Annotated in this window: 47 protein-coding genes (1 of these 47 cut by a window edge); 30 read left to right on the forward strand and 17 right to left on the reverse strand. The window is 61.5% G+C overall.

Going from position 1 to position 57,671, the window contains the following annotated elements; all coding sequences use genetic code 11:
- The first annotated feature begins 131 nt into the window (after nucleotides 1-131).
- The 3 genes from D3Y59_RS18235 to D3Y59_RS07085 all read left to right on the forward strand — a co-directional run bounded on the left by D3Y59_RS18235 (nucleotide 132) and on the right by D3Y59_RS07085 (nucleotide 2,422).
- Complete coding sequence (locus D3Y59_RS18235; protein WP_162910614.1) at nucleotides 132-572, forward strand: hypothetical protein; 441 nt, start codon at nucleotides 132-134, stop codon at nucleotides 570-572.
- 304 nt (nucleotides 573-876) lie between these two features.
- Nucleotides 877-1,200: a hypothetical protein gene (locus D3Y59_RS07080; protein WP_119444417.1), complete on the forward strand. Its 324-nt coding sequence runs from the start codon at nucleotides 877-879 to the stop codon at nucleotides 1,198-1,200.
- 202 nt (nucleotides 1,201-1,402) lie between these two features.
- Nucleotides 1,403-2,422, forward strand: coding sequence for an MBL fold metallo-hydrolase (locus D3Y59_RS07085; RefSeq protein WP_119444418.1), 1,020 nt, complete (start codon nucleotides 1,403-1,405; stop codon nucleotides 2,420-2,422).
- A 166-nt stretch (nucleotides 2,423-2,588) separates the two neighbouring features.
- Here D3Y59_RS07085 and D3Y59_RS07090 read toward each other — a convergent pair whose 3' ends face one another.
- From D3Y59_RS07090 to D3Y59_RS07110, 5 genes are all read right to left on the reverse strand, one after another.
- Complete coding sequence (locus D3Y59_RS07090; protein WP_119444419.1) at nucleotides 2,589-3,422, reverse strand: DUF4097 family beta strand repeat-containing protein; 834 nt, start codon at nucleotides 3,420-3,422, stop codon at nucleotides 2,589-2,591.
- Nucleotides 3,423-3,523: 101 nt separating this feature from the next.
- Nucleotides 3,524-4,291, reverse strand: coding sequence for a LytR/AlgR family response regulator transcription factor (locus D3Y59_RS07095; RefSeq protein WP_119444420.1), 768 nt, complete (start codon nucleotides 4,289-4,291; stop codon nucleotides 3,524-3,526).
- 20 nt (nucleotides 4,292-4,311) lie between these two features.
- Entirely contained in the window at nucleotides 4,312-5,475 is a 1,164-nt protein-coding gene (locus D3Y59_RS07100) for a sensor histidine kinase (RefSeq protein ID WP_119444421.1), read from the reverse strand.
- 32 nt (nucleotides 5,476-5,507) lie between these two features.
- Nucleotides 5,508-6,653, reverse strand: coding sequence for a TlpA disulfide reductase family protein (locus D3Y59_RS07105; protein WP_119444422.1), 1,146 nt, complete (start codon nucleotides 6,651-6,653; stop codon nucleotides 5,508-5,510).
- Nucleotides 6,654-6,794: 141 nt separating this feature from the next.
- Nucleotides 6,795-7,703, reverse strand: coding sequence for an arginase family protein (locus D3Y59_RS07110; RefSeq protein ID WP_119444423.1), 909 nt, complete (start codon nucleotides 7,701-7,703; stop codon nucleotides 6,795-6,797).
- A 159-nt stretch (nucleotides 7,704-7,862) separates the two neighbouring features.
- Between D3Y59_RS07110 and D3Y59_RS07115 the strand changes: the two genes are divergently transcribed.
- From D3Y59_RS07115 to D3Y59_RS07180, 14 genes are all read left to right on the forward strand, one after another.
- Entirely contained in the window at nucleotides 7,863-8,354 is a 492-nt protein-coding gene (locus tag D3Y59_RS07115; protein ID WP_119444424.1) for a hypothetical protein, read from the forward strand.
- A gap of 156 nt (nucleotides 8,355-8,510) precedes the next feature.
- Entirely contained in the window at nucleotides 8,511-9,245 is a 735-nt protein-coding gene (locus D3Y59_RS07120) for a YebC/PmpR family DNA-binding transcriptional regulator (protein WP_119444425.1), read from the forward strand.
- Nucleotides 9,246-9,357: 112 nt separating this feature from the next.
- Nucleotides 9,358-10,422 (forward strand): serine hydrolase domain-containing protein, encoded by a 1,065-nt coding sequence (locus D3Y59_RS07125; protein ID WP_119444426.1) that lies wholly within the window; start codon nucleotides 9,358-9,360, stop codon nucleotides 10,420-10,422.
- A 111-nt stretch (nucleotides 10,423-10,533) separates the two neighbouring features.
- Nucleotides 10,534-11,598: a proline iminopeptidase-family hydrolase gene (locus D3Y59_RS07130; RefSeq protein WP_119444427.1), complete on the forward strand. Its 1,065-nt coding sequence runs from the start codon at nucleotides 10,534-10,536 to the stop codon at nucleotides 11,596-11,598.
- 138 nt (nucleotides 11,599-11,736) lie between these two features.
- A complete protein-coding gene (locus tag D3Y59_RS07135; RefSeq protein WP_119444428.1) occupies nucleotides 11,737-12,054 on the forward strand; it encodes a hypothetical protein in 318 nt (105 codons plus the stop codon).
- 88 nt (nucleotides 12,055-12,142) lie between these two features.
- Nucleotides 12,143-13,147 (forward strand): 23S rRNA pseudouridine(2604) synthase RluF, encoded by a 1,005-nt coding sequence (rluF, locus tag D3Y59_RS07140; RefSeq protein ID WP_119444429.1) that lies wholly within the window; start codon nucleotides 12,143-12,145, stop codon nucleotides 13,145-13,147.
- A 675-nt stretch (nucleotides 13,148-13,822) separates the two neighbouring features.
- Nucleotides 13,823-14,830 carry a biotin synthase BioB gene (gene bioB, locus D3Y59_RS07145; RefSeq protein ID WP_119444430.1) on the forward strand — a complete coding sequence of 336 codons (1,008 nt, stop codon included), beginning with the start codon at nucleotides 13,823-13,825 and terminating at the stop codon, nucleotides 14,828-14,830.
- Nucleotides 14,831-15,132: 302 nt separating this feature from the next.
- Nucleotides 15,133-16,284, forward strand: coding sequence for an aminotransferase class I/II-fold pyridoxal phosphate-dependent enzyme (locus D3Y59_RS07150; RefSeq protein ID WP_119444431.1), 1,152 nt, complete (start codon nucleotides 15,133-15,135; stop codon nucleotides 16,282-16,284).
- A gap of 19 nt (nucleotides 16,285-16,303) precedes the next feature.
- Nucleotides 16,304-16,909: a dethiobiotin synthase gene (bioD, locus tag D3Y59_RS07155; protein WP_240410564.1), complete on the forward strand. Its 606-nt coding sequence runs from the start codon at nucleotides 16,304-16,306 to the stop codon at nucleotides 16,907-16,909.
- A gap of 200 nt (nucleotides 16,910-17,109) precedes the next feature.
- A complete protein-coding gene (gene bioA / locus D3Y59_RS07160) occupies nucleotides 17,110-18,438 on the forward strand; it encodes an adenosylmethionine--8-amino-7-oxononanoate transaminase (protein WP_119444433.1) in 1,329 nt (442 codons plus the stop codon).
- The gene (locus D3Y59_RS07165) at nucleotides 18,431-19,660 is read left to right on the forward strand and encodes a beta-ketoacyl synthase N-terminal-like domain-containing protein (RefSeq protein ID WP_119444434.1); all 1,230 of its coding nucleotides are present in this window, start codon (nucleotides 18,431-18,433) and stop codon (nucleotides 19,658-19,660) included. Before bioA ends, D3Y59_RS07165 begins: the two co-directional genes overlap by 8 nt.
- A 363-nt stretch (nucleotides 19,661-20,023) precedes the next feature.
- Nucleotides 20,024-21,382 (forward strand): M28 family peptidase, encoded by a 1,359-nt coding sequence (locus tag D3Y59_RS07170; protein WP_205590878.1) that lies wholly within the window; start codon nucleotides 20,024-20,026, stop codon nucleotides 21,380-21,382.
- A gap of 430 nt (nucleotides 21,383-21,812) precedes the next feature.
- The gene (locus tag D3Y59_RS07175) at nucleotides 21,813-22,730 is read left to right on the forward strand and encodes an alpha/beta hydrolase (RefSeq protein ID WP_119444435.1); all 918 of its coding nucleotides are present in this window, start codon (nucleotides 21,813-21,815) and stop codon (nucleotides 22,728-22,730) included.
- 126 nt (nucleotides 22,731-22,856) lie between these two features.
- Entirely contained in the window at nucleotides 22,857-24,965 is a 2,109-nt protein-coding gene (locus D3Y59_RS07180; RefSeq protein WP_119444436.1) for a glycoside hydrolase family 97 protein, read from the forward strand.
- 100 nt (nucleotides 24,966-25,065) lie between these two features.
- Here the strand turns inward: D3Y59_RS07180 and D3Y59_RS07185 are convergent, their stop codons facing one another.
- Both D3Y59_RS07185 and D3Y59_RS07190 read right to left on the reverse strand, forming a co-directional pair.
- A complete protein-coding gene (locus D3Y59_RS07185) occupies nucleotides 25,066-25,929 on the reverse strand; it encodes a DUF2911 domain-containing protein (protein WP_119444437.1) in 864 nt (287 codons plus the stop codon).
- Between the two features lie 288 nt (nucleotides 25,930-26,217).
- Nucleotides 26,218-27,942 (reverse strand): hypothetical protein, encoded by a 1,725-nt coding sequence (locus D3Y59_RS07190; RefSeq protein WP_119444438.1) that lies wholly within the window; start codon nucleotides 27,940-27,942, stop codon nucleotides 26,218-26,220.
- Between the two features lie 625 nt (nucleotides 27,943-28,567).
- Between D3Y59_RS07190 and D3Y59_RS07195 the strand changes: the two genes are divergently transcribed.
- Nucleotides 28,568-29,923: an aspartate kinase gene (locus D3Y59_RS07195; RefSeq protein ID WP_119444439.1), complete on the forward strand. Its 1,356-nt coding sequence runs from the start codon at nucleotides 28,568-28,570 to the stop codon at nucleotides 29,921-29,923.
- Nucleotides 29,924-30,052: 129 nt separating this feature from the next.
- The gene (gene lysA / locus D3Y59_RS07200; protein WP_119446369.1) at nucleotides 30,053-31,195 is read left to right on the forward strand and encodes a diaminopimelate decarboxylase; all 1,143 of its coding nucleotides are present in this window, start codon (nucleotides 30,053-30,055) and stop codon (nucleotides 31,193-31,195) included.
- Between the two features lie 60 nt (nucleotides 31,196-31,255).
- Here lysA and D3Y59_RS07205 read toward each other — a convergent pair whose 3' ends face one another.
- The 3 genes from D3Y59_RS07205 to D3Y59_RS07215 all read right to left on the reverse strand — a co-directional run bounded on the left by D3Y59_RS07205 (nucleotide 31,256) and on the right by D3Y59_RS07215 (nucleotide 33,730).
- Entirely contained in the window at nucleotides 31,256-31,783 is a 528-nt protein-coding gene (locus D3Y59_RS07205; RefSeq protein WP_162910615.1) for a GNAT family N-acetyltransferase, read from the reverse strand.
- 13 nt (nucleotides 31,784-31,796) lie between these two features.
- Nucleotides 31,797-33,458: a glycosyltransferase family 39 protein gene (locus D3Y59_RS07210; RefSeq protein ID WP_119444440.1), complete on the reverse strand. Its 1,662-nt coding sequence runs from the start codon at nucleotides 33,456-33,458 to the stop codon at nucleotides 31,797-31,799.
- A gap of 62 nt (nucleotides 33,459-33,520) precedes the next feature.
- Nucleotides 33,521-33,730 (reverse strand): hypothetical protein, encoded by a 210-nt coding sequence (locus D3Y59_RS07215; RefSeq protein WP_119444441.1) that lies wholly within the window; start codon nucleotides 33,728-33,730, stop codon nucleotides 33,521-33,523.
- A gap of 105 nt (nucleotides 33,731-33,835) precedes the next feature.
- Between D3Y59_RS07215 and D3Y59_RS07220 the strand changes: the two genes are divergently transcribed.
- Together D3Y59_RS07220 and D3Y59_RS07225 are read left to right on the forward strand one after the other, a co-directional pair.
- Nucleotides 33,836-35,326, forward strand: a complete 1,491-nt coding sequence (locus D3Y59_RS07220) for an SDR family oxidoreductase (protein ID WP_119446371.1) — start codon at nucleotides 33,836-33,838, stop codon at nucleotides 35,324-35,326.
- Between the two features lie 38 nt (nucleotides 35,327-35,364).
- Nucleotides 35,365-36,105 carry a hypothetical protein gene (locus tag D3Y59_RS07225; protein WP_119444442.1) on the forward strand — a complete coding sequence of 247 codons (741 nt, stop codon included), beginning with the start codon at nucleotides 35,365-35,367 and terminating at the stop codon, nucleotides 36,103-36,105.
- Between the two features lie 8 nt (nucleotides 36,106-36,113).
- Here D3Y59_RS07225 and D3Y59_RS07230 read toward each other — a convergent pair whose 3' ends face one another.
- From D3Y59_RS07230 to D3Y59_RS07260, 7 genes are all read right to left on the reverse strand, one after another.
- Nucleotides 36,114-36,338 carry a DUF2905 domain-containing protein gene (locus tag D3Y59_RS07230; protein WP_119444443.1) on the reverse strand — a complete coding sequence of 75 codons (225 nt, stop codon included), beginning with the start codon at nucleotides 36,336-36,338 and terminating at the stop codon, nucleotides 36,114-36,116.
- Nucleotides 36,339-36,417: 79 nt separating this feature from the next.
- The gene (locus tag D3Y59_RS07235) at nucleotides 36,418-37,527 is read right to left on the reverse strand and encodes a transglutaminase-like domain-containing protein (protein WP_119444444.1); all 1,110 of its coding nucleotides are present in this window, start codon (nucleotides 37,525-37,527) and stop codon (nucleotides 36,418-36,420) included.
- A gap of 233 nt (nucleotides 37,528-37,760) precedes the next feature.
- Nucleotides 37,761-40,307, reverse strand: coding sequence for a type IA DNA topoisomerase (locus tag D3Y59_RS07240; protein ID WP_119444445.1), 2,547 nt, complete (start codon nucleotides 40,305-40,307; stop codon nucleotides 37,761-37,763).
- Between the two features lie 213 nt (nucleotides 40,308-40,520).
- Nucleotides 40,521-41,279, reverse strand: a complete 759-nt coding sequence (locus D3Y59_RS07245) for a carbonic anhydrase (RefSeq protein WP_119444446.1) — start codon at nucleotides 41,277-41,279, stop codon at nucleotides 40,521-40,523.
- Between the two features lie 65 nt (nucleotides 41,280-41,344).
- On the reverse strand, nucleotides 41,345-42,967 hold the full coding sequence (locus D3Y59_RS07250) for a SulP family inorganic anion transporter (protein WP_119444447.1): 1,623 nt from the start codon (nucleotides 42,965-42,967) through the stop codon (nucleotides 41,345-41,347).
- 137 nt (nucleotides 42,968-43,104) lie between these two features.
- Nucleotides 43,105-44,493 (reverse strand): sensor histidine kinase, encoded by a 1,389-nt coding sequence (locus tag D3Y59_RS07255; protein WP_119444448.1) that lies wholly within the window; start codon nucleotides 44,491-44,493, stop codon nucleotides 43,105-43,107.
- 240 nt (nucleotides 44,494-44,733) lie between these two features.
- The gene (locus tag D3Y59_RS07260; protein ID WP_119444449.1) at nucleotides 44,734-45,414 is read right to left on the reverse strand and encodes a response regulator transcription factor; all 681 of its coding nucleotides are present in this window, start codon (nucleotides 45,412-45,414) and stop codon (nucleotides 44,734-44,736) included.
- 299 nt (nucleotides 45,415-45,713) lie between these two features.
- Here D3Y59_RS07260 and D3Y59_RS07265 point away from each other — a divergent pair, with 299 nt between their 5' ends.
- The 9 genes from D3Y59_RS07265 to D3Y59_RS07305 all read left to right on the forward strand — a co-directional run.
- Nucleotides 45,714-46,493 (forward strand): polysaccharide biosynthesis/export family protein, encoded by a 780-nt coding sequence (locus D3Y59_RS07265; protein WP_119444450.1) that lies wholly within the window; start codon nucleotides 45,714-45,716, stop codon nucleotides 46,491-46,493.
- A gap of 66 nt (nucleotides 46,494-46,559) precedes the next feature.
- The gene (locus D3Y59_RS07270; RefSeq protein WP_119444451.1) at nucleotides 46,560-48,941 is read left to right on the forward strand and encodes a GumC family protein; all 2,382 of its coding nucleotides are present in this window, start codon (nucleotides 46,560-46,562) and stop codon (nucleotides 48,939-48,941) included.
- A 61-nt stretch (nucleotides 48,942-49,002) separates the two neighbouring features.
- The gene (locus tag D3Y59_RS07275; protein ID WP_119444452.1) at nucleotides 49,003-50,634 is read left to right on the forward strand and encodes a lipopolysaccharide biosynthesis protein; all 1,632 of its coding nucleotides are present in this window, start codon (nucleotides 49,003-49,005) and stop codon (nucleotides 50,632-50,634) included.
- Nucleotides 50,631-51,755 carry a glycosyltransferase family 4 protein gene (locus D3Y59_RS07280; RefSeq protein ID WP_119444453.1) on the forward strand — a complete coding sequence of 375 codons (1,125 nt, stop codon included), beginning with the start codon at nucleotides 50,631-50,633 and terminating at the stop codon, nucleotides 51,753-51,755. Before D3Y59_RS07275 ends, D3Y59_RS07280 begins: the two co-directional genes overlap by 4 nt.
- Nucleotides 51,756-51,781: 26 nt before the next feature.
- Nucleotides 51,782-53,086, forward strand: coding sequence for an O-antigen ligase family protein (locus D3Y59_RS07285; RefSeq protein ID WP_119444454.1), 1,305 nt, complete (start codon nucleotides 51,782-51,784; stop codon nucleotides 53,084-53,086).
- Complete coding sequence (locus D3Y59_RS07290; RefSeq protein WP_205590879.1) at nucleotides 53,073-54,113, forward strand: nucleotide-diphospho-sugar transferase; 1,041 nt, start codon at nucleotides 53,073-53,075, stop codon at nucleotides 54,111-54,113. Before D3Y59_RS07285 ends, D3Y59_RS07290 begins: the two co-directional genes overlap by 14 nt.
- 4 nt (nucleotides 54,114-54,117) lie before the next feature.
- Nucleotides 54,118-55,449, forward strand: coding sequence for a glycosyltransferase family 4 protein (locus D3Y59_RS07295; RefSeq protein WP_119444455.1), 1,332 nt, complete (start codon nucleotides 54,118-54,120; stop codon nucleotides 55,447-55,449).
- Between the two features lie 62 nt (nucleotides 55,450-55,511).
- Entirely contained in the window at nucleotides 55,512-56,351 is an 840-nt protein-coding gene (locus D3Y59_RS07300; protein WP_119444456.1) for a glycosyltransferase family 2 protein, read from the forward strand.
- A 152-nt stretch (nucleotides 56,352-56,503) separates the two neighbouring features.
- Nucleotides 56,504-57,671: the 5' portion of a hypothetical protein gene (locus D3Y59_RS07305; RefSeq protein ID WP_162910616.1), read on the forward strand. Its footprint extends 35 nt past the window's final position; only the first 1,168 of its 1,203 coding nucleotides appear in the window; its start codon is at nucleotides 56,504-56,506; its stop codon lies beyond the right edge, outside the window.

Raw genomic sequence — 57,671 nt, forward strand, 5'->3', positions numbered from 1 at the left:
ATTGTGCAATGTTGTCAATATTTTCTTATAAAATTTGGGTTACCTGATGCCCAAATCAGTATAAAGCCATTGCAAGCCTCCTGTGGGCGGTTTGCGGCAGTACAGTTCATACCATTACCAACCAATCACCCATGAAAAAGGTACTTTTTGTAGCGTTTGCAGCAGCTTCGTTTTCGCTGGCCTCGTGCGGCGGCAACAACCAGGAAGGCGCAGCCGGCGGCACCGAGTCGTCGACGAGCACTTCGACCACCACCACGGAAGAATCGAGCACGATGAGCACCGATACCAGCATGAGCGGTAGCGGTAGCGGCATGGGCACCGATATGGGCACCGGCACCGACATGGGCACCACCGGCTCGACGGGCGGCGCCTCCACCGCTGGGGGCTCAACCACGGGCGCCGCTACCACAGGTGGCAGCACTGCCGGCGGTACCACCACAGCCAGCACCACTGGCGGCTCTACAATGGGCTCTACCACGGGTACCACCGCGGGCGGCACCACCACCACGGGCACCGGCTCTACGGCTGGTGGCACGGGCTCTACCGGCACCGGCGGCACCACCGGCCGCTAGCAGCGCCTCGGGCCCTGTTGATTTTGCCAAAGCCCCTCGCAGCGCGAGGGGCTTTGTTGTGTAGTACCAACCCCTAGGTGCCGCCCGCATCCGCAAGCCAAGGCAGGCACACCGGAGCCCAGCCACTGTTTTGGTCCGGCCATGCTTGCGCCTGCCGCCCTTCATATAGTAGAAATTGCATCTTTGCGAAGTTCTAGTTTGGAAAATACTGGCTGCGTTTAGTTACTTGCGCCCGGCCTGTGCAAATGCATATGCTACGCCGAAAAACACGCTTATCAATCTTCACCATTCACCTTTCCCTCTCATGAAAAAAGTACTGTTCCTGGCTCTGGCCGCCGCTTCGTTCTCCTTCGCTTCGTGCGGCAACCAGCAGGAATCTGGCGCGGGCGCTGAGGGCGCTGCCACCGAAACCAGCGCTGCCGACTCGACGACCGTAACCGACATGGGCGGCGGCGAAGCCGGCGCCACTGCCGATTCGGCTGGCACCGCTGGTGGCACCACCACCGCTACGGGCACCGCTACCACCGGCACCACCGCTGCCGGCACCACGGCCGCCGGCGCCGTAACCACGGGCGGCGGCACGGGCGCGGCTGGCACCACCACTACCGGCAGCACCACCGGCCAATAAGGCCTGCCTGCTTGGCTCACGCAAAGCCCTCCGCCCCGGCGGAGGGCTTTTTTGTTGCCCTAGGTGCCGGGCGCGGCACCTTGCTTCGGCACCAGGGCCCACTGCTGCTGGCCCTAGGTGCCGCACACTAAAATTCGGGCGGGTTGCTACTAAGCCGGGCGCGTTTGCGTACTGCCATTATCATCAACCAACAGATGCTGCGATGGAAAAGGTAGCCGCTGGCGTACACCAGCTTCAAATTCAACGGTTTGTAAACGTGTATTTTGTCGAAGCTGGCTTGGCTGGCGAGTGGGTGCTGGTTGATACCGGACTGCCCGGCTCGGCCAAGGCCATTATTGCGGCGGCCCATAAGCTGTTTTACCCCGGCACCCACCCGCAGGCCATATTGCTCACCCACGGGCACATGGACCACGCCGGCTCGGCCCGCGAGCTGGCTGAGTACTGGAAAGTGCCGGTGCTGGCGCACCCGCTCGAGCTGCCTTTTTTGCAGGGTAGGGCTGTGTACCCGCCCGCCGACCCCACCGTGGACAAAGGCGGCTCGTTGGCGTTTGTGTCGCGGTTTTTCCCGCCCCAATCGTTTCAGCTGACCGACGTGGTGCAGGCCTTGCCGATGCAGGACAACAGCGTACCGTACCTGAACGAGTGGCGCTGGCTGCACGTGCCGGGCCACGCGCCGGGGCAGGTGGCCTTGTTCCGCGAGTCGGACCGCACGCTGCTAGGTGCCGATGCCTTTGCCACGGCCAACCACGAGTCGGTGCCGGCGCTGCTGATGCAGGTGCCGAAAATCAGCGCAGCCGGCGCTCCTTTCAACTACAACTGGCTGCAAGTGCACCAATCGGTGCAGCTGCTGGCCTCGCTGCAACCCCAGGCCGTGGGCTGCGGACACGGCCCCGTTATCAAAGGCCCCGAGGCCGCCGCGGGTTTGCTGGCGCTGGCCAACAACTTCCCGATGCCCCGGCACGGCCGCTACGTGGCGCAACCCGCCGTGCTCGACGCCGACGGTGTACAGTACCTGCCGCCCGCCCCGGCCGATAACCTTCCGCAGAAAGCCGCTTTGGTGGGCGCGGGTGCCGCTGTGGCCCTGGGTGCGTTGGCCTTGCTCGGCCGGCGGCGCAAAAGCAAGAACCGCAAACGGCGCGGCGGCAAACGCCCCATTGGGCTTACCACCTTGCCGCCCGAACTCGACTCGAGCTCGTACGGCTACAAAGAGTACCGCTTGTAGCTGCCCTAGGTACCAAACAGCACAAGGCCCTGGCTGCCGTAGCAGCCAGGGCCTTGTGCTGTTTATGGGAGCGAAAAAAGAGCCTAAAGCAACAATCGGCGGGCTCCAACGAACGACGGGGCTCCACAACCTGCGCCGCCGATTGTTGCCTGATAAGGAGCCTTGGTTATTTGCCGGCGCGGCTCACCGTTACGCCGCCGTTGGTCGTCACGGCCTTTACGGGTGCGCCGCCTTTGCCTAGGGCCACCGAAACCTCGCGGCCAATGGTGCCCTGCACTTTGGTAGGGAAATCGGTGCTGATGGGGCCGCGCTGGGTGCTGGTAAACAGCTGCGCCGAGTAGTCGGCCGGTACTTTCCAGGTGATGCCGCCGTTAGTGGTGGCCACGTCGAGGCCGGCGCCGTCCCACTTATTGCCCGTCAGGTTGATGCTCAAGCCGCCGTTTTGGGTGCGGCCTTTCAGGTCGCCGCCGCTGCCGGTAATGCTTACGCCGCCGTTGTGGGCCTCAAACGCTACGGGGCCCTGTACGTCTTGCAGGCTGATGCCGCCGTTGTGGGTGGTGAGGGCCAGCGCCTGCTTGCGGGGCACAAAAATTTCGTAGCTCACGGCGTAGCCGCCGTTGCTCATGGCGTACCCCGTGTTGTTGCCGCTGCCATCGGGGCCGGCGCCGCGCAGGGTGTTGTTCTCGGTGCTGATTTTTACCTGCTGCGCGGTGGCTTTGGCGGTGGCTTCGTCGCGGCCCCAGGCTTGCACTTTGGCCCGCACCCGAATTTCGCTGCCGTCGTACCCCTTTACCGAAATGCCGCCGTTGCGCAGGCCATCAACCGTCAGCTTATCGCCTTTGGTGGCAGGCAAGGTAAAATCGCGCGTTTCGCAGTAGCGCTTTTGCTCCGAGTTGCCCCACTTGCCCTCCTCGCAAGTAGAGGTGAAAGCCGGCGCCGTTTGGGCATTGGCAACCAAAGCAGCGGAGCTGAGCAGCAGGGCAGCAAATACATTTTTCATAGCTTCGGAAAGGCAATTTTTTTGGAAGATTTAGCTCACTGACAAAAGCCAAATATCAAAGGCTGCATATACAACGAAATTTTTCGTACTTCTTACACCTCCTACCCTAGCAACGGCCGCAAAGCATCGGCATACGAGCGGCTTACGCGCACTACTTTTCCGCCTTCGAGCGTGGCGTAGTAGCCCCCGCTGCCGTCGCGCTCGAGCTCTAACACGGCGTTGAGCGCCACCAGCACCGAGCGATGAATGCGCAGAAACCGTTGCGGATCGAGGCGGGCTTTCAGGGCCGTGATGCCGAGGTTGCTGAGGTGCTGCCCGGTGGTGGTATGCAGGGTGGCGTAGTCGCCGGCCGCCTCCACCCACCGAATGGTTTCGATGGGCACGGCCACTAGCCGGGCTCCTTGGGGCACAAACAACCTAGGCGGAAAAGCAGCCGGGGCTGCGGGCGTTGGGGGTGTGGTACGGGCATCTTCGAGGCGCTGCAGCAAGCGCTGCAGGTTGGCGTCGGGCGCATCGGCGGTTGTGTGCTGCAGTACGCGCTCCACGGCCCGCCGAAACCGGGCGCGGTCGTAGGGCTTCAGCAGATAATCAATGGCGCCGGCTTCGAAGGCGCTGAGGGCATACTGATCGTAGGCCGTAGAAAAAACCACCCGCGGCACCTGCTCCAGCCGAGCCAACACCTCAAAGCCGTTGAGGCCCGGCATCTGGATGTCCAGAAACACCAGCTCGGGCTGTAGCCGGGCAATGCTTTCGGCGGCGGCAAGCCCATCGGCGCACTCGCCCACAATGCGTACCTGCGGAAAATCGGCCAGGTACTGGCGCACAATGGTGCGGGCGGGAGCTTCGTCGTCGATGATGAGCGCAGTCATGCAGGCAAATAATGGAAGGGCTAGATCGGTAGCACAAACGACACCACCAATCCGTGCGGTTGGTTGGCCTCGATGCGCAGGCCGCTGCTACCTAGGGCGCGCAGGCGCTGGTGGGTGGTGCGTAGCCCTACGCCTTGTGCCGAGCTCAGCAGCGTAGCGGGCGAGCAAGTGGGCGGCAGGCCCACGCCCGTATCGGCTACGGTGATTTGCAGTTGATTGCTGCCTACGCGCCGCGCGCCTAGGTGAATGGTGCCGCCTTGCACGGCCGGGGCCAAGCCGTGGCGCACGGCATTCTCCACCAAAGGCTGCACCAGCATGGGCGGCAAGGGTACTGCCAGCAGGCTGTCATCTGCCGTAAAACTTACCTGGAGCCGACTGCCAAAACGGGCTTGCTCGAGTTCGAGGTAACTCTGCAAAAACAGCAGCTCGTCGCCTAGGGGCAGCTGCTCGTGCCGCGAGGCATCGAGGGCGAAGCGGAAGGTATGCGCTAGCCGCACAATCAGCTCGCGGGTGCTTTCCAGCTCGGGCGGCACCGAGGCGCTGATGGAGTTGAGCGTGTTGAATAAAAAGTGGGGGTTGATTTGCGCCTTAAGGGCGGCCATTTGGCTGGCATGGGCCTGCGCCTGCAATTGCTGATTGAGCTGATTGCGGTGCTGCAGTTGCTGGATGAAGCGGTGCACGTGCAGCACCCCAAACTGCACCCCGTAGAACAGCGCCGGAATGTACACATCCCACACGCGCCCGTTGCCGCTCATGGTGCCTTCGCCAAGCCAATTGAGCAGCCCGTAGTAACTCACAAACCACGCCCCTACCCACAGCGGCCACACGGCCGCGTGCGCCAGCAACTTTAGCGGCCACGAAGCACGCTCGAGCGGTGTGCGGAAGAACAGCCACCATACCGGGAGCGTCCAGAGGGCTTTTAGGGGGTAGTCAAACAACAGCACCCGCCGCAGGTAATCGGCAAAAGCGCCGGGCTGCACCTCCTGCACGGTGTAGGCAATGGTGCCGGCGTAAAACACCGCAAACACCGCGTAAAAGCCCGCCATGGCCAATAAGCCGCGCCACGCAAGGCGGGCGGGCTGCTCGGGAGTTAGCGGCTGCGCCCCTAGGTGCGCGGGCGCGGCAGCGGGCGGCACCCAGGCCGTAGGTGTGGGGGCAGGCGGGTCAATCAGGTCCACTTCCATGAGGGGGCGGCAGTTGGCGGTGCAGGCGTAAGTTACGGAAACAGCTTGGCCAGCTTTTGCTCTAGCTGCTTGCCGCGTAAGTCTTTGGCTACCACGCGCCCTTGCGGGTCGAGCAGCACCGTGAGCGGCACAGCGCGGGCGTCGTACACCTCGGCGCTGGGGCTGCGAAATCCTTGCAGGTCGGATACCTGAATCCAGGGCAGCTGGTCGGCGGCTATGGCCTTCAGCCATCTCTCGCGCGAGTCGTCGAGCGACACGGCGTACACCTCAAACCCTTTGGGCTTGTACTGCTGATACAGCTTCACCATGGCGGGGTTTTCCTGCCGGCAGGGCTTGCACCACGAGGCCCAAAAATCGACGAGCACGTAGCGGCCGCGCAGCGAAGACAAGGCCACGGGTTTGCCATCGGGGCCGGGCAAGCTGAGCTCGGGCGCGGGCTTGCCAACTGCCGTGGTTTGCCGGGCCCGCTGCCTACCCAGGAGCACCAGCGTGTAGCGCGAGTTGGGCAGCGCCGCGGCAAAGTGGTTGGTAAGCGAGTCGAGCAATGCTTCCTCGCGCGTGTACCCGCTCAGGTCGACGGTGGCGTAGGCAGCCACAAAAGAGGTTGGGTGCTGCGTAATAAGCTCCTTGGTGCCTACGATTCGCTCGCTCCAGGCATCGTTCCAGGGGCCGGAGCGCTGCTCTCCCTGCCTAATCAGCTCCTGCGTGCGTTGGCGGTGGCGCAACAAAATATCCTGGAAGCGCTGCAGCACCTGAGCCTCGGGGGTGCCGCTTTGCTGGGCGCTGGCCGCGGGCTGGGTGGCATCGGCGGTAAGTACTATGCGCGCGGTGTTGTCGAGGGCTACGGGTACGGGGTCGGCTTCGGGGCCAACCAGCAGCGTGTACACGGCAGGTTCGGCCAGTTGCCCGCGCAAGGCAAAACGGCCGGCGGCATCGGTGTTGGCCGAGTCGAGGCGCCGCCATGCGGGAGCGTCGCCATCGGCCAGCACAAGGCGCGTGCCGGCAGCGGCGTTGCTTAGCTGGCCTTTTACCTCGAACCCAGTGGGTGCCGAAACGGCGGCACTTGGTGCGGTGACGCGCTGGCAAGCGCCGCCACCCAGGCCTGTTATCAGCAGCGCAACCGGGGCAACAAGCAAGCGCCGAAAGCAGGCGGGAAAGGATACGCGGGCGAAAAGCATAGCCGTGGCGGGTTAGGTTCGGGGCCAACCTACCTAGGGCTTGCGGGCTTGCCCAAAGCTTATCGGTGAGTTGCAGCTACAGCCGGCCAGTGGTGTGCAGCGGCGTTCGGGAGCGTGGGCACCTAGGCACGGGGCAAAGGCTTACGCTTTCGAGGCTACCCCGGTGAGAAAGGCCGTAACCACTGTTGCAGCGAGGCGTGCCGTTTGAAAATCGCGGTCGAAAACAGGGTTGAACTCGACGACTTCGAACAGACGAACCTCGGCGTGGCGACCGGCCTCAAAGGCGGCTTCAACGGCTTGGCGGGGCGTGAGGCCATCGGCACTGGGCGCGCTTACGGCCGGGGCAAACGCCTGCGCTACGGCATCGGTATCGAAGCTCACGAAGGCCGTGCCGGCGGCCGCGGCGCGGCGCACGGCGCGCTCCATGTACAGGGCCATGCCGTCCTTCTGCACGTGCGCCAGGGGCACAATAGTCGCCCGTTGCTGGTGCAGAAAATCGATATCCTCGAAGGTGTTTAGGTTGGAGTGCAGCCCGATTTCGGTAAAGCACTGGCCGGTTACAATGCCTTCGCGCAGCAGCTTGCCGAAGGGGGTGCCGCTGCCTAGGTCGGGGCGGTCTTTCACGTCGGCATGGGCATCTATGTTTACTCCACCCACGGCTTGGCTACCAACCGCATCGTGCAAGCCGCGCACGGTGCTGTAGGTGCCGTCGTGCGAGCCGCCCAGCACTACCACACGCGGGTACTGCCGCAGCAGCGCGGCCACTTGCTCGCGGATGCGCTGGTGGTGCGCGGCGTGGTCGTAGGGATGCGGGCCTGCTACGTCGCCGGCGTCGGCAATGCGCAGGCCATCGAGGCGCACGTTGTGCTCGAGGTTGTAGGTTTTGTGGTAGCGCCGTAGTTCGCGCCGAATAGCCGCCGGGGCGCCTACCGCCCCGGCCCTTCCGCCCTCAAGCACGGTGCCGTGGTCGAGGGGCAAACCCACCAAGCACACATCGGCTTCGGGCATTTCGGCGGCGGGGCGTATCAGCTCGCGCAAAAAGGTGGGCATGGGTTGTTAGCTGTTAGTTGTCAGCCCTCAGCTATTAGCTGTTGGTTGGCAGTTGTCAGGAATCATGACGCGCGGGGCCGACATGTGGCGCGTTGCATCCCGAAAGCTAACAACTGACAACTAACAGCTAACAGCTGACCCAATGCTTACCTTCGTTGCATGGCATTTAATTTCTTCCGAACCGCTGCTGCCCTGCTTTGCTGCCTCGCGGGCACGCCGCTGGTTGCCGCGGCGCAGCAGCCCGGCGCCAAACCCGCCACTCCGCCTACTTCGGTGGGCATGGGGCAGTTGCCCAGCTCGTTTTTTGGCACTTACACCTACCGCTCCTACACGGTGCACTCGGCGGGCGAGGAGCCGGTGCAGGCCAACGGCGTAGGCGGCACCCTCAAGCTTTTCCCCACGGGCTTGTTCGAAAAGCGCCTGCAGCTGACCGGCCCCAACGGCCCGGTTACCTTCAGCCAGCGCGGGCGGTTTACCGTGAGCGGCCCCAACATCAGCTTTGCCTACCTCGACAGCCAGCAAACGCCCAAAGCCGACAACGGCACGTTTCGGTACGACGCCAAAAAGCAAACCCTAGAGCTGACGATCAACGGTTTTCCGGCGGGCAGCAAGGCCGTGTACGTGCTGCAGGCCGCCGGCCCCCTGCGCTAGTTGCGCGCTGCTGCCCGCACCCACGCTGCCAAGCACCTAGGGCTGGTGTTGCCCTGGGCTTGGCTTTCGGCTAACTTGCAGCCCCTTTCGCGCTGGGCACCTAGGCGCCCAGCGCCGAAGCATTAACTCTTAAGCACTTAGCACAACACTCATACTATGGGACGCGCGTTTGAATTCCGCAAAGGCCGCAAAATGAAGCGCTGGGACCGGATGTCGAAAGACTTTACCCGCATCGGGCGCGAAATCGTGATTGCCGTGAAGGAAGGCGGCGCCAACCCCGATACTAACTCCCGCCTGCGCACGGCCATGCAGAACGCCAAAGGCGTGAACATGCCCAAAGACCGCGTGGAAGCCGCCATCAAGCGCGCCAGCTCGAAGGAAGAAGGCAACTACCAGGAAGTGGTGTACGAGGGCTATGCCCCGCACGGCGTGGCCATTGTGGTTGAAACCGCCACCGACAACCCCACCCGCACCGTGGCCAACGTGCGCATGTACTTCAACCGCGGCAACGGCGCCCTGGGCACCGCCGGTTCTTCCGATTTCACCTTCACCCGCAAGGGCGTGTTTAAGCTGGCGGCCGAAGGCCTCGACCGCGACGAACTGGAACTCGAGCTGATCGACTTCGGCGCCGACGACATCTACGAAGACTCGGAGGAAGACGAGCAGGGCAACGTAAAGCACTTCATCGTGGTCGAAACCGCGTTCAGCGACTTCGGCCAGATGCAGAAAGCCCTGGAGCAAAAGGGCCTGAACGTAATCAGCGCCCAGTTGCAGCGCATCCCCAACACCACCGTGCGCCTCGAGGGCGAGCAGCTGGAAGAGGTGATGAACCTGATCGAGAAGTTTGAGGACGACGACGACGTACAGGCTGTGTACCATACGCTGGGCTAAGCCTAGGCGTAGGTTACTAGCTTACAAAGCGGGCTGCCCTAGCGGGGTGGCCCGCTTTGTCTTTACATTGGCCCCGTTGTCCACCGCATATAGGCTTACCTGCTATTCCCTAATGAAAGTATTTCTTACGGCTTTGCTCTGGCTTTGCACACTGGCAGCGGCCGCCCAGCAGGCCGAGCTAACGGCCCTGCTCAAAAAGCACAACGTACCCGGCCTGCAAGTCGTGTTCAGCAGAAAAGGCGAGACTACGCAGTACAGCCTAGGTGTGCGGCAGGCCGGAAAGGCCGAGGCCCTCACGGCCAACACCCTTATGCAGGCTGCTTCGCTGAGCAAAGTGGTACTGGCCTACACCACCCTGCGCCTCCACGACCGCGGCGTAATTAACCTCGATAAGCCTCTGCTCGGCTACTACCGCTACCCACGCCTAAGCACCCAACCTAGGGCGGCCGCCGTTACGGCGCGCATGGTGCTCACGCACACCACCGGTTTGCCCAACTGGGCCGAAAACCCGCTAAGCCCCACGTGGGCTACCTCGCCGCTAAAGCTGAAATACGCCCCCGACAGCTGCTGGAACTACTCCGGCGAGGGCTTCGTGTGGCTGCAAAAAACCCTGGAGCATATCACGGGCAAATCGCTGCAAACCTTGGCGCAGGAGGAGGTGTTTGGCCCGTTGCGCATGAAGAACAGCAGCTTTGTGTGGCGCGAGGCGTTTGCGCGCGATGCCAGCTTTGGCCACGACAAAAGCGGCAAGCCCACGGAGGTTCGCAAGTTTGCGGAACCCAATGCTGGTTTTAGCCTGCTCAGCACCGCCCACGACTACAGCCGGTTTGTGCAAGCCCTGCTGCAGGGCCAAGGCCTGAAGCCCACCACGGCGCAGCTGCTCACCGCCGCGGCTAACCCAGCCAACCGTTGCGGCCTGGGCCCCACCCCTACCGACCCCCACATTGCTTGGGCTTATGGCCTAGGTTTGGCCAACACCAGTGCGGGCCCGGCCCTTTGGCATTGGGGCGACAACGGCGACTTCAAAGCATTCTTTATGGCGTTTCCGGCGCAGAAAACAAGCTTGGTCTTCTTTACCAACAGCGCCAATGGCCTGGTGCTTACCGATGAGCTGTTGCGCTTGTTTGCCGGCCCCGGCGAGTACCGCGCCATGCAGTGGCTGGCTGAGGAAAAGTAGCCGCCGCCACCGGGCAGCGGGTAAGCGTTGGGGCGCTGTTGATTTATCAGTACGTTTAGCTCAACAGTTCTGCCCTACTCCGCCCATACCCGCACCCCCACATTCTATTCTATGAAATCCATTGCTACTGCTTTGGCAGCTGGCTTGCTGCTGACGGCCGCCGCTTGCACTCAACAAAAAACCGTAGAAGCTGGCGCCGACAACAACGCGGTTCCGGCCAGCTACTTTGCCAGCGACACCACCCGCATCAAAGACGGCGGCGTGCAGATGGTGGCCATTAACACCCCCAAGGGCAGGTTCAACGTCTGGACGAAGCGCTTCGGCAACAACCCGCGCATTAAGCTGCTGCTGCTCAACGGCGGCCCCGGCGCCACGCACGAGTACTTCGAGTGCATGGAGAGCTTCTTGCCGCAAGAGGGCATAGAGTTCATTTACTACGACCAGCTCGGCTGCGGCAACTCCGACAACCCCAAGGACACGGCCATGTGGAGCTTGCCGCGCTACGTGGAGGAAGTGGAGCAGGTGCGCCAGGCGCTCAACCTGAACAAGGATAACTTTTACTTGCTGGGCCACTCGTGGGGTGGTATTCTGGCCGCTGAGTACGCCCTCAAGTACCAGCAGCACATGAAAGGCCTCGTCATTTCGAACATGATGATGGACGTGCCCGCTTACGGCCGCTACGCCGACGAAGTGCTGGCCCCGCAACTGAAGCCCGAGGTGCTGAAGGAAATCCGCGCCATCGAAGCCAAAAAGGACTTCCAGAACCCGCGCTACATGGAGCTGCTGCTGCCCAACTTCTACACCGCGCACATCCTGCGCTTGCCGCTCGATAAGTGGCCCGAGCCGGTAAACCGCTCGTTCGCCAAGATGAACCAATCGTTGTACGTAACGATGCAGGGCCCCAGCGAATTTGGCGTGGCGGGCAAACTCGTGAACTGGAACCGCGTGCCCGATTTGCCCAAGCTCGCGGTGCCCGTGCTGAGCATTGGCGGCAAGCACGACACCATGGACCCCGAGCACATGCGCATGATAGCCCAGAAGGTGCAAAACGGCACGGCACTCATTTGCCCCAACGGCTCGCACATGAGCTTCTACGACGACCAGCAGACGTACATGGCAGGGCTGGTCAAGTTCCTGAAGGGTGTAGACCAGGGCCAGAAGAAAGTGCAGCTGTAGCACCCGCAGTAGCGCCAGGGCGTTGCGGCCCTCCGAGATGGTGAGCTGACGCCTTGCGCGCCCTACCTTTCGGTGAACTTCATTCGATACTCCCTGAATTTTATGGCCGCAGTGCGTTCTTTTACCATTTTATGGCTGATGTTGCTGGGACTACTCGGCGGTTGCAAAAAAGCTGAGGTAGCGCCCCAAACCGGCAACTTGATGATCAGTTTCAACAACAGCTCGCAGTTTAGCGGCACCACTTGCTACCTGTTCACGGAGCAGGTGTGGGCTGCGCCGTCATCTGCCAGTGCTTTGCGCGAAGCTAAAGTACCGGCCTTGGGCAGCACCAATGGCATTAATCCCGTTAAAATCAGCTTCAACGACCTGAACGCGGGCAACTATGTGTTTGTAGTGGGCAGCAACCGCTGGACGGTGCAGGTTACAGCGGGCAAAACCAACGAGGTGTACAAATAGGCATTCGCCGGCCCCGCCTCAGCGTCGCGTATCTTTACGGCCTGCCAGCATACTTGGCAGGCCGTTTTTTCTTATTGCATCTGCTGCTATGCCTACCCGTCTCAACAAATACATCAGCGAAAGCGGCATTTGCTCGCGCCGCGAAGCCGACCGCTTTATTGAGCAGGGTGTGGTGTTCATCAACGGCAAGCGTGCCCACGTGGGCGACCAAGTAGAGCCCAACGACAAAGTGGTGGTGAACGGCAACCACATTGAGCCCCGCGCCGCGGAAGACGCCATTTACATTGCCTTCAACAAGCCGCCGGGCATTACCAGCACCACCGAGCGCAGCGTCAAGGACAACATCATCCGCTACATCAAGCACTCGGAGCGGATATTCCCCATCGGCCGCCTCGATAAGGACTCGCAGGGCCTGATTTTGCTGACCTCCAACGGCGACATCGTCAACAAAATTCTGCGGGCCGGCAACGAGCACGAGAAGGAGTACATCGTGATGGTGGACAAGCCCATTACGGAGCAGTTTTTAGAGGGCATGCGCAACGGTGTGCCCATGTTGGGCACCGTTACCAAGCAGTGTGAGGTGCGGAAGGAAACCGACTATATCTTCCGCATCGTTCTGGTGCAAGGCCTCAACCGCCAAATTCGCCGCATGTGCGAGTTCTTCGGCTACGAAGTGGTGCAGCTGGAGCGCTGGCGCGTGATGAACGTGACCCTGAAAGGCCTGGGCGTGGGCGACTGGCGCGAGCTGACCGACAAGGAGTTGGCCGGCATTTTCGCTGCCATCGAGCACTCCAGCGGTACCGCGCCTAGGCGCTACACGCGGGCCAAAACGCCGCAGCAGATTGCCAGCGAAGAGTGGTTGAGCGAAGCCCCGCGCAAGCCCGCGGCCCCCGTCACGCCCGGCAGGCCAGCGCGCAAGCCCGGTGCACTGCCCACCTACGGCAAAGACGCCCAGGCCAAGGGCCGCCACCGGCCCGGCAGCACCAAGCCCAAAGCCACCGGCGAAGGCGCCCGCAAAAACACGAAACCGGCGGCCGGCAGCAAATCGGCGGGGCGCAGCAGCAAGCCGCGGGGCCGCCACACGGGGCGCTAGGCAGGTCGGTTGAAATAAAAAAGAGCGGTGGTTCCGAACAAAAAATTAAACCACGGCAAGGAACCAGCCAAGCGACTTTGCCGCTTCGCTAGCCCGAAGTCATAGGTTATGGCTAGGTCGAGCATGTTGCGCTGGGAGCCAGAAATCGAGACATCTCGCCGGATACTATTGTCATCCTGAGGCGTCAGCCGAAGGACCTTATCGAAACTTCACCCCCCGGCCCCCTCTCCAAAAGAGAGGGAGTGTACCCTATCCCAGTCAGCACGCGAGATGTCTCGACGGGGCTCGACATGACGGGCTGCTTTGGGTTATTCTGTATCTGCGCGCAAGATGTCTCGAGGGGCTGGACATGACAGCGCCGTGTGCTGCTGGCTAGGCAAGGCCTCCGATGAGTTTTGGGCGCTGCTACTACGTTTACGGCTTACGCTTAAATCGTTAGTATGCACGGCTTAGCTGCGTCGCGCGGCTGGTCAATAGCTTTTACCTGAAAGCACCTAGGCGCTTAGCTTGAAAGTGCTCTGGCCTGAATAGGCCAGCCGATACAGCAAAACTGCTCTCAAAACCAGCTAGGCGTGTAACTTGCGGCCCGCCGCAGCTCCTTTAGCTGCGGCGGGCCGTTTGGTTTGCCGCTTACGGCCCCTCAGATTTGACCACAACCCCTTCCCACCGACTCTTATGCTCCGTACCGACTGGACGCTCGACGAAGTAAAAGCCATTTATTACCAACCCGTGCTCGAGCTGGTGGCCCAAGCCAGCGAAGTGCACCGCCAGCACCAAACCACCGGCGAGGTGCAAGTGTGCACCCTGCTGAGCGTGAAAACCGGCGGCTGCCCCGAAGACTGCGCTTACTGCCCGCAGGCTGCCCGCTACCACACCGGCGTGCAAGCCCACAAGCTGCTGCCCGATGCCGAAGTACTAGCCGCTGCCCAGCGGGCCAAGGAGTCGGGTTCGACGCGCTTTTGCATGGGCGCTGCCTGGCGCGAAGTGCGCGACAACCGCGACTTCGACCGCGTGCTGAACATGGTGTCGCAGGTAAACGACCTAGGCCTGGAGGTATGCGCCACCCTAGGTATGGTAAACGACTACCAAGCTGAAAAACTCAAGGAAGCCGGCCTGTACGCCTACAACCACAACCTCGATACGAGCGAAGAAAACTACTCCAACATCATCACCACCCGCACCTACGACGACCGCCTGAACACGCTCGAAAACGTGCGCAAGGCTGGCCTATCGGTGTGCTCGGGCGGCATCATCGGCCTCGGCGAAACCGACGAGGACCGCGTGAAGATGCTGCACACGCTGGCCACCCTGCCGGCCCACCCCGAGTCGGTGCCGGTGAATGCACTGGTGCCGGTGCAAGGCACCCCGCTGGCCGAGCAACCCCGCGTGAGCGTGTGGGAAATGCTGCGCATGATTGGCACGGCCCGCATTCTGATGCCCAACACGATGGTGCGCCTTTCGGCTGGCCGCCAGGAGATGCCCGTAACCGAGCAGGCTTTGTGCTTCTTGGCCGGTGCCAACTCCATCTTCTCGGGCGAGAAGCTGCTGACTACCCCCAACCCCGATTTCGACGCCGACAAGGAGATGTTCGCGCTGCTCGGCCTAAAGCCGCGCCAGTCGTTCAAGAACCACGTGCCCGAAGGCGCTACCGTGCTGGCCAAAACTGCCGCTGTAGAAGCTTAATTAATAAAGCCAAGAGCTAAGGCTAGTTCCCCTCCTCAGATGAATTCCGCGCCTCGAGCGGCGTGGGCTAGGGGTGGTTGAAAGGCTAGTGCTACGAGCTAAACCCATCCATCATCCTGAGGCGCTAGCCGAAGGACCTTATCACGAGATATAGTAAATACTACTTGACGTGACAAGGTCCTTCGGCTAACGCCTCAGGATAACAGTTTAAACAACGAAAGGTCAACCACCCCTAGCCCCTCCTCATCTGAGGAGGGGAACTAGCCTTAGCTTCTAGCTCTAGCATTTCTTCCTGCGTTTTCATGGCCTCTCCTCTCCTTTCGCGGCTTGCGCAGCAGCTGCAGCAGCGCGAGGCCGAAGGCACCCGCCGCCAACTAACCTTGCCCGCGCAAGGCCTAGTCGATTTTGCCTCCAACGACTACCTAGGGCTAGCCCGCTCGCCGCAGCTTACCGCGGCCTTGCAACAAGCTGCGGCCCAGGCTACCAGCATTGGCAGCACAGGTGCCCGCTTGCTCACGGGCAACTCGGCCGATGCCGAAGCACTGGAAGCAAAAATCGCCGCTTTTCACGGCACCGAGGCGGCCTTGCTGTTTAACTCGGGGTACACGGCCAACCTAGGCTTTTTCTCGGCCGTGCCGCGGCGCGGCGACGTAATTCTGTACGACGAAGCGTCGCACGCATCGGTTAAAGAAGGTATCCGCAGCTCCTTTGCTACGGCCTACAGCTTCCGGCACAACAACGTAGCCGGTTTGCGCCGCCGCCTACATCAGCAACCCGGCACGGGCGTGGTATTCGTAGCCGTGGAGGCCGTGTACTCGATGGGCGGCGATGCTGCCCCACTGACCGAGTTAGCTGCCGCATGTGCCGAATACGGCGCACAGTTGGTAGTTGACGAAGCACACAGCATGGGCGTGCACGGCGCCAACGGCGAAGGCTTGGTTACGGAGTTGGGGTTGGATGATCAAGTGCTGGCGCGGGTAGTTACGTTCGGCAAGGCCCTTGGTAGCCAAGGCGCTGCCGTAATCGGTTCGGCTGTACTGCGCGACTACCTACTGAACTTCAGCCGGCCTTTTATTTACACTACCTCGCTGCCTCCGCTTACGCTTGCCGGCCTTGCGGCTGCCTACGAGCAGCTACCGCACCTAGGCGCCGAGCGTCAGCAGTTGTTTGCTCTTTCCGCTTACCTGCGCCAACGCGTGGCCGCTGTGCCGGGTGTGCAAGTGCCGCCCGAAAGCCAAGTTATTCACCCCATCAGGCTGCCCAATGCCACGCCTGCGCAGGTACGCGCTGTTGCGCTTGCCGTGCAGCAGGCTGGCTTCGATGTGCGGGCCATTGTACCGCCCACGGTGCCAGCCGGCCAACAATGCCTGCGCGCCATTGTTCATGCCTACAATACCACTGCCGAAATAGATGCCTTCGCCGACGCCCTCCGCGCCGCTCTCGCCGCTGCCTAGCTCCATTGCTCCCCAACGCTTGTTTGTTACCGGAATTGGTACCGATGTAGGCAAAACGGTTGCCGCCGCCGTGCTGGTGCAAGCCCTCGGTGCCGATTACTGGAAGCCCGTACAAGCCGGTGGCCTCGACTTTACCGACTCGGATACCGTGCGCAGCCTCGTGAGCAATCCGGTTTCGCACTTCCACCCCGAGCGGCACCGCCTGCAAATGCCTGCCTCGCCGCACCGCGCTGCCGCCGCCGAAGGCCTTACTATTCGCCTCGAAGAGTTTGCCTTGCCCGCTACCACCAACCACTTGGTAGTTGAGGGTGCTGGCGGCCTGCTGGTGCCTTTGGCACCCGGCCTGCTAGTTGCCGATTTGGTGAAGCACCTAGGGCTTGAGGTGGTGGTGGTAAGCCGCCACTACCTAGGCAGCATCAACCACACGCTGCTTACGCTAGAGGTACTGCGCCAACGGGGCATCCCGCTGCGCGGCCTCGTGTTCAACGGCGACAGTCAGCTCGATGCCCCCTCCGAAGAGGCTATTCTGCACCACACGCCCGCGCCGGTACTCTTCCGCTTGCAGCAAGAGGCGCAGCTCGATGCCGCCACTGTGGCGCGCTACGCCGAGCAGGTGCAACTGTAGCGCGGACTTTGGCTACGCCAACCTTCGGTTACAGTCCGCGTCCACAGATAGTAAACTCAGTCGTTGCGTGTAGCGCCCTAGGTCGGAAGTTACTATCCGGGGACGCGGACTACAACCGAAGGTCGGCGTAGCCAAAGTCCGCGCTACACGCAGTCCCACCGGTTTGTGCGCCATCTTTGCGGTTCCATTACCTACTTTTCATGTCCCTAGCCCAACGCGACGCCGCTGTTCTCTGGCATCCGTACACCCAAATGCAAACCGCGCCCCTGCCCATTCCGGTGGTGCGCGGCGAAGGTGCTTGGCTGATTGCCGAAGACGGCACGCGCTACCTCGATGCCGTGGCCTCGTGGTGGGTAAACCTGCACGGCCACGCCCACCCGCATATTACCCAGCGCGTAAGCGCGCAATTGGCTACCCTCGAGCACGTCATTTTTGCGGGCTTCACGCACCCCGCTGCCGTGGAGCTGGCCGAAGGCCTGCTGCAGATATTGCCCAGCACGCAGAACCGCATTTTCTACTCCGACAACGGTGCTACGTCGGTGGAAGTGGCCATCAAAATGGCCTTGCAATACTTCCACAACCACGGCCAACCCCAGCGCCGCACCATCATAGCGTTCCGCGACTCCTACCACGGCGACACTTTCGGAGCCATGAGCGTGAGTGCGCGTTCGGCCTTTACGGCACCGTTTGCGCCGCTGCTGTTCAATGTGGAGTTTATCGACGTGCCCGTGCCCGGCCGCGAAGCCGAGGTAATGGCTCAAATGGCTTCCCTAGCTCAGCGCGACGACATAGCTGCGTTCATCTTCGAGCCCTTGGTGCTCGGCACGGCCGGCATGGTAATGTACGAGCCCGAAAGCCTCGACGCGCTGCTGAGCATTTGCCGCCGCCACGACATTTTCATCATTGCCGATGAGGTAATGACCGGCTTTGGCCGCACCGGCCGGCTGTTTGCCTCCGACTATTTGCGCGAGCAACCCGACATCATGTGCCTCTCGAAGGGCCTGACGGGCGGCACCATGGCCTTGGGTGTAACCAGCTGCTCGGCCGCTATTTACGAAGCCTTTCTGAGCAGCGACCGGACGAAAACCTTCTTCCACGGCCACTCCTACACGGCCAATCCCGTGGCTTGCGCCGCCGGCCTGGCCAGCCTGGATTTATTGCTGGCTCCCGAGTCGTTTGCTGACCGCCAGCGGATTGCTGCCGCCCACGCGCAATTTGCCCAGGAGCTGCACGGCTTGCCCGGTATTCGGGAAGTGCGGCAGCGCGGCACCATCCTGGCGGTGGAGTTTGCCCCCGACGAAACCACCTCGTACTTCAGCCGCCTGCGCGACGAGTTTTACGCCCTAGCCATTGCGCGCGGCGTGTTGCTGCGCCCGCTTGGCAACATCGTGTACGTGCTGCCGCCCTACTGCATCAGCAACGCCGAACTGCGCCTTGTGTACGACACCATGCTGGCCATGCGCGAGCTGGTGGTGCGCGCCGCCACCGCAACCGCGCCGGCCTCCCTTCCTGAGTTTCCGCATGACTGATTTCGCCCGGGCTGCCATCGTCATTCGGGGCCGCGGCAGCGTTTCGACCCTAGGTACCGCGGCGGGTGCTCCTCCCCCAGCAGCTTCGCCGTTTGCCACGCGCGCCCTAGGTGCCCAGCAAGTGCCCGTCGGCGGCCTGCCAGCGGCCGAAGAGCACCAGCTGCAAACCCTCCGCCGCCAGCACCCCGCCTACCGCCAACTCGACCGTACCGTGTTGCTTGGGCTACTAGCCGCTCGCGCCGCCCGCGCGCAAGCGGGTTGGCTTTCGGCTGATGAAGCGTCCGGCGAGGCACCGGCTCCTCAACTCACGGTAAGCATTGGCTCGTCGCGCGGTGCTACGGCGCGGTTCGAGGATTTCCACAGCAGCTACTTAGCCGAAGGCAACGTACCCGCAGCTGCTTCGCCTCTTACCACCTTGGGCAACGTAGCCAGCTGGGTAGCTTTTGACGCCGGCAGCCAAGGCGCAACCCTCAGCCACTCCAGCACTTGCAGCAGCGCGTTTCAGGCTTTGGGCAACGCCGTGGCGTGGTTGCGGGCGGGCATGGCGCAGCGGTTTTTGGCCGGCGGCACCGAGGCCCCGCTTACCGACTTCACGCTGGCCCAAATGCAGGCCCTAGGTATCTACTCGCACTTTGCGGCCGAGCAGTGGCCTTGCCGCCCGGGCGCCGGCGGCCCCAACACGTTTGTGCTGGGCGAAGGCGCCGCCGTGTTCGCGCTCGAACGCCTCACCCCCGAAGCCCTGCAGGCCGAACGCGCCCAGCACCCCACCGCGCCTTTTCTTTTGCTCGAAGGCGTTGGTTTTGGTTTCGAAGCCATACCCAGCAAAACCGGCCTTTCGCCCGATGGGCAGCACTTCCAGCGCGCCATGCGCGAGGCCCTGCAGCAAGCCCGCCGTCAACCTTCGGAGGTAGATGCCCTGGTGCTGCACAGCCCCGGCACCGCCGCCGGCGACGCGGCCGAGCGCCGGGCAGTGCAAGCCGTATTTGGCCAGCAATTGCCCGCTTGCACCTCCAACAAATGGCTCGTGGGCCATACCCTAGGTGCCTCGGCAGCGCTCAGCCTGAACTATGCCTGCGAGTTGCTGCTGGGTGCTACTCCGGCGGCGTTGCCCTTTGCATCCTGGCTCAACGAGCACCCCGTACGGCAGCCCTTGCGCCGCATTATGGTAAATGCAGCGGGCTTTGGCGGCAACGCAGCCAGCGCCATCGTAGCCCTGGCCTGAAACACCGCTGCGTCCTAGGTGCCTGCCAGCTTTTTTCGCCCGGGCACCTAGGGCGTGGCGGCGCAGGCGTAAGCCGCAGCCGCCGCAATCCTTGCAGATGTTGCTGACGCCTGGCTCGCCCTCTCCATCGGGACATGCGCATCGAGCATTTCTTCGGAGGCCGTGCTCCGGAGGGGCCCCGTGAGGCCCCAATCGTTGCTGACGACCGCGCCGGCTTGGCTCCTCCTCTCCACCGGAGAGGGGGCCGGGGGGGTGAGGCCATCGGGGGCCGGGGCATGAGGCCCCCGACTTTAACCGCACCCAGCGCGAAACTTTCCGACGGGCGCCGTAAGTTAGGCTCGCCAATTTCCCCAACGCCCCGCCATGAAATTTCCGCTGCTCGCATCTGCTGCATTCCTGTTCCCGTTAGCCCTTTTCGCGCAAGCGCCCACCGCTCCGCCCACCGACGCCGAAATCCAGAAGATGATAGCCGAAATTTCGGCCGACCGCCTCAAAGACGACGTGTATAAAATGGTGTCGTTTGGCACGCGCCACACCCTCTCCGATACCAAAAGCAAAAAGCGCGGTATCGGCGCCGCCCGGCGTTGGGTGGAAGAGGAGTTTCGGAAGTACAGCAAAGCCAGCGGCGGCCGCCTGAAGGTGGAGCAAGACACCTTTACGGTAAAGCCCGACGGCCGCCGCGTGGATGTGAAAACCGTAATGGCCAACGTAATGGCCACCTTGCCCGGCACCGACCCCAACGACAACCGCGTGTTCATCGTGAGCGGCCACCTCGACTCGCGCGTGACCGACGTGATGAACCGCACCGCCGATGCGCCCGGCGCCAACGACGACGCCTCGGGCGTAGCCGTGGTAATGGAAATGGCCCGCGTAATGGCCAGCCGCAAATTCCCGTGCACGCTCATTTTCGTGGCCGTGCAAGGCGAAGAGCAAAGCCTGATTGGCTCGGGCTACCTGGCCCGCAAAGCCAAGGCCAACAACTGGAACATCGTGGGCATGCTCAACAACGACATCGTGGGCAACTCGCACGGCCACGACCCCGACCTGCACCAGCCCAACCTCGTGCGCGTGTTTAGCGAAGGCGTACCCGCCAACGAAACGCCCGAGCAGGCCCAGCTGCGCCGCCAGCTTTCTGCCGAAAACGACTCACCCTCGCGCCAGTTGGCCCGCTACGCCAAGCAAACCGGCGAGCAGTACGTAGCCGGCCACACCGTAGCCCTGGAGTACCGCCCCGACCGCTTCCTGCGCGGCGGCGACCACACGCCCTTCAACCAGCAAGGCTACGCCGCGGTGCGCTTCTCCGAGATGAACGAGGACTTTACGCACCAGCACCAGGACCTGCGCACCGAAAACGGCCGCCAGTACGGCGACCTGCCCGAGTTTGTGGACTACGAATACCTGCGCAAGAACACTGGCGTAAACCTCGCCACCATGGCTAGCCTGGCCCTTGCCCCTGCCGCGCCGCAAAACGTAGGCGTGCTCACGGCCAACTTAACCAACCGTACCGAGCTGAAGTGGGACGCTCCCACTACCGGCCGCAAGCCCGCTGGTTACGTGGTGCTGATGCGCGAAACCTCGTCGCCGGTATGGCAGCAGCGGTTCCCCGTGCAAGGCACCACCGCCGACCTGCCTCACAGCAAGGATAACTTCATCTTCGGTGTGGCCTCAGTGGATGAGAGTGGCCATGAGAGCCTGCCGGTAATCCCGAAGCCGGTGCGGTAACCCACGCCCGTCATCCTGAGCAAAGCGAAGGACCTTACCACGCGAGATAGTAATTACTATCTAGGCGTGGTAAGGTCCTTCGCTTTACCGACGTTAGAGCAAACCTCAACGGGTTATTCGCAACCACGGAGGCCGCAACGCCTACACGCTGCTGATTCAATCAGATACCATAAGTCATTTCTACGACGATTTTGCCTTGCAAAAGTCGACGGATTGGGGCAAGGCGAAGTGGCGTAATGTTTACTACCGTTCCAATCATCGGAGTCCGGTTTATCGATTTCAATTGCGGCTGTCCGATGCCGCGGCCAAGAAATAGCAACAAAGGCAGCACCCGCACACGATACCACATAAAAGGGTGAATTGCGCGTGCCCAGTGCAGCGGGGCAACGGCTTTGCTGGTCAGTGCACCACAGCTCACCTATACTGCAACATGCCCAGCCTGTCCTACTACCTCACTGCCTCCGTCATCAAGCTTAAAGGCTTGAAGAAAACCTTTTCCGGCTCCTCCATCGACTATGCCAAGCTGCGCCGCGACGATGTGCACGTGCCCACGCCGCGCCATACGCTGGGGCAAGAGTTCCGGACGGTAAAGGCCGGGCTAGCTACGCTGACGGAAATACTGCCCGCCACCGTCAGTCAGCCGGACGTAGCTGTGCTGTACTGCCCGGGCGGCGCCTTTGTCTACGGCCCCACCGAAATCAACTGGCACAGCATTGCCCGGCTTGCGCAGCAAACCCAGCTGACGGCTTACTTGGTAGACTACCCCAAAGCGCCGGAAAATCAAATTAATACCCTCAACCGCAGCCTCGACGACGCATACGCCCACCTGCTCACGCGCTACGCCGCCCGCAACATTATTCTAATCGGTGATTCGGTGGGCGGCACGCTGCTAGCCCTGCTGGTGCAGCGGTTGCTGCGGCAAGGCGCCACTGAGCTACCCAACAGCCTCATTCTGGTGTCGCCGGTAGCCGATGCCAGCATGACTAACCCGGCCATTCCGGCGCTGGATCAGCAGGATATCATGCTTGGTACGGCGGGCGTGTTGTCGGCCAAGCGCATGTGTGCCGGTCCGTTGTCGCTGCGTAGCTCTGATATTTCGCCGCTATACGGCTCGTTCGAGGGCTTCGTGCCTACTTACTTATTCATTGCCGAGCGCGACATTATGCGCCCCGACGAAGAGTTGCTGGCTCAAAAACTGATGGCCGCAGAGGTACCGCTACGGGTGGTACGCGGCGCCGGTATGCCGCACATCTGGCCCTTGCTGCCCGTAATGCGTGAGGCCCGGCAGGCGCTGAATGAAATTGGGGAGATTATCAGAGAGCAAGCGCCACCAAGTTGTCGGCGGTAGCCTTGGGGTAACTGCCGATGGGAAGTCGTTGTTGCAAAAACAGGTCGGTGTCACAGTTGATAAAACAGGCATCTTGCAAATAAACTGCGCAACTTAAACTGCCGCAGCTGCCTTACCTTGCGCCCTATGACCCGTGCTGCCCTTGCCTTTGCTGCCGCGCTGCTTGCCTCCGGGCCCGCGCTGGCTCAAACCCTCCGCTCCCCCTCCAACAAGCTCGCGCTCAACTTCCGCTTGAGCCCCGAGGGCGAGCCGCTGTACCAGCTCAGCTTCGGGCAGAAGCAAGTGCTGAAACCCAGCCGCCTAGGTGTGTTGCTGCAAGGCCAGCCAGGGTTCGACAAAGGGCTGACGGTAATCAAAGTTGATTCGGCGCAGGCCGATGAAACCTGGGCGCCGGTGTGGGGCGAGGTGAAGCAAATTCGCAACCGCTACAAAGAGTTGCTGGTAACGCTGCAGCAACCGGGCACTGAAAAGCGGCAGATGCAGGTGCGTTTCCGGTTGTTTGACGACGGCCTGGGTTTTCGGTACGAGTGGCCGCAGCACCCCAACCTGCAGTACTTTGTGGTGCAGCAAGAGCGTACCGAGTTCAACCTGCCGGCCAACCACAAAGCCTTCTGGATACCCGGCGACTACGACTCGAACGAGTACGCCTACCAAACCACCCGACTGAGCGAGGTGAACACCCTGCCCATTACGCCCATTCAGCTAAAGGCAGCGCCAACCACGGTGCAAACACCCCTGATGCTGAAATCGGACGATGGGCTGTACGTGAACATCCACGAAGCGGCCTTGGTGAACTACCCCGCCATGATGCTGAATGTGGACACTAAGAACTACGCCCTAGGTGCGCAGCTGGTGCCCACGGCCACCGGGGCCGCGGCTTACCTGCAAGCGCCCGAGCACACGCCCTGGCGCACGGTGGTAGTAAGCAACAAAGCCACCGAGGTACTGGCCTCGAAGCTTATTCTGAACCTGAACGAGCCCACCAAGCTGCAGGATGTTAGCTGGATTAAGCCGCAGAAGTTTGTGGGGGTGTGGTGGGAGATGCACGTCAACAAAGCCTCCTGGAACTACTCCGACACCGGCAACCTAAAGCTGGCCTCCACGGATTGGAACGCGCTTAAGCCCAACGGACGCCACGGCGCCAACACCGCCAACGTAAAGCGCTACATCGATTTTGCGGCCAAGCACGGCATTGAGGGCGTGCTGGTAGAAGGCTGGAACGTGGGTTGGGAAGACTGGCACGGCAACTGGAAGGAAGAGGTGTTCGACTTTGTGACGCCGTACCCCGATTTCGACGTGCAGGAGCTGCAGCGCTACGCCGTGGGCAAGGGCGTAAAGCTGATTATGCACCACGAAACCTCGGGCTCGGTTACCAACTACGAGCGCCGCCAGGACGAAGCCTTGCGCTTTATGAAAGACCACGGCTACGATGCCGTGAAAACCGGCTACGTGGGCCGCATTATTCCGCGCGGGGAGCACCACGATGGCCAGTGGATGGTAAACCACTACAACCGCACCGCCGAGCACATGGCCAAGCGCCAGATTATGGTGGATATGCACGAATCGGTGCGCCCCACCGGCCTGCACCGCACCTACCCCAACTGGCTGGCCAGCGAGGCGGCACGCGGCAACGAGTTCAACGCCTGGAGCGAAGGCAACCCACCCGAGCACGAAACCATTTTGCCCTTTACGCGCCTGATGGGCGGCCCCATGGATTACACGCCCGGCGTATTCCAGATAAAGCTGGAAAGCTGGAACCCCGAGCGCAACAAAGGCCGGCAAGTGCACACCACCCTGGCCAAGCAGCTGGCCCTGTACGTTACCATGTACTCGCCGCTGCAAATGGTCGCCGACCTGCCCGAAGCCTACGAGCAGCGCCTCGATGCCTTTCAGTTTATCAAGGACGTACCCGTGGATTGGGACGACACCCGCGTGCTGCTGGCCGAACCCGGCGACTACCTCACCATCGCGCGCAAAGCCAAAGGCAAAGACGAGTGGTACCTAGGTGCCATTACCGACGAGCAGGCCCGCAACCAGCAAGTAAAGCTCGATTTCCTCTCGCCCAACACCACCTACGAAGCCACCATCTACGCCGACGGCAAAGGCGCCGATTGGGAGAAAAACCCCATGGTGTACCAAATCCGGAAACAGCGGGTAACCAGCAAATCGAACTTAAAGCTGCAGTTGGCTGCCGGTGGTGGTACAGCCATCAGCTTTAAGCCCGCGCAGCGCTAGGTCAGTTTCACGCAGAAGCCGCAGAGGGCTTACGCAGAAGGCGCCAAATCAGCGTCCTCCGCGTAAGCCCTCTGCGGCTTCTGCGGGCTAACAATGCCGCTTACTTCTTGCCTTTCACCTCCTTAAGCAATTGCTCGTTCAGGCGGGTGTACTCGTCGCGGCTGTGTTCGTTTTTCTCCTGCTTCACGAGGGCCAACGACTGGCGCACGGCATCGGCGGCTTCGGCGTTGCGGTTGGCTTTCTGCAGCATTTTGCCCTTCCAGTAATAGGCGTAGTAGCTGGGCTGCTGCTTAATGGATTCGTCGAGCCAGGCAATGGCTTGGTTCAGGTCTTTGCCGGTGCTGTAGTAGTACTGCGCGGCGGCGAAGTACGGCTTCTTGTCCGTCTTCATGGCGTCCTGAATTTGCGCCATGATGCGGGCGTCGGCATCGGCCTCGATGGGCACGCTCACGCGCACTTTGTCCCACCGCAGGTACAAGTCGGCGGCGGCAGGCTGCAGGTTTTCCAGCGTAATGGCAAACGACTCGGCGGCGGTGTTGGCGGTGCGCGGCTTGGCTTTCACGCGCACTTGGTCGAGTTCGGGCCGGTAGTCGTAGGCACCCCACTGCGAGGTGTCTTTGTTCAGAATGATGGTCCACTCCTTGGGGTCGGGGATGGTGAACAAGGCGTAGGTACCGGCCGGCACCACTTGGCCTCCAAATTTTACTTCCTCGCCAAACTTGATGCGGGTAGACGAGTTGGCCCCCGTGCGCCACACCTGGCCGTAGGGCTCCAGCTTACCAAAGATGTCGCGGCCGCGCTTGGAGGGGCGGCCATACGTCAGCTCGATGTAGGACGTGGAGAAATCCTGCCGCATGCGCACAGTAGGGCTCATCACGGGCAGGCGCAGTTGTTGGGCTTGCAGCGGCAGCGCGGCTACGCTACACAAGCCTCCAGCCAAAACCAGAGTGGAAAGTAGTTTCATGCAGGTCGGGTGTGGAACTCAGTGGGGCTTACAAGCAAACATCGTCCCAGTACGGCCGAAAATTAGCAAGAAGCCCAACAAACGTTCGGTAAGGTAGCCGAATGCCGCCGAAATGCCTACGCCACAGGGCTCCGGCGCCTACAACGCAGCTCCGGTGTAGGTATTGCGCGTGCCGCACCAAGGCCCCAACGGCCCCAAACATGGCAACTGCTTCGGTGCCAAAAGGCACCGAAGCAGTTGCACCGAAATAGAACAATTGAATAGTAGTTAAGCCTAGGTGCGCGGCGCTTAGTGGCTTTGGTACAGAATGTGGCTACCCTGCACCCACACGCCCGGTAGCGTATCGATGTAGATGCCCCGCCAATCGTTGGCGGCGGGCGCGTTGGCGGTGCCGTTGCCGTTCGAGTCGCCCCCTAGGGCGTCGTCCTTCACGGAGGTAAAGCGTACGCCGGGGCCGTTGTGGTTTAGCAGTTGGCTGGTGCCGGTGCGCAGCGTCATTTGTAGGCCGGGGTTAAATTTCAGCACCACGTTGTTGCCGAGGGCCAGCGTGTTGGCAGGTGCCAGGTCGATGTTGCTCAGGTTCACAAATGCCACCTCGGTTTCGCCCCAGCTCACGTTGGGCTTCAGCAGGTTCGCGTTCCAGTCGACGTAAATGCCTTGGTACTGGTTTTTCTCGGCCGCGTTGGCGGGGTTGCTGAAGGTGTTGGAGTCGTCGAGGTCGATGTTGGAGGTAATCGACAAGGGGCGCACGTTGTCGAAGAAGGTGTTGCTGCGGATAACGGTACCAGCGGCCGAGGCGTGGGCATCGAGCACGGCGCGGGTAGCCGTGCTCACATCGTCGCCGTTGTGGGCGAATACGCTGTTGCGCACCTCGGCCACGGCGCCGGTTAGGTTGAGTACCGTGCCGCCGCCGCCGCCGTAGTAAAAGCGGGAGTTATCGAGCACCGAGCCGGTGGTGGTGTTCAGCACCAAGCCGCGCCAGCTTTTGCGGGCCGGGGCCGTGGCATTGCCGTTGGCGTTGGTGTCGCCGCCCGTGGCATCGTCGTGGATGGACGTGAACACGACGGGCTGCGCCGCGGTACCATTGGCCAGTATGCGGCCCGAGCTGGCCGTGAGCACCAGGTTGCCTAGGTCGTCGAACTTCACCATCACGCCGGGCCCCAGGGTCATGGGCGCATCAAGCGTGAGGCCGCCCACCACAAAGGGCACTTCGGTTTCGCCCCAAGTCAGCGCTACCGAGGTGCTGCTGGCGTCCTCTACCCAAATGCCGTTGTGGTCGTTTTTCTCGGCCGGGTTGGCGGGGTTGCTGAAGGTGTTGGAGTTGTTGAGGCTATACAGATTGGTGATGCGCAGCGGCATTTCGTTCAGGTAGAACGCGTTGCCTTCGATTACCGTGTTGGTAAGCGCACGGCTGGCGCTGAGGGCCCCTTTGAAGTTGGGCGCACCGCCGCCGTTGCGCACAAACCGGCAGTTGCGCACCGTAGCCGAAGCATCAAACAGATCGAGCGTGGTGTTTGGCGCGCCGGCCCCACCGTACATAAACCGGCAGTGCTCGAAGCGCGAGCCGCTTTGGCCCGCAAGCGCAATGCTGCTCCAATTGCGCTTGGCCGGGGTAGTAGCAGCGCCGTCGTTGTTGGTGTCGCCGCCGTGGGCGTCGTCGAGAACCGAGGTAAACACCACAGGGTTATCCGCAGTACCCACCGCCTCGATGCGCCCACCAGCCGTTAACGACAAGCCTGCGTTGGCCTGAAACTTCACGATGGCTCCGGCCTCGATGGTCAGCGTGCTGCCCAGCGTGACGTTGGGCCCTACCACATACACTTTGCAGCTCTGCCAAGTAGTGGGCGTGTTGATGGCGCTGGTAACCGGCACCACTGTGTAGCTGCAGGTATTGTTGCCGCCAGTAGGCTTGCCAGGCTCGGGCTCGTTGTTCTTGTTGCATCCGACCAGTGCGGCGAGGCCAAAGCTGCCAAGCAGCGCCGTGCGCAGCGCCGAGTTGCTAAGCGTTTTCATAGGTAGGGAGGTTGGGGTGCGTAGCTGACCCTAGGTCAGATTGATGCCCCAAACCTACTGCCAAGCTCCGCAGGCCACAATCACATATTCTGGTGATGATACAAGTACAGCCCTGCTGCTTTGAGACTTAATACTCAGCATTCAACAACACTTTGGGTTACTGAGCCCTAGGTGCCGAGCTTGAGCGCCCTACCCAGCACCTAGGGCACCGCAGTGCATCCTTGCGCCTGGCCCAGTGTATCACATATATTTTTTTCGGGGTGCTGGTTGTTGCGGCTTTATGTCCGTACTTCGCGGCCGCAAACTCGGCTAGTTCCGACTTATCGGGGCATCGGCAGAGTTACATTTGCAGCAGCATGTTCAGCACCGCTTTCAATTTCGCTTCGCAAACCGCTTCGGCCGGCCTGGTTACCCTGGTTGCGGCTGGCGTGTGTGCTATGGGCAAAAAGGGTAAGTGCGCTAAACGGGTGAAACGTACCCGGAGCTGACCGTCGCCCTGCCACTTGTTTGATCTTACTTCAAAGTAGTTAGCGCCGGTCCTCCAACCGGCGCTTTTTTCTTGCGTTTCACCTAGCAACCACCCTGCAAGTGGTTGAGTCCTTGTCACTCCACTTTCTCTACTCTCATGAAAGTTCTCAAGTTCGGCGGCACGTCCGTCGGGTCGGCCGAGCGGATGCGTGCCGTGGCCGAGCTTATCAAGGCCCAGGAGCCCCGCATCGTGGTGCTCTCGGCCATGTCGGGCACTACCAATGCGCTGGTAGCCATTGCCAAGCTGTTGTTCGAGGGTGAAATCACGGCGGCTACCTCGCAAACCGAGATTTTGCGCCAGCACTACCACATGGTAGCCAAGGAGCTGCTGCCCGATGCGGCCGTGGCCCAGGAGGCGACCAAGCTGCTCGACGAGTCGTTCAAAACCATTTTCAACCTAACCCGCACGCCACTGTCGGCCTCGGGCGAAAAGGTGATTCTGGCACAGGGCGAGCTGCTGAGCACGCAGCTGTTTCATTTGTACCTGACGCGCGTGTTGGGTGAGCAAGCGGCCTTGCTGCCAGCGCTGGAGTTCATGCGCCTCGATCACGACGACGAACCCGATGCGGCCTACATCCGCGAGCATCTGGCCACGCAGTTGGCGGCACACCCAGGGCACCACCTGTTCATCACGCAAGGCTACATCTGCCGCAGTGCCGAGGGCTTTATCGACAACCTTAAGCGCGGCGGCTCCGACTACTCGGCGTCGCTGATTGGTGCGGCCGCCAGCGCCGAGGAAATCCAAATCTGGACCGACATCGACGGCCTGCACAACAACGACCCACGCGTGGTAGAGGGCACCTACCCCATCCGCGAATTGTCGTTCGATGAAGCGGCCGAGCTAGCTTACTTTGGGGCTAAAATCTTGCACCCCAGCTCGGTACTGCCAGCGCGCGAGCACGGCATTCCGGTGCGCCTGCTGAACACCATGCAGCCCGAAGCGCCGGGTACGCTCATTTCGTCGAAAACCGGTTCGGAGGCAATTAAGGCGGTAGCCGCCAAAGACGGCCTCACGGCCATTCGTATCAAAAGCAGCCGCATGCTGTTGGCTTTCGGTTTCTTGCGCAGCATTTTCGATGTGTTCGAGCGTTACCGCACGCCCATCGACATGGTAACCACCTCGGAGGTAGCCGTGTCGCTCACAATCGACGACTCGAGCAACCTGCCTGCCATTCTGGAAGAGCTTCGCCGCTTCGGCACCGTCGAAATCGACACCGACCTCACCATCATTTGCTTGGTAGGCAACCTGGTGCAGGAGCAGCACGGCGCCGCCGGCCAGGTGTTCGATACCTTGCGCGATGTGCCGTTGCGCATGATTAGCTACGGCGGCTCGCCCAACAACATCAGCATCCTCATCAACACCACCGACAAGGCCCGCGCCCTGCATGCCCTCAACGATGGCCTGTTTCGGCGCGAGCAAGCCTTGACTAACGCTCCTACTCAAGGGAACTAAGCCCGGCTGCTTTTGGGTCTTAGCTTTCTGATTTACACTTCGCTTTCAACCACTTACCCTGCCGCGGCCTGCCTGGCCGCCCGGCCGCTTTCCTACCTAGGGGCGGCCAAGGGTAAGCCCACGTATACCATGTCTCTTCAACTTCCGTCGGACTTAGCCACCCGGCCCACACCCTTTTATCTCTACGACCTAGGCCTGCTGCGCCAGACCTTGCAGGCCGCCCAGCGCGCCGCCGAGTCGCGCAACATTCAGGTGCATTACGCGCTCAAAGCCAACACCAACGACCCCGTGCTGCAGTTGATGCGGGAGCATGGTTTTGGGGCCGACTGCGTAAGCGGCAACGAAGTGCAGCGTGCCCTCGAGGCCGGCTTCGCGCCCGACCACGTGGTGTTTGCCGGCGTAGGCAAATCGGATGCGGAAATCAACCGCGCGCTGGCTGCCGATATCTGGTGCTTCAACGTGGAGTCGGGCCCCGAGCTGGAGGTGCTCAGCGAGCTAGCCGGCGCCCTAGGTAAAAAAGCCCGCGTGGCGCTGCGCCTCAATCCAAACGTTGATGCTCGCACGCACCACTACATCACCACGGGCCTGAAAGCCAATAAGTTCGGCATTGGCATGGCCGAGTTGCCGGGCGTGGTAGATATGCTGGCAACGCTGCCACACGTGGAGCTGGTGGGTTTGCACGTGCACATCGGTTCGCAGATTACCGACATATCGGTGTTTGAAACCTTGTGCCACCGCGTGAATGAGTTGCAGCAGTGGTTTGAGCACCGTGGCATTGTGCTGCCCCACCTCAACGTAGGCGGCGGCCTAGGCGTGAACTACGAGCAGCCCGACGAGCAGCTGATTCCTGACTTCGAGGCCTACTTTAGCACCATCGACCAGTACCTGCGCCGCCGCCCCGAGCAGCAAGTGCACGTGGAGCTTGGTCGCGCCCTGGTGGCCCAGTGTGGCACGCTGGTAAGCCGTGTGCTCTACGTTAAGGAAAGCCAGCAGACGCGTTTCGCAATCCTCGATGCAGGCATGACGGAGCTAATCCGCCCGGCTTTGTACCAGAGCTACCACCGCATCGAGAACCTGACCAGCCAAGGCGAAGAGCAGCTTTACGACGTGGTGGGCCCCATCTGCGAATCGTCGGACTCGTTTGGGCGGCGCATTGCCCTACCCGAAACCCGCCGCGGCGACGTGGTGGTGTTGCGCACGGCCGGCGCCTACGGCGAGGTTATGGCCTCGAACTACAACCTTCGCGACAAAGCCCCGGCGGTGTACGTGTAGTACTCGCCCTGCCAAAACCACCGCGGCCCGGTATCCAGCTAGGATACCGGGCCGCGGTGGTTAAAGGCCGAACTCAGGTGCGTAGCGCACCACGCCCTGCACACCTGCCAGCGCACCGGGCACCAGCTCTAAGGCCATAAATGCGGCGGCCGGCACCGCAAACGGAGCGCTGATGCCCCACTCCTGCGCAGGCCTGAAACCGAACCTAGGGTAGTAATGCTCGTGGCCAAGAACGATTACTGAGCGGCACCCCAACGCGCGGGCTTGCTCCAAACCACGTTGCACCAACTGGGTACCTAGGCCTTGGCCTTGCCACTCGGGCAGCACAGCCATGGGCGCAAGTGCTAGGCTGGTAATTGGCTCCCGGCCAGGCTGCTCGATCTTGATAATGGTAAACAAGATATGGCCGACCACTTGCCCGGCCGCTTCGGCCACCAACGACAAACCTGGCACAAATGCAGGGCTCTGACGCAGCGCATCAACCAAAAGAGCCTCGTCGGGGCGGTTGAACGCACGCTTGTTTACCTCGAAAACGGCTTCTTTATCGGCCGGCATTTCGGGGCGCATCTGCGGGTTTGGCTCGGCCATCAGCAAGTTGTGCTTAGTAGTAAATAGTCCAGGGGCCTACTTGCTCGTGCTTGCCGAGGCCTTTTACCAAGTACTGCCGCTCGGCGGGCAATTCCTTTTTGGTCAGCACCACGGGGCGTTGGCGAAGCCAGGTACCTAGGGCCACGGTATCGGCGGGGTCTTGCAGGTTGATGAGGTGGCGGCGCCATTGCTCGTCGCGCTCGAATTGGGTTTCGCGCTGCAGGCTGTGGTTGCCATCGTAGAGCGAAACGGGCAGCTTGTGCTGCTCGAACGCCAACGAAGGCAGCAACTCGTTGTACACCAGCACTGGGCGTTGCGCCAGTTCCAGTTGCTTAAGGCGCTCGGCCACTGGGCGGCTGCCGTTGGCCTGTCCTTCTACCTGACCTAGGAATGCCTTGGCCGACACCAGCAGGCCCATCGTGAATACCACCGTGAGCACCAGCAGCTTGGGGGCAATGCGCACTTCATCCCAAAACAAGTGCGTAAGCAGCAGCACCACCACACCTCCTGCGGGCCACATGGCCGTAACCGGGCTGATGGTGAGGCCAAAGCCCGGACCGAAGATGGGCAGCAAGCACATGGCCCCGAGCAACAACCCGAACAACGACATAAAGCCCACATACCAGCGAAACAGCACCGCATCGGTGCGGCGGCCGAGCAGCTCCACCGTCAGCAGCGCCACCCCCGGAAATATGGGCAGCACGTAGAGCAGCAGCTTCGATTTGGAAAGCGAGAAGAACACCAGCGGCACCAGCACCCACCACAGCAGCACTTGCCGCCACCGGGCACCTAGGCCGCGCCAGCCGGTGCGCACCACTTCGGCAATGAGCGCCGCCGACCACGGCAAGCTGCCCAGGGGCGCCAGCACCACGTAAAACCACCACGGCTTAGCCCGGTTAAACGTGGCGGCGTTGGCAAAGCGCTGTACCGTGTGCTCGAACAGAAAATAGCGTAGGAACTTGGGGTCGTCGAGCAGTAGCAACAAGTACCAGCTGAGGCCCGCCATCACAAACAGCCCGAACGCCAGCAGGTGGTGCGCACTCCAGGGGCGGCGCGGCGCCTCGCGGTTGGTGTGTAGGCTGATTACGGCCATCAGCGGGAGCACCACTGCTACCGGGCCTTTCGTGAGGAAACCTAGCCCCAACGCTACCCAGCCTAGGTAAAGCCAACCCGCTGCCGGCTTGTCAGCGGGCGTGTAATGGTAGCGCACGAACGCATAAGCCGACAGCAGCTCCAGCGTAGCCAGGTAGGCATCGGTAGTTACGTTGAGCGCCGAAATAAGCACCACCGGCAGCGTGCCGTACACCACCGCCGTGGCAATGGCGCGGCGCTTATCGCCGCTGAACAGCAGTAGGCCCAAGCCGTACATCAGCGCCACTTGCCCTAGCACCGCCAGCACCGGCAGCACGCGCACCGCCCCGGCCGAAGAGCCGAACAGCCCTAAGCCAGCGGCCGTGAGCCAGTACGTAACGGGCGGCTTATGAAAATGCTGAATACCCAGCAGGCGCGGGTGCAGCCAATCCTGCCCCACCAACATTTCGCGGCCAATTTCGGCGTAGCGCGCCTCGCTGCTCTCGAGCACCCCCCAAGCGTTGAGGTTGACGAAGAACGCCGCACCTAGGGCTAGCAGCAGCAACCACAACCACCAACGCGACGACATGGGTAAAGACGGCATAAGCAAGCAAACAAGAAGCGCGGGCAAAAGTAGCGCTTGCCAACTACCCAGGCGGTATTTCGCTAAGCCCCGGGCTCCTGATTACCACCCGGCTCAGCGTTCGAGGCCGGTTGAGCAGCCTTGCGCGGCCTGAAGCTGATTACCATAAACATCACGCCCAGGATGGCAAACACCCGCATGCTCTGTTGCGACAGGCCTAACACCAGCCATGCTAAGCCCGCGAAAAACATCGGGCGCAACTTCAATCGGGTTGTAGGCAGCTTGCTGTTCATCGGGGCAATATAGGCCCCTTTGCTACCTGTATTGCCTTCCGAACCCAAACCTTTGCCGCGCACTTGAGTTAGCCTAAGTACTCTGGCTTGCAACTCATTTGGCTTATGCGCATTCTGCTCACCGGCGCCAACGGCTACATTGGCCAACGCCTGCTGCCGCTGCTGGTAGAAGCCGGCCACGACGTAACCTGCCTCGTGCGCGACCCCAGGCGCTTTGCCCTGCCGCCCCCGTTGCACGAGCGCGTGCAGGTGGTGCAGGCCGATTTGCGCCAGCCCGATACGCTGCGTCAGCTACCTCACGACTTCGACGCCGCCTACTACCTGGTGCATTCCATGAGCACCAACGGCCGCGACTTCTTTCGGACCGAGCAGCAGTCGGCCAGCAACTTTGTGCAGTACCTCAACGGCACCCGCATCCGGCAGGTGATTTACCTCTCGGGCATCGTCAACGACCCGAAGCTCTCCACCCACCTTCGCTCGCGCCTAGGTGTGGAGCGCGAGCTGAAGAAAGCCGCCCACGCCCAAACCACCGTGTTGCGCGCCAGCATCATCATCGGCTCGGGCTCGGCCTCGTTCGAAATCATCCGTGATTTGGTGGAGAAGCTCCCGGTGATGGTGGGCCCTAGGTGGCTAAACTCGCGCTGCCAACCCATTGGCGTGCGCGACGTGATGCACTACCTCACCGCCGTGCTCGACAACCCCGCTTGCTTGGGCAAAACCTTCGATATCGGTGGGCCCGATGTGCTCACGTACAAGCAGATGCTGCAGGGCTTTGCGCGGCTGCGCGGCTTTCGTCGGCCCATACTCACGGTGCCGGTGCTCACGCCCCGGTTGTCGTCGTGGTGGTTGTTTCTGGTAACGCGCACCTCGTTTTCGCTGGCGCAAAGCTTGGTCGATTCGCTGAAGAATGACACCGTGGCCGATTTGCGTCGCAGCATCCGTAAAGCCGTGCCGCACCAGTGCATGAGCTACACCGAAGCGCTGGAGCTGGCATTCCAGCGCATCGAGCAAAACGAGGTAATCAGCAGCTGGAAGGACGCGGCCAGCAGCGGCGTGGCCGACAAAAACTACATGGACTACGTGCAGATACCGCAGCACGGCATGTTCTTCGACCGCCAAGTAATGCACTTTGCCCGCCCGCCCGAAGAGGTGCTCGATAACATTTGGCGCATTGGCGGCAAACGCGGGTGGTACAAAGTGGATTGGCTGTGGCGCGTGCGTGGCTTGCTCGATAAACTAGTGGGCGGTGTAGGCTTGCGGCGCGGACGCCGTTCTGCCTCGTCGCTGCGCCCCGGCGACCCGCTCGATTTCTGGCGTGTGCTGGTAGCCGACCGTGCCAGCCGCCGTCTGCTGCTCTATGCCGAAATGAAGCTGCCCGGCGAAGCGTGGCTGCAGTTTCGCATTCTCGATAACGCCGATGGCACCCACGTGCTCGAGCAATTGGCCGCTTTCCGGCCGCGCGGCTTGGCGGGGCGCTTGTACTGGTATTCGCTAGTGCCCTTCCATTTCGTCATTTTCAAGGGCATGATCGAAAATATTGTGCAGTACGGCAGCACGCCTAGGTCACCATCGTCTGCGGTGCCGTCGGCTACCTAGGGCATACTACGTGCGGGAGCAGTCCGTTTCTTTGCCTTGTGAAACACGTGCTCCTCGCCGCAGCCCTAGGTTGCGTGGCCGCCGCTCAGCCGCTGCAGGCCCAAACCCCTACCCCACCGAGCCGCCAGGTAATCAACAGCTGGCTGGTAGGTACTGAGGCGCTGCTGGGCCGGCAGCCCAATTTGGCGATGGGCAACCCCGGCTATTGGGCTGCCGGGCTGCACGTGGCGCACCGCAACCTGTGGCAAGAATCCGATGCCGACTACAGCACCACCTTCACGGTGGGTTTGCGCGGCGGCTTTGGTAGCCTTACCGGCGACTTCCGTTACCCCATACTCGGCAACACGCGCCTGTGGGGCCTCAACCCCTACGCCGCCGCCGATGGCCGCTACTTTGGCGGTTGGTTTGGGGTGTGGGTGGGCAAGCTGGGCTACTACCGAGAGCTGGAGGCCGTACGGTTTGTGCCGCAACTGCGCGTGCGCGGCGGCCGCCTCGACAGCTGGCACGCACAGCTCGACTACGCCCACGATCTTACCGGCCTGGGCAACCCCTCGGCGCGCCTAGGTGCCGGGCGGGGCTTCGGCTCCGAGGGGCAATTTCGGCTATTGGTAGGCGTGGCCTTTCCAACTTCATCCTACGATAGCGAAGCCGCCCAGGTATTTGGGCAGGCGTACGTAGCCTTGGGCGGTGCTTGGAGCATAAGCGCTTATTACCAACCGCCGTTTCGCACGGGTCAGTCGCCCACGCAGGGCACCCTGCAGCTGGCGTGCAGTTTCTAACCTAGGTACTACAGCCTGCGCACCAACCACATAATCGCGCTCAGCACCAAACTCAGCAGCAGCATCGATACGATGGGCGCGTAGAATCGGAAGTTGGGCCGTTCGATGCGGATGTCGCCGGGCAAGCGGCCAAACCAACTGAATAAGCTGCCACCGCCCAGCCAAATCACGGCGCCGAGCACCACAATGCCGAGGCCAGCAATGACGAGTAGTTTACCGAGTTGGGGAGGCATCAATGTGGGAAAAAGTACACCCGTTCGTTACGTAAGTCGCTCCGAACGGGTGCAGTGCCTAGCTTGTAAGGAACGCAGCTTACTCTGGCTTGGCGTAGAAATCGGCCAACGAGCGGGTGTACACGCAGTAGTTAATGGGCGAGCTAGCCTGGAACACCGTCGGCTCCTTAGCGCCCACCGGCACCAACATCAGGCTGCTCTTGCCGTTCACCTTTTCGCGCTGCAGGCCAACGCCTTCGCGGTTGTCGAATCGTACATCGAGGTAGTATAAGTAGGGCGTAATCCAGTCAACGTAGCCCCGCTTGGCCGTGCCCGATAGGCTGCGGATTTCCAGTTCCTTGTAGTTGCGCACAATGGCTTGCTGAAATTCCACGGCGTTCAGTGGCTTGCCGCGCAGCACGGGCATTACATCCCACTGCCCATCGAGCAGCACCCACTTTTGCAGATCGGGCAACCAGGTTTCGAGCAACACGTGCCCCGCACCCGATTGGGTGGTTTCCACTTCCTTGGTTTTCAGGCCCAGCACCCGCGACTTCAGCCCGTAGGCGTTGAGGCACGAGGTGGCCACAATGCCGTACTCCACGCAGCGGAATTGCTTGCCTTGTTTGGCCTCGGCCAGAATCGTTAGGGCATCGTTCTTCGTCGGGGTGTTGCCGCCATCGTGGCGCCACTGCTGGTGCACCCAGTGCAGCAGGCGCTGGGCGCGCTCGGTATCGTTGGCAGCACCCTGCACCACGGCGTCGAGGTTGTATTGCTGACGCAGCTGGGCCAGATACGCGTTGTTAGTTCCGCTCTCGTAGCGAATGGCGTGCGTGGCGGCTCCGCGCGGGCCGTTGTAGCGCAGCCGCTCCGCTTGAAAAGCCGTGGCGCGCAACTCAGTAAGGGCATAGCGGCCATCGTCGAGCAGCACGTAAAACTGCTTTTTGTCGCCGGGCGCCAGCGTGTAGCGAATCGAGTCACGGTCGGTCCGGAACACGAGGGTTTCTTTGCTGGCGTGCAACGGTAAAAGCAGCACATCGGGGCTGGCTTCGGGGGCAATGCGCCAACTGCCTTTCACCCAAGCATTACCGAGGCGGTAGTCGGCCTGGTCGGCATGTGCCTTCACCACGGGCAAGCCTTGGTAGGTAGCAGTTTGGGCAATTGCCGTTCCGCAAGTGAGCAGTAGGCCGAGTAGCAAAGAGGTTTTCATAGCGGTCAGAATGAGTTCGTATGACCGCCTAGATGCAAGTGGTTTGAAGAGCGTTGCCTACGCTAAACCACATGAATATGTGGTTTCTAACACTTTTCAGAACTAGAACCAAAAACAGAGGAGCATCACCGCCAGCATTGCTTTTGGTTTTTGATTACCCAAGAGTGCGTTGAGCTAAGAATGCCGCAAACGAAAACCGGCTGCCCGTTTCACGGCAGCCGGTTGTTCGCTTATTACTTCTTCTCAAACACAAACTTCACCTCTCCTTCGGCTGATATTTCGAGTGCAGCCTCAAACTTGGCGCCGGTGCGCTGCGAGGTAAACCCGCGTATCACATCCGACTTGCCCCGGCGCAGCAGCTTGGCCACTTGCGCATCGGTGAGCTGGCGGCCGCACAGCTCCATCGGCACCCGAAACTGGCAGTCTTCGCGAAAGCGCGAACAACCCCAGGCCGTTTTGCCCTTGAGCATGGTACCCAGGCGGCACACCGGGCAAGGTATCTGCTGCGGCTTGTCGTCGGCGGCGGGTTTGCTCTCGGCGGCGCGTTGCAGCTCGGGCTGGTGCTGGGCGTTTAGGCTGATGGCCGCGTCGAACTTCTGCCCTAGGTCGTCGATGAAGCCTTTGATGACGGGAGTGCGGCCCTTGGTTAACAGCGCCTGCACTTGCTTGTCGGTGAACTTCTTACCCTCGAACACCAACGGCAGCCGGAACTGGCAACCTTCGCGGAAGCGTGAGCAGCCGAACGCCGTTTTGCCTTTGAGCACGTGGCCTTGTCCGCAAACCGGGCAACCACCTAGGGCGCCATCGGGGCCGGGCGTGGTGGGGACAGCAGGCTTCGCGGGGGCGGGCTTGCTGCCGCCGTTTTTGGCTGCCGAGGCAGCAGCTTCGGTGGCCGTGGGCGGCGGGGCCACCATGCGGGCGCGGTCTTGCTTTACCTCCTGCACCATCTCTTGCACCAAGCCTTTTAGCTCGGCCAAAAACTGATCGGGCTCGAGGTTGCCGCCTTCAATCTGGCGCAGCTTCCGCTCCCACTGCCCCGTCAGCTCCGCCGATTTCAGCGTGGGGTTCCGGATCAGGCCGATCAACTCGACGCCGGTGGGCGTGGGCACAATGCGCTTTTTTTCGCGCAGGATGTAGCCGCGCTTAAAAAGCGTTTCGATGATGGCGGCGCGCGTAGAAGGCCGGCCAATGCCGTTTTCCTTCATGGCTTGGCGCAGTTCTTCGTCCTCCACGTTGCGGCCGGCGGTTTCCATGCCGCGCAGCAACATAGCCTCGGTGTACTCGCGTGGGGGCTGGGTTACTTTTTGGTCGAGGCGCGGCTTGTGCGGACCCGATTCGCCCTTCGTGAACGACGGCAGCACGGTGTTCACCACGTCGTCGTCGCCTTCGCCAGCCTTCGCCGTGTTAGGCGCCTGTTGCTGCGTAGGGTCGCCGTACACAATGCGCCAACCGGGGTTGAGGATCTGTCGGCCACGCACCCGGAACGGGTGCCCCGCCGCCTCGGCCGTAACCGTGGTGTTCGACACTTCGCAATCGGGGTAGAACGCGGCCAGAAAGCGGCGTACGATGATGTCGAACACGTTGTGCTCGGCCTGGCTCAGGCCCCCGGGCGCGTTGCCCGTCGGGATGATGGCGTGGTGGTCGGTTACCTTGTTGTTGTTGAATACCTTGCTCGACTTGCGAATCTTCTCGCCCAGTAGCGGCTGCACCAAGGTGCGGTACGGCCCGCTGATGCCCTGCAGAATGCCGGGAATTTTGGGGTACTGGTCGTCGGGCAGGAAGGTGGTGTCCACACGCGGATAGCTGACTACCTTCTTCTCGTAGAGGCTTTGCACCGTCTTCAGCGTATCCTCGGCCGAGAGGCCCAGCTGGTTGTTGCACTGCACCTGCAGCGAGGTAAGGTCGAACAAGGCAGGCGGCGACTCCAGCGCCTTCTTGATTTCGACGCCCGTAACCGTAAGGGGCGCGTCCTTCACGGCGGCCATAGCGGCATCGGCTTCCTCCTGGCTTACGAAGTAGCCACGCGCTTTCAGACGAGCTTTCTCGTCGGGCTCGTCGTCATCGGCCTTGCCCTTTTTAGGCGGCGCTACGTGGCTGAACAAAGTGCCTCGGTACTCGGTGCGCAGCACCCAATACGGCTCGGGTTTAAAATTGCGAATCTCGTGGTAGCGGTCGACGAGCAAAGCCAGGGTGGGCGTTTGCACGCGGCCCAGGCTTAGCACCTGCCCGCGGCCCGAGGCGTACTTCAGGGTAAACAAGCGCGTGGCGTTCAGGCCCAGCAGCCAGTCGCCAATGGCGCGGCTCTTGCCGGCCATGTACAGGCGGTCGAACTCTTTGCCCTCGCGCAGGTTGGCAAAGCCTTGCCGGATGGCTTCTTCGGTGAGCGACGAAATCCAGAGGCGCTTGAAAGGCTTGCGGTACTTGGCTTCGGTAAGCACCCAGCGCTGAATCACCTCCCCTTCCTGGCCGGCGTCGCCGCAGTTGATTACTTCTTCGGCACTGTTCAGCAGGCCTTTGATGACAGCAAACTGCTTGCGCACGCCGTCGTCCTGCATCAGCTTGATGCCGAAGTTATCGGGCATCATGGGCAGGTCGTGAATGCTCCAGCGCTTCCACTCGGGGCGGTAGTCTTCGGGCTCCTTCAGGGTGCAGAAGTGCCCAAACGTCCAGGTGACTTGGTAACCGTTGCCCTCGTAGTAGCCATCCATGCGCCGGTTGGCACCTAGCACGTTGGCTATTTCGCGGGCTACGCTGGGTTTTTCGGCAATGCAGACTTTCACTATCGCAGGTAATCGTGGTTGGTGGCGGCGCCGTTGCGCGGGGGGCTTCGGCGGCACTGCAATCAACAAAGATACGCCCGAAAAAAGTCGTTCGGGCGGGTGTACTCGGCCATGCGCCAGCCCCAACAAAAAACCCTCCGGGCTACGTGCCCGGAGGGTTTGCTTGCAGGCCTGCACGCCAAGCGCCGGGCCCTAGGTGGCGCAACTCAAGGCCTAGGCAGGCAGCTTGGTTTCGCTTTGCTCAGAGGCTTGCGGGGCTTCCTGCTTTTTGCCTTTGTGGTTGCCGAGCTGCTGTTGCAGCTGCTGCTTCACCTCGTCCTGCACTTTCGGATCGAGCGCGGCGCCGGCGTTGGCAATGGTGCTGTAAATGTGGTTGAACTCGTCCAGGTCGCGGGTGTCTACCTCCAGGTCGTGCAAAATGCCTTCGCTGATGTCGTACACCAACCCATGCAGCTGCGGCGGGTTGGGCTTGGTGCGGGCGTTCTGGATGATGTTGGTTTTGGCCAAGTTGCGCACCTGCTCAATCACGTTCAGCTCCACGAGGCGGCGCAGGCGCTGGTTTTCGTCCTGAATGCGCAGCAGCTCCGTTTCGTGCAGGCGAATTACGTCGCGGATGTTGGTAAGCCAGCTATCGATGAGGCCGTGCTGCTTGTTAGAAGCTGCCGCCGCCACGCCGCCGCAGCCGTAGTGACCTACTACCAGAATCACCTCTACCTTAAGCACTTCCACCGCGTACTGTAGCACCGACAGCATGTTCATGTCGGTGGGCACTACCAGGTTGGCAATGTTGCGGTGCGTAAACATCTCGCCCGGCATGGTGCCCGTAATGGCCGAGCCCGGCACGCGCGAGTCGGAGCAGCCGATGAACAGGTAACGCGGCTTTTGGCCCTGCGACAATTTGTGGAAGTATTCCGGGTCTTCGGCAAGTCGAGCCTCCACCCAGCGGCGGTTGCCATCGAGAATGTGTTGCATAATTGGGGAATGGGGAAGTGAGGTTGGTGCGAGCTTACGCGGAATGCTGCGGGCCCGGCCCGCGCTTAATGACCTAAAACCTGAACCTGCGGAATGTCGCGCAGAACCAGCTCCACGCCCCGGTCGTTGGCGCTTTGCCGGAAATTTTCGATGGCTTCGAGCACGTCGTAGTCAATCGAAACTGAATCGGAGCCGTCCAAAATCACGCGCGTACCCGGCTTAAACCGGTCGAGGGTGGTGGTAATGGCTGCTTTGTTCAGGAATGATACGTGCTCGGCCAGCTTGAGGTGCACGGTGCCGGGCTGGTGGTCGGGCTCGTAGTGGAAAAAATAGGCCGACTCGGCATTGGCCTTCAGGATGTAGAAAGCAGCCACGGCCAGGCCTACGCCCACGCCTTTAAGCAAATCGGTGAACAGAATAACGCCGATGGTAACCACAAACGGCAGGAACTGCGCCCAGCCCAACTTCCACTGCGTAACGAACAGGGCGGGCTTGGTGAGTTTGTAGCCCACCATCAGCAGCACCGCCGCCAGTGCCGACAACGGAATCAGGTTGAGCACATCTTCGAGAAACAGCACGGCCATCAGCAGCAGAATGCCGTGGATGAAGGCCGAAAGCCGCGAAGCCGCGCCGGCGTTGATGTTGGCCGACGAGCGCACGATTACGGCCGTGAGCGGCAAGCCGCCGAGCAGGCCCGAAATGATGTTGCCGGTACCCTGCGCCAACAGCTCGCGGTTGGTGGGCGTGTTGCGCTTCAGCGGGTCGAGTTTATCAACGGCCTCCACGCTCAGCAACGACTCAAGCGAGGCCACAATGCCGATGGTGAGGGCCAGCAGGTAGATGTTGCCGTTCAGCAGCACGCTCCAATCGGGGAAGCGCAAGGAGCCCAGCACGTCGTCGACGGAGCTAATAACCGGCAACTTAACCAGGTGCGTGGTTTTTACCTGCCACTCGGGGCGCATGCTACCTAGGGCCAGGTTGATCAAAATAGAGCACACAACCACGATCAGCGCACCCGGCACCAGGCCCAGTACTTTGTTGCGCTTGACGAAGGGCCGCTCCCAAAGCAGCAGCACCGTGAGCGAAAACAGGCCGATGAGGAGGGCGCCGGGCTGCAGTTCGCCAATAGCCCGCCCAATCGACGAGAACGTGTTCATGCCGTCGGGCTGAAAGAAATTCAGGTCCTCGAAGAAGTCTTCGTCGCCGCCCAGGAAGTGCGGAATTTGCTTCAGAATGAGAATTAGGCCGATGGCCGCCAGCATGCCCCGGATAACCGAAGTAGGAAAGTACATGCCGATGACGCCGGCTTTCAGCGCACCTAGGGCTACTTGCAACACCCCCGCTAGCACCACGGCCACCAAAAAGGCCTCGTAGCTACCGGCTTGCTGAATGCCCGCCAATACAATGGTGGTGAGGCCGGCGGCCGGGCCGCTCACGCTCAGGTGCGAGCCGCTAACCCAGCTGACAACCACCCCGCCCACAATGCCAGCCACAAGGCCGGCGAGCAGCGGAGCACCCGAAGCAAGCGAAATGCCCAAGCACAAGGGCAGCGCAACCAAGAATACTACCAAGCCGGCGGGCAAATCCTTAACCAGCGTATTGCCAGCCGACGGCGGAGGGCCTACCGGCGAAGCCGTAGCCGAAGATGCGGCCGGCGCTGCCGGTGATGATATCGTTGTTGAATCCATTAGAACAGAGTAAACCGATGCGTTTTTAATGAGCAGATGCGTTGTTTACGCGCATGCGCCCCGTTAGTCTGCAAGTTTCCTCCGTTGTCTTAATCTGCGGTTAAAAGCTTATTAAAGCCAGGTTAAAAAGCGGCTTTCTAGGTGTCGAGCCGAGGCAGCTCCAGTACCACCCGGGTGCCCTGGCCGAATTGGCTATGCACCTGAATGCTGCCGCCGTGCAGCTCCATAATTTGGTGCGTGAGGGGCAATCCGATGCCGTGGCCGGGTACACCGCGCGCGTTATCGGCCCGGAAAAAGGGCACGAACACTTGTTGCCGGTCGGCCTCGTGCATGCCCACTCCCCAGTCCTGCACTTCCAGCTTCACATGGCGGGCGTTGGCGCCAAGGGTAGCCAGCACCGGCCGCCGGGCACCGCGCGAAAACTTGCAAGCGTTTTCGAGCACGTTGAGCGCGGCCGAGAGCAGCAAGGCTTCGTTGCCGCTCACCACGGGCTCGATGTCGGCAGGGAGCTGAAAATCCAAATCGATGCGGCAGGTTTGGTGGCGGCGCTGCACCTCTTCGTGCGCTTGCAGCAGCAACTCATCGAGGCGCAGCGGGGCCAGCGGCACCTGCGAGGGGTCGTCGGAGGCGCGGGCAATTTGCAGCAGGCCATTGGTGAGGTCTTTCAGCAGGCGGGCGGCATCGAGGGTATTGCGCAGTACCTGCTGGTACTCCTCGGCGCTGCGCGGTTGCAGCAAGGCTACCTCCAGCTCGCCGATGAGCACCGTAAGCGGCGTGCGCAGCTCGTGCGAGGCATCGCGCACAAAGGTGCGCTGGCCTACAAACGCGGTTTGCAACCGATCGAGCAGGCTGTTGAAGGTGCGGGCCAGCTGCGACACTTCGTCTTGGCCGCCGGCGCCCGACAAGCGGCGGTGCATGTCGGAGGCGGTAATGCTGCTCATTTCTTGCACGGCCAAGCGCATGGGCCGCAGGGCCTGGCCGGCGAAAATCCACCCACCAATACCCGTTACTACCAACGAAATCAGCAAGCCCGTAATAAGCACCGTGCGCAGCGTACCCAGCTTTTGCTCGCTGTCGGCATCCTTCGACCAAGCCACCACCAGAAACCGGCCGCGCTCGGGCACGGCGTAAAACATGCCCACCGTGTAGCGCCAGTTGGGCAGTTTTTGGGCCATGCGCTGGCCGTTGTTGGCCAGCCACTCCGCGGGCAACGCGCGGTTGGTGTTCATGCCTTCCCGAAACACCAAGCGCCCATTCAGGTCGTAAATCCGCACCTCTTCGTCGGGGAGGGTGCGGTAAAACTGCCGCAAGTAACGGCTGTAGCCGGGCCGGCTGCGCGGGTCGGTTTTGGCCTGGGTGCCATCGAAATACACGTGCGCCACCACCAGGGCGCGGTTGCGCAAGCTTTCCTCGAACGACTGGCTGCGCGAGAGGTAAGTGAAAAAATATATCAGCGCCGAAAACAGCAGCAGCGTGCAAGCCACGATGGCAGCAAACTGCAGCGCCAGGCGCAGGCGGATGGACATGGGGCAGTTAGTGAGTTTGCGGGGTTCCTGAGTTTAGGAGTTGAAAACAGAGCAAGCTGAGCAGGTGCCCTAGGTGAAGAAACGTGCATTCGTACCTAGAGCCGGCGGCAGCACAAGCAGGCACCAACTGGCCGGCTACGCAGCCGAGCGGCGCGGCTTCGGGGTTGCAAGCCCGAGCTGCCTGCTGCGGCACCTAGGCAAATTTTAAAACCTTGCCCTCCACGACCTCCAAAACGCTTGCTACCCTTCGTTGACTTTGGCCACGTAGCCCATGCCCACAAGCGTGTGAATGAGCTTGGGCGAAAACTCCTTGTCGATTTTTTTGCGCAAGAAGTTGATGTACACGTCGATGACATTGGAGCCGGTGTCGAAACTGGTTTCCCACACGTGCTCTAGAATATCGACGCGCGACACCACCCGCCCCTGGTTGCGCAGCAGGTAGTGCAGCAACGCAAACTCGCGGGCCGTGAGCTGAATGGGCTGCCCGGCACGCATTACCTGCTTGCTCATGGGGTCGAGGGTGAGGTCGGCGAGGCGCAGCACAGGTTGGCTGGGGGCCTCCTGCCGCCGCCGCGACAACGCCCGGATGCGGGCCAGCAACTCCTGAAAGGCAAAGGGTTTCACGAGGTAATCGTCGGCGCCGGCGTCGAGCCCCCGAATTTTGTCGTCGGTTTCGCCTAGGGCCGTGAGCATCAAGATGGGCACCCCCGTGTTGTGGGCGCGCACTTGCCGGCACACCTCCAACCCGCTCAGGCCGGGCAGCAGTTGGTCGAGGATGATCAAATCGTAGGACGTGGTAAGGGCCTGGCGCAAGCCCAGCAGGCCGTCGGCGGCAATATCAACCGAGTGGGTTTGCTCGCTCAGCCCCTTTTGCAGGAACGCGGCCACTTTCGGTTCGTCTTCAACCAACAGAATTTTCATAGGCAAATAAAATACTGGACCGAAGGTAGCCGGTTGCGCTCATCCTACAGCACTAATCAGCTCGACTGTAAGATGTTTGGTCGAATTATTGCAGCAAAGCTTATTACAAATTATTATCAGAATAATTTAAGATTAACTTGACTAATTAGCCTGCGTCCTATAAGTTTATGGAAAAATCTTATCTCTTAGGCTCTCCAACTGCTTCTCACGTCGACTTGCACCTCTGCACCTAGGGCCGCGCCACCGGCTTTCGGATTGCTGCGTATAGGTCTGCTCTGAAGCATAACTCCACCACCAACATGCCCCACTTGCTGCACCGCGCACGGCTGTGCCTTTTTCTGCTGCCGTTTTTGTTTGCGGCTTGCGTGCCCCAGCGCAACCTGCCCTATTTCCAAGGCAAATACAATACCTCTACGGCGGTGCTAATGCCTAACGCACCGCAGCCGTACCGCATTCAGCCCAACGATGTGCTGTCGGTGCGGGTGCAAAGCGTGCAGCCTGCACTCAATGAGATTTTTAACGTGACGGATGCACGGGCCGTGTTTCAGGGCGACCCCGGCAATATGTTTCTGGCCGGTTACAACGTCGACGCCACCGGCCATATCAATTTACCTACCGTGGGCAAGGTGAAAGTGCAAGGCCTTACCATCGACGAAACCCAGGCGCGCATCCAGCGCGAGGTGGGCAATTTTGTGCGCGATGCCAACGTGCTCGTGAAGCTGCTTTCGTTTAAAATCACGGTGCTCGGCGAGGTAAGAAACCCTGGCCGCCATTTCGTGTATAATGGCCAGGCAACGGTGCTCGAGGCATTGGGCTTGGCCGGCGACCTAACGGAATTTGGCAACCGCCGTAACGTGAAGCTCATTCGGACTTCGCCCAAAGGCAACGAGGTGGTACTGCTCGACCTCACCGACCCGAAGCTGTTGGCATCGCCCAACTTTTTTTTGCTGCCCAACGACGCGTTGTACGTAGAGCCCCTGGCCGCCCGTACCAACCGCGCCAACACCGCCAACCTCGCCTTGGTATTCTCGGGTATCTCGGCCCTGGCCCTGATCCTGAACTACCTCAAGCTGAACTAGGAACGTAGGTACCTGCGTCCGCACCGGCTTGCTCCCCCACACGTCCAAACACCTAGCCCAACCGGCATGGAATCACGCGCTACCACTTCCGACGATTTAGATCTTCATCAGTTATTCTTCAAGCTGCGGGCCCGCTGGCACTTCTTTCTGGTGGGTTTGTTGCTGGCCGGCGCGGCCGCGTTGTTGTACCTCAAGGCCAAGTCGCCGGTATACGACTACAGCGCCACCATGCTGATGGGCAACCAAAGCACCGGCTCGAAGCAAGCGCAAGAGCTGCTGAACCTGCTCGAAGTAAAAGAGCGCGGCATTCAAATGGAAGACGAAATTGGGCTGGTTAGCTCGGCCGGCATGGTGCGCCAGGCCATCGAGAAGCTCCCCGATTTCAAGGTGAGCTACTACGCCGCCCCCGACAACTGGCTGAACAAGGTGGCCACGCTGCAAGTGCGCGAGCGGCCGGTGGGCACCGTGCCGTTTCGGGTAGAGCCCGACCTAGACGCGCCCCAGCTTACGGGCACCAAAGTAAGCCTGGAGGTGCTGCCCGATGGCCGCTACCGCCTGCAGGCCAAAGTAGATAAAGGCCAGCTGGCCGACCTGAACACCGGTGCGGTGGTGCGCGAAGTAATCGACACGGAGCTCGACCACACCCTGGCGGCCGGCGAGCCGCTGCGCCACGCCCTGCTCAACGTTACCATTCGGCCCGAGGCCAACGCCACGGTTACGCCCGGCGAGAAATACTTTTTTACCCTGAACGACGTGGGCAGTTTGGCGGGCGCCTACCAAGAGCGCCTCAAGGTGCGCACCATCGACCAGGAGTCGCGCATTATTGAGCTGCGCACCAAGGGCACCGTGCCCATTAAGGAGCAGCAGTTTTTGGATACGCTGATGAACGTGTTCATCACGGCCGACCTGCGCGAGAAAAACCAGACCGGCCAGAAAACCGTGGCGTTTCTCGACAACGAAATTGCCAAGCTGGCCCAGGCCCGCCAGCAATCGGCCGCAGAGCTGAGCACCTTTCGGGCCGAGCGCGGCGTGGTAGACGTAAACGCCCAGTCCGCGTCGGGTATTCAGCAAACCTCCATCCTCGAAAACGAACGCACCCGGTTGGCCTCGCAGCGCAGCTTTTACCAAGGCATGCTGCGCCAGCTCCGCGACGACCGCGCCGTTACGGCCGCTTCGGCCTCGGGCGTAAACGACCCCGTGCTGAGCAGCCTGATTTTGCAAATGGCCGAGCTGTACAAAGAGCGCTCAGGCCTGGTGGTGAATGCCAGCAACAACAACCCGCTGGTGGCCGTGCTCGATGAGCGCATCCGCAACACGCGCGCTTCGCTCGAGCAAAACCTGAGCAGCATGATTCGCTCGACCGACATTCAGTTGGCCGACCTCACGGCGCAACTCAACAAGGTGCGCTCCGAGATGAGCCGCATGCCCGAAAACGAGCGGCAATTGGCCGTGCTGAAAAGCAAATCCGATTTCAACGATAAGAACTACGGCTTTTTGGTTGACAAGCGCGCCGAAGCGGCCATTGAGCTAGCCACCAATACCACCGATAAAAAAGTTATCGACCGGGCAGCCATGAGGGGCAACGGCCCCTCGGCGCCACAGCCGCTGTTTGTGGGCTTTATGGCTTTGCTGGCCGGCTTGCTTACCCCCCTAGGTGTGGTGTTGCTGATGGACAAAGCCAACCGCCGCATCCAGAGCAAAGAAGACCTCTCGCGCATTACCGATATTCCGATGTTGGGCGTAGTGGCACACGGCAACAAATCGGAGCGGCAGGAAATGCTGCACAACCCCAAAGGCCCCATTGCCGAGTCGTTCCGCTCGATTCGGGTAAACCTGCAGTACCTCTCGGCCGGGCTCGATAAAAAGGTGATTGGTGTAACCTCCTCGGTACCGGGCGAGGGCAAAAGCTTCTGCGCCGTAAACTTGGCCGCCGAGCTGGCCCACTCGGGCCGCCGTGTAGTGCTGGTTGAGACGGACTTGCGCCGCCCTACCGTGGCCAACTACTTCAACTACGACCCGCAGGCGCCGGGCCTGGCCGCTTACCTGGCCAACCTGCACCCGCTGGGCGACTGTTTGCGGGCCTCGTCGGTGCCGAACCTCGATGTGCTGATGTGCGGCGACATTCCGCCGAACCCGATGGAGCTGCTGGAATCAGCGCGAATGGCCTCGCTCATGGAGCAACTGCGCGAAGAATACGACTACGTACTGCTCGATACCCCGCCCGTGGGCTACGTGTCGGAGTACTTTGTGCTGCTGCGCCACCTCGACGCCAACATTTACGTGGTGCGCCAGAACTACACCGATCCGTCGTACATCAGCCAGATCAATGAGCTCTACGACGAGGGCAAAATCAAGCATGTCTACATCATTATCAACGACATGCACTTCAACAAAACCTACGAGTACCGCTACAAAAAGAAAGCTTACACCTACGGGTACAGCCAATAGATAGTGCCCGGCCCGCGGGCCGGCACCGCTGCTCTGCCTCCACCTTTTTACTGCTTTCTTTATGGCCTCGTCCGCTGCCCCGGCACGCAGTCTTACTGCCGCCACGGTTCACGGTGTGAAGTGGACCACGGGTGCCTCCATTACCACTGCGCTGCTGCAGGTGGGCTACACCGCCGTAATGGCGCGTTTGCTCACGCCCGCCGAGTTTGGCTTGGTGGCTTTGGCCGGCGTAATCCTGCGTTTTGGCAGCTATTTCGCCCAAATGGGCATGGAGCAAGCCATTATTCAGAAGCCCGACATTACCACCCAAGATGTGCGGGCAGCGTTTACCTCATCGGCCCTGCTAGGGGCGTTGTTCACAGCCATTTTGGTGGTGGGCGCGCCACTTGCCGTTGCGTTTTTCCACGAGCCCAAAGCGGTGCCGGTGGTGCGGGTGCTGGCCCTAGGTCTGTTGCTGACAGGCCTTAACGCCACTGCCCTGAGCTTGCTGCGGCGGCAAATGCGCTTCCAAATTCTGGCCATCATCGAGGTGGCGGCCTACGTGCTGAGCTACGGCGGCATCGGCATTGTAATGGCGTGGGCGGGCTTTGGCGTGTGGGCCCTGGTAGGCGCCCAAGTTGGCCAGTTGCTGCTGCTCACGGTTATGGCCTACGCGGCCGCGCGCCACTCCCTGCTGCCGATTTTTCAGTGGGCGGTGTACCGCCCGCTGGTGGCCTACGGTTCGCGCATGTCGGCCATTAGCTTCCTGGAGTTCCTTACCGGCTCGCTCGACACCCTGCTGATTGGCCGATTGCTAAACGCGGCCGCCCTCGGGTTATACAACCGCGCCTGGATGCTCATTGGCTTGCCCATTTACTTGCTCACGAGCAGCATTGCCAAGGTTATCTTTCCGTCGTTCAGCCAGCTGCAGCACGACCGCCCCAAGCTGCGCGAGGTGTACCTAAGCAGCATTATGCTGATCGGGGCCGTGGTGATGCCCACGTGCGCGGGCGCCGCCATGGCCGCGCCCGAAATTGTGCTGGTAATGCTCGGCCCCAAATGGCTCGAGGCCGCGCCCATCTTGCAAATGGTGTGCGTAGCGTTTTCGATGAGCATGGTTACCATGTTTGCCGGCGTGGTGTGCGATGCCACGGCCACCCTCACCCCTAAGCTCATCCTCAACATCGGCTACACGGCCCTGCTGCCTTTGCTGTTTGTGATGATGGCGCCCTACGGCTTGGTGGGCGTAGCTGCGGCCGTGGTAATGGGCGAAGTTGTGCGCACCATTCTGTACATGAGCCTGATGAACCGGGTACTGGCCGTGGCGCCGCTGGCGGTACTGCGCTCCTACGTGCCCGGCCTTACCATGGCAGCCGCCGTGGCGCTGGTGCTGGGCTTGGTGATGTACGGCCTGCGCACAGCCGGCGCGCCGCTGCCGGTACGCTTTGGCTTGGCGCTGCTTACCGGGGCCGTAACGGCTGGTGGGCTGCTGCTGTTTTGGCCGCCCGAGCCGCTGCGCGCCCTGCTGGTGCGCATTGTGGCCAAGCTCTCGTTGCCCACTACGGGCTGGGCCGCCGCCCCCGCGGCCTGGCTGATGCAGCGCCTAGGTGCTACTCTGGCTCCGGCTGCTGCGGCACCCGTGGTGCCCTATCCTGCCCCCAGCGCCCGGCGCCAGCCTGCCCTTTCTCCCGACCCCGAAGCAGAATTGGTATGAAAACCAAAGTTCTATTCGACCATCAAATTTTTACCGTGCAAAACTACGGTGGGGTGTCGCGGTACTTCTGCGAGTTGATGCGCCACGCCGGACCTGGGCTACAGTGCGAGCTGCCGGTGGTGCTTAGCAACAACCTGTACCTGCGCAACCGGCAGTACACCAACCACCGCACGTTTTTCCCGAACACGAATTTGCCCGGCGGCTGGCGCATCATGAGGGCCTGCAACGATTGGGCCGCGCGCAAAGCCTTGCGGCGCGGGGCGTTCGATGTGTTTCACCCAACGCTGTTCGACGACGACTACTTTCTAGAGCGGATGCCGGCGGGCAAGCCCTTCGTCATCACCATCCACGACATGATTCCGTACCTGTACCCGGCTTATTACCCGGGTCGGGAGCTGAGCCACTTAAAGCGCGTGGCCGAGCGGGCCAGCCGCATCATCACGGTTTCGGAAAACACCCGCGCCGATGCCCTGCGCCTGCTGCGCCTGCCGCCCGAGCGCGTGGTGGTTATTCCGCACGGCACTACCACCACCGAGGCCACCGGGCCGGCACCTAGGGTACCGGGCCGTTACGTGCTGTACACCGGCACGCGCGGCATGTACAAAAACTTCGGCTGCTTTGCCGAGGCGGCCAGCCTGTTGCGGCGCCAATACCCCGAGTTGTATTTCGTGTGCGCGGGCGGCGGGCCGTTCAGCCCGGCCGAGCAGGAGCAGTTGCGCGCCTTGCAGCTCACCGACCGGATGGTACAGCTGGGCCCGCTCACCGATGCCGAGTTGGCATACTTGTACCGCGGCGCAGCGGCCTTCGTATTTCCCTCGCACTACGAGGGCTTTGGGTTGCCCATTTTGGAGGCCTTTGCCCACGGCTGCCCGGTGGTGCTAAGCGAAGCCTCGTGCTTTCCGGAAGTTGCCCAAGAAGCGGCGCTGTACTTCCGGCCCGAGGCACCCCAGCAACTGGCCGAGCAACTGGCGCATGTACTCTCCGATAAAGCGCTGAAACAACGCCTGAGCGCGGCTGGTCGGCTACGCAGCCAGGATTTTACCTGGGAACGCACGGCCGACCTTACGCGCCAGCTCTACAAAGACGCCGTAACCGAGCCGCTTGTGCTCGAGCTCACCTAACCCTCCACTTCTCCGCTTACTTTGCCATGATCATCAGCCTGCGATTCCGCTTTCTGGTAGTGCTGCTGGTGGTGTTTCTTACCGACCAAGCCTTTACGGCCTTCGTGTTCGAAGACACCGACGACCCAGTGCTGTGGATGTGCATGCAGTTGCTCACGGCTAGCATGATTGGGCTGAGCGCCTTGTACCTGCGCTACTTTAGCCGGCCCATGCGCACGTGGTATTTCGTGATGCTGGCTTGCTTGGCGGCGCTGGCGCTGGAGTCGCGCATTGGCTGGGACACCTGGATGGTGTATCCGCACGTGTTCAACAAGCTGCTCGTAATCATGCCGCTGTTTGCGGTGTATGGCTTCTATCGCCGCTACGGCATGCCGCCCCTAGGTTTGCTGATGGCGTTTTTGCTGGTGGGCTTGGCCGCGAGCTTGGTTATTAACTTTCCGGAAGCCCTGAGCTTGGCTTCGTTCGTCGACAACGAGCGGGGCTTCAACGTCGAGTCGACGTACCTGATTTTGCTGCTGGCGCTGTACTACTTCAACCAGTACGTAGCCAAAGGCGGGCTGCCTAGGTTGCTGGTGTTTTTTGTGGCCCTGGGCATGATCGGGTTTTTGCAGCACCGCACGGTGTGGCTGTGCGCGGTGTTGGCCCTTACGCTCAACATACTGCTGCTGCGCCGCACGGCCGGCGTCACGCTTTCGTTCCAACGCTTCCTGCCCATGTTTGTGCTCCCGATTGTGGTGGCCCTAGGTGGCGGCATTGGCGTGGTGCTGAACAACCCCGAGGTAGTAGCCCGCCTCGAAACCAGCCTCGAAGACATCCAAAACCCCGACAAGCAGGGCACCGGCAGCTGGCGCCTGCAGCAGTTTCGCTCGTACGAGCCGTTTATTCTGGAGCACCCGGTGGCGGGCATGCGCCTCAAAGGCTTCGAGCTGCCCATTCAGTTTTACGCCACCGACTCGAAGCTGAAGGTGTGGAAGGACGGCACCGGCCACCACTTTCATAGCTGGTACGTCGACCGCCTGTTTTACTTCGGGGTGGTGGGTGTGCTGCTGGTGCTGGTGATGCCCATCCGGCTGGTTATCCGGCGCCTGCGCCACCCCGAGCCACTCGATGCCAACTCGGCTGCTTTCCTGGCTTTTTTGGGTAGCAGCCTCCTCTACAGCTTTTCCTACGACTGGCCTTACTACATGTACTCCGTTTACGGATTCGCCCTAGCCATCATGGATCCATTGCCGGTGGCCGCGCCGGCCGCTTACCAACCCCGGGTGCCCCGCCGCGTGCGCCGCACCGAAGAGGCTATTCCTTCCACCGCCGTAGCCCATGCAGATGCTTGAAAACTACTCCCCTAGCGCGGGCTTCGATACGCCGGTGCTGCTGCTCATCTTTAACCGCCCCGCTACCACGCGCCGCGTGCTGGAGGCCATCCGGCAGGTGCGGCCCACGCGCCTGTACGTAGCCGCCGACGGCCCCCGCCCCAACCGCCCCACCGACGAGGCCCTGTGCGCTGAAACCCGCGCCCTGGTGCGCGAGCTGGTCGACTGGCCTTGCGCAGTGCAAACCTTGTTTCGGGCTGCCAACCTTAACTGCGGCGTGGCGCCGGCCACGGCCATCGACTGGTTTTTTCAGCACGAAGAAGAAGGCATCATTCTGGAAGACGATTGCGTGCCGGCCCGCTCGTTTTTCGCCTTCTGCGCCGAGCTGCTGGCCCGCTACCGCCACGACACGCGCGTGATGCACATCGGCGGCAACAACTTCGCCGCCGAAGCAGCCCAAGCACCCGGCCCGGGCACCGATTCGTATTACTTCTCCAGTCAGGTAAACAGCTGGGGCTGGGCCACGTGGCGCCGCGCCTGGCAGCACTTCGATTTTGCCATGCGGCGCCTGCCCGAACTCGAGGCCCAAGGCAAGCTGCGGGGCATTTACAGCTCGTGGCTGGAGGAGCGCTACCGCCTCAGCAAAATCCGCGGAGTGCTGGCCCTGCCGCAGCCGCCCGATGTGTGGGACTACCAGTGGCACTTTGCCATTGCGGCCAACTCGGGAGCGTGCATTGTGCCGGCCGTAAACTTGGTCGGCAACATCGGCTTTGGCGAGCAAGGCACCCACACCACCGATGCCGCCGACAGCCAAGCCGATGTGCCCACGCAGGAGCTGCCGTTTCCGCTGCATCACCCGCACCACGTGCTCATCGACCGCAGGCGCGACCGGCGGCGTTTTCAGGAGTTTCTGCAGAGCCGCATCCGGGCCAAGCTGCAACGCCTGCTGAAGCGCGCCGCCCCGGCTCAGCAACCCGCCCCAGTGGCTGCTGCCACCGTTTTGGCTTCACCCAAAGCCGAGCTTTTCTCACCGGCTACCCAAGCTTAGCGCCATGAAAATTTTGCTTTCTGCGTACGGCTGCCAGCCCAACTCGGGCGGCGAAGACAGCCACGGCTTTAATACCCTTTGGGAAACCGCCGCGCTGGGCCACCAGGTGTGGTGCTTTACCACGCCGCTAGATAAAAACGGCTCCATCGAGAAGTACCTGCACGAGCACGCCCACAACCCCATTGCCCAGCGCATACGGGTGGTAAACGTGGAGGTGCCTAAGTTGCTGAATTACCTGTACCGCTGGCAGTTTGGCGTGTACGCGCACTACATCTACTGGCAATACCGCGCGTGGCGCAAGGCACAGGAAATCGACCGGGAGGTGGACTTTGATTTGGTGTACCACATCACCTACAACAGCCTGCAAATGGCCTCGTGGATGTGGCGCCTGGGCAAACCGCTGCTGCTGGGTCCGCTAGGCGGCGGCATGAAAGCCCCGGCCTCGCTGCGCCGCTATCTGCCCGATTGGTTTAAAACCGAAACGATGCGCAACCTCATCAGCCGGCTGCTCATCACTTTCGACCCGAACGTGCGCCAATCGTTGCGCCATGCCAGACTGGTGCTCACGGCAAACCGCGAAACCGCCGAGCTGGCGCGTCGCCTGGGTGCCAAGCACGTGGAGCTGGCCATGAGTACCGGGCAGTTCCCGGCGTTTTACCCCCCGCAGTACCCCGTGCGCCCGCAACGCACCAACGGCGAGTTGCGCATTCTGTGGCTGGCCCGCTTGTTTCCGCGCAAAGGCTTGCACTTGGTTATCGAAGCGTTGGGCAAGGTCGATCCGCGCGTTAAGTTTCACCTCGATATCGTGGGCGACGGGCCCGTGGCACCCTTGCTGCCGGGCTGGATTGCCGAGGCCGGCATTCAGGACAAAGTAACCTGGCACGGCGCGGTACCTTTTGGCGCGGTGCGGCAGGCCTACCTCGAGCACGACTTGTTTATGCTTTGCAGCCTGCGCGACACCTTCGCCTCGCAGTACCTCGAGTCGATGGCCTTGGGCTTGCCCATTCTGACGCTCGACCACCACGGCGCTACCGATTTTATTCCCGACGACGCCGGCATCAAAGTGCCCGTAACCACGCCCGAAGCTACCGCCGAGGCCCTGGCCCGGCAGGTGGAGTACCTCTACGACCACCCCGCCGAGCTGGAGCGCATGGGCCGCGCCAGCTACGCCTATGCGCTCCAGCACACCTGGCCCAAGCTGGTGTCGCACCACCTAGGGCGCCTAGCGGCCCACGACCCCGCCTTTGCCGAGTTGGCCGCGCCGTTAACTCCGCAAGCCCAGGCGGCGGCCAAGCCCGCCGCGCCGGCCCTTGCACACGCACCAGTGTTGCCCTAGGGCGGCCCCACTGTTTTCTTCAGCCGAGCTTTCTCTCCACTCCACTTCCGCTTCCGAGGCTTATGTTGTACATCGTCATTCCGGTATTCAACCGCCTGGCTTATACCCGTGCTTGTTTGCAGTCGCTGCGGCAGCAAACCATCAACCGCTTCCGCACAATTGTAGTCGACGATGGCTCGACCGACGGTACCAGCGAAGTGCTGGCGCGTGAGTTTCCGGAGGTAGAAGTGTTGCAGGGCGACGGAAACCTGTTTTGGACAGCCGGCGTGAACATGGGCATCCGACGCGCGCTGGAGCACGGCGCCGACCGCGTAATGACGCTCAACAACGACGTGATTTGCGACGCGGCCTTTGTGGAGCGCATGCTGCACTGGGCCCACAAATACCCCGAAGCACTCCTAGGTGCCCTGGAGCTCGATGCTTCCACGGCCCAGCCTATTTACGGCGGCGAGGTGTTCAGCTGGCTTACGCACCGCCGCAGCGACTTGCTGGAGGTGCTGAAGCCCGAGCAACGCCGCGGCCTGCACCCAGTTACCTACTTGCCGGGCCGCGGCCTGCTTATTCCGGCGCAGGTGTTTGCCAGCATCGGCCTGTTCGACGAGAAACGCCTGCCCCACTACCTGGCCGATTACGACTTCACGAGCGTGGCGCGGCGGCACGGTTTTCCTGTCTACATCAACTACGACGCGCACCTGCTGACTTACCCCGAGGAAAGCGGCCAGGAAATTACGCGCAAGCAAAAAAGCCTGCGCGGTTACTACGAGCACCTGTTTGGCATTCGGGGCGGCGGCAATCTGCGCAACTTCACGCACTTCGCCCTGAAAAACTGCCCCACGCCGCTGGTGCCGCTGTTTCTTGTCAACGGCTACGCCCGGCGGCTGGTCGGGTACTTTTTGCATTGACAGCGCGACGGAGGCAGCCCTAGGTCGACGGGTGGGTAAAGTCCTGAGCCAGCGTACCAAGCCCTAGGTGCGAAGTGCCGCGTGCGGCGCCAGCAAGGGCCGCAGGCTATTTATGTTATCTGCACTTTTCACCTATCAGTTACCCCACGCCTATGTCGCCTTTTCGTCTGATTTGCTGGTCGTTGTTTGGATCGTGCTTGGCGGTGCCCGCTTCGGAGCAGGCCGGCGTGCCCGGCGCCAATACGCTGGTCATTAAACGCGGCGGCGTTTACTCGGGCACGTTTCGCAGCACCAACCCCGATAAGCCGTGCATCCGCATCGACACCAACGAGCCCGTGGTGCTGCGCTATTGCCGGCTCGAGGGCACCGGCTTGCTGATTGATGCCCGCAACGGCGGCGCCCGCCTAACGGTGCAGCACTGCACGGGCGTAGCCTTGGCCCCCACCGATGACAACGCGGCCCCCGGCAGGTTTCTGGAAGCCAACAGCGCTACCTCCCTTGCAGTAACCAATTGCGAGATGCGCCAAACCGGAGGCATTGTGGTGTACAAATGGCAAGGCAACGGCTCGGCTAGCCAAACCCTGCGCATCCTGCGCAACAAGGTGCACAATATTACCGGCCGTTACCGCAACGGGGGCGGGCGCAAGTCGCACTTTATGCTGCTGAACGGAGTACTGCAGGTGGCCAACGTCGAAATTGCCTGGAACCAAGTCCTCAACGAGCCCGACCGGTCGATGGTAGAAGACAACATTAACATCTACAACTCCTCGGGCACGTCGGCTAGCCCCATCCGCATCCACAACAACTTTATCCGGGGCGCTTACCCCGTGCCCGCTACCGCCGAAACGTTTACGGGCAGCGGCGTCACCACTGACGGCGACGGCAGCTCGCCGCTTACTTGCACCGCTAATGTTGAGGCCTACCAGAACCAGGTGGTTTCGACCTGCAACGCGGCCATGAACATTGCAGCCGGCCACCACGTGCGTTACCACCACAACCGCATGGTAAGCAGCAGCCAGCTGCCCGATGGCCGAACCCTGAAGGCCACCTACGCGGCAACCTCCGTGTTTAATGCCTATAACAAACCCCGGAGCGTGTTTTTCGCCAACAAAATCGAGAACAACACCATTGGCTTTGCCAAAAGCGGCTACCAAGTGCCCTTCGCCAATCGCCACGATTTGAGCACGGGTCATTGCCCCACGTGCATTGGCAACACGCACATGCCCAATCCTATAACCCTCGAAACCGAACAACAGGAGTGGCGCCTGTGGTTGCAGAAGCTAAGCCGGGCGGGCGTAGAAATTGGGCCCCGGCCTAAAG

The sequence above is a fragment of the Hymenobacter oligotrophus genome, from assembly GCF_003574965.1.
Classification (GTDB): Bacteria; Bacteroidota; Bacteroidia; order Cytophagales; family Hymenobacteraceae; genus Solirubrum; species Solirubrum oligotrophum.

Coding starts and splice junctions, on each gene's coding strand:
- D3Y59_RS07185 (WP_119444437.1), bottom strand. CDS start 25,929: ATGAAACTACTTTCCACTCTGGTTTTGGCTGGAGGCTTGTGTAGCGTA.
- D3Y59_RS07135 (WP_119444428.1), top strand. CDS start 11,737: ATGTTGCTGGGACTACTCGGCGGTTGCAAAAAAGCTGAGGTAGCGCCC.
- D3Y59_RS07100 (WP_119444421.1), bottom strand. CDS start 5,475: ATGGAAGTGGACCTGATTGACCCGCCTGCCCCCACACCTACGGCCTGG.
- lysA (WP_119446369.1), top strand. CDS start 30,053: ATGTCTCTTCAACTTCCGTCGGACTTAGCCACCCGGCCCACACCCTTT.
- D3Y59_RS07175 (WP_119444435.1), top strand. CDS start 21,813: ATGCCCAGCCTGTCCTACTACCTCACTGCCTCCGTCATCAAGCTTAAA.
- D3Y59_RS07215 (WP_119444441.1), bottom strand. CDS start 33,730: ATGAACAGCAAGCTGCCTACAACCCGATTGAAGTTGCGCCCGATGTTT.
- bioA (WP_119444433.1), top strand. CDS start 17,110: ATGTCCCTAGCCCAACGCGACGCCGCTGTTCTCTGGCATCCGTACACC.
- D3Y59_RS07300 (WP_119444456.1), top strand. CDS start 55,512: ATGTTGTACATCGTCATTCCGGTATTCAACCGCCTGGCTTATACCCGT.
- D3Y59_RS07110 (WP_119444423.1), bottom strand. CDS start 7,703: ATGCCCACCTTTTTGCGCGAGCTGATACGCCCCGCCGCCGAAATGCCC.
- D3Y59_RS07250 (WP_119444447.1), bottom strand. CDS start 42,967: ATGGATTCAACAACGATATCATCACCGGCAGCGCCGGCCGCATCTTCG.
- D3Y59_RS18235 (WP_162910614.1), top strand. CDS start 132: ATGAAAAAGGTACTTTTTGTAGCGTTTGCAGCAGCTTCGTTTTCGCTG.
- D3Y59_RS07295 (WP_119444455.1), top strand. CDS start 54,118: ATGAAAATTTTGCTTTCTGCGTACGGCTGCCAGCCCAACTCGGGCGGC.
- D3Y59_RS07170 (WP_205590878.1), top strand. CDS start 20,024: ATGAAATTTCCGCTGCTCGCATCTGCTGCATTCCTGTTCCCGTTAGCC.
- D3Y59_RS07220 (WP_119446371.1), top strand. CDS start 33,836: ATGCGCATTCTGCTCACCGGCGCCAACGGCTACATTGGCCAACGCCTG.
- D3Y59_RS07285 (WP_119444454.1), top strand. CDS start 51,782: ATGATCATCAGCCTGCGATTCCGCTTTCTGGTAGTGCTGCTGGTGGTG.
- D3Y59_RS07290 (WP_205590879.1), top strand. CDS start 53,073: ATGCAGATGCTTGAAAACTACTCCCCTAGCGCGGGCTTCGATACGCCG.
- D3Y59_RS07195 (WP_119444439.1), top strand. CDS start 28,568: ATGAAAGTTCTCAAGTTCGGCGGCACGTCCGTCGGGTCGGCCGAGCGG.
- D3Y59_RS07165 (WP_119444434.1), top strand. CDS start 18,431: ATGACTGATTTCGCCCGGGCTGCCATCGTCATTCGGGGCCGCGGCAGC.
- D3Y59_RS07105 (WP_119444422.1), bottom strand. CDS start 6,653: ATGCTTTTCGCCCGCGTATCCTTTCCCGCCTGCTTTCGGCGCTTGCTT.
- D3Y59_RS07080 (WP_119444417.1), top strand. CDS start 877: ATGAAAAAAGTACTGTTCCTGGCTCTGGCCGCCGCTTCGTTCTCCTTC.
- D3Y59_RS07205 (WP_162910615.1), bottom strand. CDS start 31,783: ATGGCCGAGCCAAACCCGCAGATGCGCCCCGAAATGCCGGCCGATAAA.
- D3Y59_RS07180 (WP_119444436.1), top strand. CDS start 22,857: ATGACCCGTGCTGCCCTTGCCTTTGCTGCCGCGCTGCTTGCCTCCGGG.
- D3Y59_RS07260 (WP_119444449.1), bottom strand. CDS start 45,414: ATGAAAATTCTGTTGGTTGAAGACGAACCGAAAGTGGCCGCGTTCCTG.
- D3Y59_RS07085 (WP_119444418.1), top strand. CDS start 1,403: ATGGAAAAGGTAGCCGCTGGCGTACACCAGCTTCAAATTCAACGGTTT.
- D3Y59_RS07120 (WP_119444425.1), top strand. CDS start 8,511: ATGGGACGCGCGTTTGAATTCCGCAAAGGCCGCAAAATGAAGCGCTGG.
- rluF (WP_119444429.1), top strand. CDS start 12,143: ATGCCTACCCGTCTCAACAAATACATCAGCGAAAGCGGCATTTGCTCG.
- D3Y59_RS07230 (WP_119444443.1), bottom strand. CDS start 36,338: ATGCCTCCCCAACTCGGTAAACTACTCGTCATTGCTGGCCTCGGCATT.
- D3Y59_RS07190 (WP_119444438.1), bottom strand. CDS start 27,942: ATGAAAACGCTTAGCAACTCGGCGCTGCGCACGGCGCTGCTTGGCAGC.
- D3Y59_RS07280 (WP_119444453.1), top strand. CDS start 50,631: ATGAAAACCAAAGTTCTATTCGACCATCAAATTTTTACCGTGCAAAAC.
- D3Y59_RS07130 (WP_119444427.1), top strand. CDS start 10,534: ATGAAATCCATTGCTACTGCTTTGGCAGCTGGCTTGCTGCTGACGGCC.
- bioB (WP_119444430.1), top strand. CDS start 13,823: ATGCTCCGTACCGACTGGACGCTCGACGAAGTAAAAGCCATTTATTAC.
- D3Y59_RS07265 (WP_119444450.1), top strand. CDS start 45,714: ATGCCCCACTTGCTGCACCGCGCACGGCTGTGCCTTTTTCTGCTGCCG.
- D3Y59_RS07270 (WP_119444451.1), top strand. CDS start 46,560: ATGGAATCACGCGCTACCACTTCCGACGATTTAGATCTTCATCAGTTA.
- D3Y59_RS07210 (WP_119444440.1), bottom strand. CDS start 33,458: ATGCCGTCTTTACCCATGTCGTCGCGTTGGTGGTTGTGGTTGCTGCTG.
- D3Y59_RS07245 (WP_119444446.1), bottom strand. CDS start 41,279: ATGCAACACATTCTCGATGGCAACCGCCGCTGGGTGGAGGCTCGACTT.
- D3Y59_RS07235 (WP_119444444.1), bottom strand. CDS start 37,527: ATGAAAACCTCTTTGCTACTCGGCCTACTGCTCACTTGCGGAACGGCA.
- D3Y59_RS07255 (WP_119444448.1), bottom strand. CDS start 44,493: ATGTCCATCCGCCTGCGCCTGGCGCTGCAGTTTGCTGCCATCGTGGCT.
- D3Y59_RS07275 (WP_119444452.1), top strand. CDS start 49,003: ATGGCCTCGTCCGCTGCCCCGGCACGCAGTCTTACTGCCGCCACGGTT.
- D3Y59_RS07115 (WP_119444424.1), top strand. CDS start 7,863: ATGGCATTTAATTTCTTCCGAACCGCTGCTGCCCTGCTTTGCTGCCTC.
- D3Y59_RS07125 (WP_119444426.1), top strand. CDS start 9,358: ATGAAAGTATTTCTTACGGCTTTGCTCTGGCTTTGCACACTGGCAGCG.
- D3Y59_RS07090 (WP_119444419.1), bottom strand. CDS start 3,422: ATGAAAAATGTATTTGCTGCCCTGCTGCTCAGCTCCGCTGCTTTGGTT.
- D3Y59_RS07095 (WP_119444420.1), bottom strand. CDS start 4,291: ATGACTGCGCTCATCATCGACGACGAAGCTCCCGCCCGCACCATTGTG.
- D3Y59_RS07150 (WP_119444431.1), top strand. CDS start 15,133: ATGGCCTCTCCTCTCCTTTCGCGGCTTGCGCAGCAGCTGCAGCAGCGC.